The sequence below is a fragment of the Helicobacter sp. WB40 genome, from assembly GCF_027859275.1.
In the GTDB taxonomy this organism is placed as follows: domain Bacteria; phylum Campylobacterota; class Campylobacteria; order Campylobacterales; family Helicobacteraceae; genus Helicobacter_D; species Helicobacter_D ibis.
In genome coordinates this window covers 1-57,671 of sequence record NZ_JAQHXS010000005.1, presented here as the reverse complement: position 1 = coordinate 57,671, position 57,671 = coordinate 1, and the positions used below count along the sequence as shown (strand labels likewise).

Annotated in this window: 62 protein-coding genes, 1 tRNA gene and 1 pseudogene (1 of these 64 running past the window's edge); 47 read left to right on the top strand and 17 right to left on the bottom strand. The window is 31.6% G+C overall.

Annotated features, from left to right (window positions below; translation table 11 throughout):
• Both PF022_RS04850 and PF022_RS04845 read left to right on the top strand, forming a co-directional pair.
• Nucleotides 1-456, top strand: partial view of a permease gene (locus tag PF022_RS04850; protein WP_271022975.1) — the 3' end only. 534 nt of this gene lie to the left of the window's left edge; 456 of the gene's 990 nt are visible here — the last part of the coding sequence; its start codon lies off the left edge, out of view; its stop codon occupies nt 454-456.
• 10 nt (nt 457-466) lie between these two features.
• On the top strand, nt 467-775 hold the full coding sequence (locus tag PF022_RS04845) for an ArsR/SmtB family transcription factor (protein WP_271022974.1): 309 nt from the start codon (nt 467-469) through the stop codon (nt 773-775).
• Nucleotides 776-844: 69 nt separating this feature from the next.
• On the opposite strand, the gene PF022_RS04840 is transcribed toward PF022_RS04845, so the two are convergent.
• Nucleotides 845-1,090, bottom strand: a complete 246-nt coding sequence (locus tag PF022_RS04840; protein WP_442908584.1) for a hypothetical protein — start codon at nt 1,088-1,090, stop codon at nt 845-847.
• Nucleotides 1,091-1,260: 170 nt separating this feature from the next.
• Between PF022_RS04840 and PF022_RS04835 the strand changes: the two genes are divergently transcribed.
• The 9 genes from PF022_RS04835 (at nt 1,261) to PF022_RS04795 (ending at nt 6,869) form a co-directional block, all read left to right on the top strand.
• A complete protein-coding gene (locus PF022_RS04835; RefSeq protein WP_271022973.1) occupies nt 1,261-1,509 on the top strand; it encodes a hypothetical protein in 249 nt (82 codons plus the stop codon).
• Nucleotides 1,510-1,563: 54 nt separating this feature from the next.
• Nucleotides 1,564-1,701, top strand: a complete 138-nt coding sequence (locus PF022_RS04830; RefSeq protein WP_271022972.1) for a hypothetical protein — start codon at nt 1,564-1,566, stop codon at nt 1,699-1,701.
• A gap of 213 nt (nt 1,702-1,914) precedes the next feature.
• On the top strand, nt 1,915-2,658 hold the full coding sequence (locus tag PF022_RS04825; protein WP_271022970.1) for a hypothetical protein: 744 nt from the start codon (nt 1,915-1,917) through the stop codon (nt 2,656-2,658).
• Nucleotides 2,627-4,459, top strand: coding sequence for an N-6 DNA methylase (locus PF022_RS04820; protein WP_271022969.1), 1,833 nt, complete (start codon nt 2,627-2,629; stop codon nt 4,457-4,459). The genes PF022_RS04825 and PF022_RS04820 overlap by 32 nt, the downstream gene beginning before the upstream one ends.
• Nucleotides 4,456-4,995: a restriction endonuclease subunit S gene (locus tag PF022_RS04815; RefSeq protein ID WP_271022968.1), complete on the top strand. Its 540-nt coding sequence runs from the start codon at nt 4,456-4,458 to the stop codon at nt 4,993-4,995. The genes PF022_RS04820 and PF022_RS04815 overlap by 4 nt, the downstream gene beginning before the upstream one ends.
• Nucleotides 4,996-5,027: 32 nt before the next feature.
• The gene (locus tag PF022_RS04810; RefSeq protein WP_271022966.1) at nt 5,028-5,222 is read left to right on the top strand and encodes a hypothetical protein; all 195 of its coding nucleotides are present in this window, start codon (nt 5,028-5,030) and stop codon (nt 5,220-5,222) included.
• On the top strand, nt 5,189-5,653 hold the full coding sequence (locus PF022_RS04805) for a GNAT family N-acetyltransferase (RefSeq protein ID WP_271022964.1): 465 nt from the start codon (nt 5,189-5,191) through the stop codon (nt 5,651-5,653). The genes PF022_RS04810 and PF022_RS04805 overlap by 34 nt, the downstream gene beginning before the upstream one ends.
• Nucleotides 5,653-6,282: a CatA-like O-acetyltransferase gene (locus tag PF022_RS04800; protein WP_271022962.1), complete on the top strand. Its 630-nt coding sequence runs from the start codon at nt 5,653-5,655 to the stop codon at nt 6,280-6,282. Before PF022_RS04805 ends, PF022_RS04800 begins: the two co-directional genes overlap by 1 nt.
• A gap of 2 nt (nt 6,283-6,284) precedes the next feature.
• Complete coding sequence (locus PF022_RS04795) at nt 6,285-6,869, top strand: NAD(P)H-dependent oxidoreductase (protein ID WP_271020932.1); 585 nt, start codon at nt 6,285-6,287, stop codon at nt 6,867-6,869.
• 294 nt (nt 6,870-7,163) lie between these two features.
• On the opposite strand, the gene nadB is transcribed toward PF022_RS04795, so the two are convergent.
• Nucleotides 7,164-8,624 (bottom strand): L-aspartate oxidase, encoded by a 1,461-nt coding sequence (nadB, locus tag PF022_RS04790; protein WP_271022961.1) that lies wholly within the window; start codon nt 8,622-8,624, stop codon nt 7,164-7,166.
• A 314-nt stretch (nt 8,625-8,938) separates the two neighbouring features.
• Between nadB and PF022_RS04785 the strand changes: the two genes are divergently transcribed.
• Together PF022_RS04785 and uvrC are read left to right on the top strand one after the other, a co-directional pair.
• Nucleotides 8,939-9,169, top strand: a complete 231-nt coding sequence (locus PF022_RS04785) for a hypothetical protein (protein ID WP_271020934.1) — start codon at nt 8,939-8,941, stop codon at nt 9,167-9,169.
• Entirely contained in the window at nt 9,166-10,971 is a 1,806-nt protein-coding gene (gene uvrC / locus PF022_RS04780; RefSeq protein ID WP_271023040.1) for an excinuclease ABC subunit UvrC, read from the top strand. The genes PF022_RS04785 and uvrC overlap by 4 nt, the downstream gene beginning before the upstream one ends.
• On the opposite strand, the gene ubiE is transcribed toward uvrC, so the two are convergent.
• The 8 genes from ubiE to PF022_RS04740 form a co-directional block, all read right to left on the bottom strand.
• Nucleotides 10,968-11,678, bottom strand: a complete 711-nt coding sequence (gene ubiE, locus PF022_RS04775) for a bifunctional demethylmenaquinone methyltransferase/2-methoxy-6-polyprenyl-1,4-benzoquinol methylase UbiE (protein ID WP_271022958.1) — start codon at nt 11,676-11,678, stop codon at nt 10,968-10,970. The two genes, uvrC and ubiE, sit on opposite strands and share 4 nt — an antisense overlap.
• Nucleotides 11,678-13,081 carry an argininosuccinate lyase gene (argH, locus tag PF022_RS04770; protein WP_271022955.1) on the bottom strand — a complete coding sequence of 468 codons (1,404 nt, stop codon included), beginning with the start codon at nt 13,079-13,081 and terminating at the stop codon, nt 11,678-11,680. Before argH ends, ubiE begins: the two co-directional genes overlap by 1 nt.
• 9 nt (nt 13,082-13,090) lie before the next feature.
• Nucleotides 13,091-13,519, bottom strand: a complete 429-nt coding sequence (gene hemJ / locus PF022_RS04765) for a protoporphyrinogen oxidase HemJ (RefSeq protein ID WP_271020937.1) — start codon at nt 13,517-13,519, stop codon at nt 13,091-13,093.
• 117 nt (nt 13,520-13,636) lie between these two features.
• Nucleotides 13,637-13,822 (bottom strand): hypothetical protein, encoded by a 186-nt coding sequence (locus PF022_RS04760; RefSeq protein WP_271022954.1) that lies wholly within the window; start codon nt 13,820-13,822, stop codon nt 13,637-13,639.
• 198 nt (nt 13,823-14,020) lie between these two features.
• A tRNA-Ser gene (locus tag PF022_RS04755) sits at nt 14,021-14,108 on the bottom strand.
• A gap of 73 nt (nt 14,109-14,181) precedes the next feature.
• Nucleotides 14,182-14,928: a fumarate reductase iron-sulfur subunit gene (locus tag PF022_RS04750; protein ID WP_271022953.1), complete on the bottom strand. Its 747-nt coding sequence runs from the start codon at nt 14,926-14,928 to the stop codon at nt 14,182-14,184.
• Nucleotides 14,925-16,898 (bottom strand): fumarate reductase flavoprotein subunit, encoded by a 1,974-nt coding sequence (locus PF022_RS04745; protein WP_271020940.1) that lies wholly within the window; start codon nt 16,896-16,898, stop codon nt 14,925-14,927. Before PF022_RS04745 ends, PF022_RS04750 begins: the two co-directional genes overlap by 4 nt.
• 9 nt (nt 16,899-16,907) lie before the next feature.
• Nucleotides 16,908-17,639: a fumarate reductase cytochrome b subunit gene (locus PF022_RS04740; RefSeq protein WP_271020941.1), complete on the bottom strand. Its 732-nt coding sequence runs from the start codon at nt 17,637-17,639 to the stop codon at nt 16,908-16,910.
• Between the two features lie 215 nt (nt 17,640-17,854).
• Between PF022_RS04740 and PF022_RS04735 the strand changes: the two genes are divergently transcribed.
• From PF022_RS04735 to PF022_RS04700, 8 genes are all read left to right on the top strand, one after another.
• Nucleotides 17,855-18,100 (top strand): NifU family protein, encoded by a 246-nt coding sequence (locus PF022_RS04735; RefSeq protein WP_271020942.1) that lies wholly within the window; start codon nt 17,855-17,857, stop codon nt 18,098-18,100.
• Between the two features lie 35 nt (nt 18,101-18,135).
• Nucleotides 18,136-18,753, top strand: coding sequence for a hypothetical protein (locus PF022_RS04730; RefSeq protein ID WP_271020943.1), 618 nt, complete (start codon nt 18,136-18,138; stop codon nt 18,751-18,753).
• A complete protein-coding gene (locus PF022_RS04725; protein ID WP_271022952.1) occupies nt 18,750-20,063 on the top strand; it encodes a UDP-N-acetylmuramoyl-L-alanyl-D-glutamate--2,6-diaminopimelate ligase in 1,314 nt (437 codons plus the stop codon). The genes PF022_RS04730 and PF022_RS04725 overlap by 4 nt, the downstream gene beginning before the upstream one ends.
• 31 nt (nt 20,064-20,094) lie before the next feature.
• Nucleotides 20,095-20,310 (top strand): flagellar basal body rod C-terminal domain-containing protein, encoded by a 216-nt coding sequence (locus PF022_RS04720; RefSeq protein ID WP_271020945.1) that lies wholly within the window; start codon nt 20,095-20,097, stop codon nt 20,308-20,310.
• A 104-nt stretch (nt 20,311-20,414) separates the two neighbouring features.
• Nucleotides 20,415-22,271: an arginine decarboxylase gene (gene speA, locus PF022_RS04715; protein WP_271020946.1), complete on the top strand. Its 1,857-nt coding sequence runs from the start codon at nt 20,415-20,417 to the stop codon at nt 22,269-22,271.
• Nucleotides 22,272-22,336: 65 nt separating this feature from the next.
• Nucleotides 22,337-22,897, top strand: a complete 561-nt coding sequence (locus tag PF022_RS04710; RefSeq protein ID WP_271020947.1) for a bacteriohemerythrin — start codon at nt 22,337-22,339, stop codon at nt 22,895-22,897.
• Between the two features lie 10 nt (nt 22,898-22,907).
• Nucleotides 22,908-24,818 carry a transketolase gene (gene tkt / locus PF022_RS04705; protein ID WP_271020948.1) on the top strand — a complete coding sequence of 637 codons (1,911 nt, stop codon included), beginning with the start codon at nt 22,908-22,910 and terminating at the stop codon, nt 24,816-24,818.
• Entirely contained in the window at nt 24,819-27,032 is a 2,214-nt protein-coding gene (locus tag PF022_RS04700; RefSeq protein ID WP_271022949.1) for a RecB family exonuclease, read from the top strand. It begins immediately after the preceding gene.
• Nucleotides 27,033-27,040: 8 nt separating this feature from the next.
• Here PF022_RS04700 and PF022_RS04695 read toward each other — a convergent pair whose 3' ends face one another.
• Nucleotides 27,041-27,526, bottom strand: coding sequence for a DUF4149 domain-containing protein (locus PF022_RS04695; RefSeq protein ID WP_271020950.1), 486 nt, complete (start codon nt 27,524-27,526; stop codon nt 27,041-27,043).
• A 52-nt stretch (nt 27,527-27,578) separates the two neighbouring features.
• On the opposite strand from PF022_RS04695, the gene PF022_RS04690 reads away from it, so the two are divergent.
• The 7 genes from PF022_RS04690 to PF022_RS04660 all read left to right on the top strand — a co-directional run bounded on the left by PF022_RS04690 (nt 27,579) and on the right by PF022_RS04660 (nt 34,580).
• The gene (locus PF022_RS04690) at nt 27,579-28,340 is read left to right on the top strand and encodes a YaaA family protein (RefSeq protein ID WP_271020951.1); all 762 of its coding nucleotides are present in this window, start codon (nt 27,579-27,581) and stop codon (nt 28,338-28,340) included.
• A 23-nt stretch (nt 28,341-28,363) separates the two neighbouring features.
• Nucleotides 28,364-29,107, top strand: coding sequence for a 3-oxoacyl-ACP reductase FabG (fabG, locus tag PF022_RS04685; RefSeq protein WP_271020952.1), 744 nt, complete (start codon nt 28,364-28,366; stop codon nt 29,105-29,107).
• Nucleotides 29,108-29,174: 67 nt separating this feature from the next.
• Nucleotides 29,175-29,408, top strand: a complete 234-nt coding sequence (gene acpP, locus PF022_RS04680) for an acyl carrier protein (RefSeq protein ID WP_271020953.1) — start codon at nt 29,175-29,177, stop codon at nt 29,406-29,408.
• 70 nt (nt 29,409-29,478) lie between these two features.
• Nucleotides 29,479-30,699: a beta-ketoacyl-ACP synthase II gene (locus PF022_RS04675; RefSeq protein WP_271020954.1), complete on the top strand. Its 1,221-nt coding sequence runs from the start codon at nt 29,479-29,481 to the stop codon at nt 30,697-30,699.
• Between the two features lie 9 nt (nt 30,700-30,708).
• Complete coding sequence (gene accA, locus PF022_RS04670) at nt 30,709-31,635, top strand: acetyl-CoA carboxylase carboxyl transferase subunit alpha (protein WP_271020955.1); 927 nt, start codon at nt 30,709-30,711, stop codon at nt 31,633-31,635.
• A complete protein-coding gene (locus tag PF022_RS04665) occupies nt 31,632-32,816 on the top strand; it encodes an aminoacetone oxidase family FAD-binding enzyme (RefSeq protein ID WP_333770844.1) in 1,185 nt (394 codons plus the stop codon). The genes accA and PF022_RS04665 overlap by 4 nt, the downstream gene beginning before the upstream one ends.
• A gap of 207 nt (nt 32,817-33,023) precedes the next feature.
• Complete coding sequence (locus tag PF022_RS04660) at nt 33,024-34,580, top strand: hypothetical protein (RefSeq protein ID WP_271020956.1); 1,557 nt, start codon at nt 33,024-33,026, stop codon at nt 34,578-34,580.
• On the opposite strand, the gene prfB is transcribed toward PF022_RS04660, so the two are convergent.
• Nucleotides 34,577-35,674, bottom strand: a complete 1,098-nt coding sequence (gene prfB, locus PF022_RS04655; protein ID WP_271022948.1) for a peptide chain release factor 2 — start codon at nt 35,672-35,674, stop codon at nt 34,577-34,579. The two genes, PF022_RS04660 and prfB, sit on opposite strands and share 4 nt — an antisense overlap.
• A 96-nt stretch (nt 35,675-35,770) precedes the next feature.
• On the opposite strand from prfB, the gene PF022_RS04650 reads away from it, so the two are divergent.
• The gene (locus tag PF022_RS04650) at nt 35,771-37,069 is read left to right on the top strand and encodes a methyl-accepting chemotaxis protein (RefSeq protein WP_271020958.1); all 1,299 of its coding nucleotides are present in this window, start codon (nt 35,771-35,773) and stop codon (nt 37,067-37,069) included.
• A 13-nt stretch (nt 37,070-37,082) separates the two neighbouring features.
• Here PF022_RS04650 and PF022_RS04645 read toward each other — a convergent pair whose 3' ends face one another.
• From PF022_RS04645 to PF022_RS04635, 3 genes are all read right to left on the bottom strand, one after another.
• A complete protein-coding gene (locus PF022_RS04645) occupies nt 37,083-37,649 on the bottom strand; it encodes a peptidylprolyl isomerase (RefSeq protein WP_271022946.1) in 567 nt (188 codons plus the stop codon).
• Nucleotides 37,621-38,550, bottom strand: a complete 930-nt coding sequence (locus PF022_RS04640) for a ribose-phosphate pyrophosphokinase (protein WP_271022944.1) — start codon at nt 38,548-38,550, stop codon at nt 37,621-37,623. The genes PF022_RS04645 and PF022_RS04640 overlap by 29 nt, the downstream gene beginning before the upstream one ends.
• A gap of 81 nt (nt 38,551-38,631) precedes the next feature.
• Nucleotides 38,632-39,195 (bottom strand): class I SAM-dependent methyltransferase, encoded by a 564-nt coding sequence (locus PF022_RS04635; protein ID WP_271020961.1) that lies wholly within the window; start codon nt 39,193-39,195, stop codon nt 38,632-38,634.
• A gap of 68 nt (nt 39,196-39,263) precedes the next feature.
• On the opposite strand from PF022_RS04635, the gene PF022_RS04630 reads away from it, so the two are divergent.
• From PF022_RS04630 to pheA, 8 genes and pseudogenes are all read left to right on the top strand, one after another.
• Nucleotides 39,264-41,180, top strand: coding sequence for a 6-hydroxymethylpterin diphosphokinase MptE-like protein (locus tag PF022_RS04630; protein WP_271022942.1), 1,917 nt, complete (start codon nt 39,264-39,266; stop codon nt 41,178-41,180).
• Between the two features lie 273 nt (nt 41,181-41,453).
• A pseudogene (locus PF022_RS08845) lies at nt 41,454-41,813 on the top strand (LPP20 family lipoprotein); the annotation flags it as partial.
• 17 nt (nt 41,814-41,830) lie between these two features.
• On the top strand, nt 41,831-42,274 hold the full coding sequence (locus PF022_RS04620) for a hypothetical protein (protein WP_271022940.1): 444 nt from the start codon (nt 41,831-41,833) through the stop codon (nt 42,272-42,274).
• Nucleotides 42,271-42,966: a tRNA1(Val) (adenine(37)-N6)-methyltransferase gene (locus PF022_RS04615; RefSeq protein WP_271022939.1), complete on the top strand. Its 696-nt coding sequence runs from the start codon at nt 42,271-42,273 to the stop codon at nt 42,964-42,966. Before PF022_RS04620 ends, PF022_RS04615 begins: the two co-directional genes overlap by 4 nt.
• Entirely contained in the window at nt 42,960-43,328 is a 369-nt protein-coding gene (locus tag PF022_RS04610; RefSeq protein WP_271020966.1) for a YkgJ family cysteine cluster protein, read from the top strand. Before PF022_RS04615 ends, PF022_RS04610 begins: the two co-directional genes overlap by 7 nt.
• Complete coding sequence (locus PF022_RS04605) at nt 43,312-44,604, top strand: tetratricopeptide repeat protein (protein ID WP_271022938.1); 1,293 nt, start codon at nt 43,312-43,314, stop codon at nt 44,602-44,604. Before PF022_RS04610 ends, PF022_RS04605 begins: the two co-directional genes overlap by 17 nt.
• A 9-nt stretch (nt 44,605-44,613) precedes the next feature.
• Nucleotides 44,614-45,360, top strand: a complete 747-nt coding sequence (locus PF022_RS04600; RefSeq protein WP_271020968.1) for an SDR family NAD(P)-dependent oxidoreductase — start codon at nt 44,614-44,616, stop codon at nt 45,358-45,360.
• Between the two features lie 8 nt (nt 45,361-45,368).
• Nucleotides 45,369-46,436, top strand: a complete 1,068-nt coding sequence (gene pheA / locus PF022_RS04595; RefSeq protein WP_271022936.1) for a chorismate mutase — start codon at nt 45,369-45,371, stop codon at nt 46,434-46,436.
• A gap of 331 nt (nt 46,437-46,767) precedes the next feature.
• Here the strand turns inward: pheA and PF022_RS04590 are convergent, their stop codons facing one another.
• Entirely contained in the window at nt 46,768-48,306 is a 1,539-nt protein-coding gene (locus tag PF022_RS04590; RefSeq protein WP_271020970.1) for a Yip1 family protein, read from the bottom strand.
• 144 nt (nt 48,307-48,450) lie between these two features.
• On the opposite strand from PF022_RS04590, the gene purB reads away from it, so the two are divergent.
• Genes purB through PF022_RS04555 form a run of 7 tightly spaced genes read left to right on the top strand, consistent with a single transcriptional unit; the run spans nt 48,451 to nt 55,255 of the window.
• Complete coding sequence (purB, locus tag PF022_RS04585) at nt 48,451-49,776, top strand: adenylosuccinate lyase (RefSeq protein WP_271020971.1); 1,326 nt, start codon at nt 48,451-48,453, stop codon at nt 49,774-49,776.
• An 11-nt stretch (nt 49,777-49,787) separates the two neighbouring features.
• The gene (locus tag PF022_RS04580) at nt 49,788-50,018 is read left to right on the top strand and encodes a hypothetical protein (RefSeq protein WP_271020972.1); all 231 of its coding nucleotides are present in this window, start codon (nt 49,788-49,790) and stop codon (nt 50,016-50,018) included.
• A gap of 26 nt (nt 50,019-50,044) precedes the next feature.
• Nucleotides 50,045-50,971: a DNA cytosine methyltransferase gene (locus PF022_RS04575; RefSeq protein WP_271020973.1), complete on the top strand. Its 927-nt coding sequence runs from the start codon at nt 50,045-50,047 to the stop codon at nt 50,969-50,971.
• Nucleotides 50,971-51,858, top strand: a complete 888-nt coding sequence (locus PF022_RS04570; RefSeq protein ID WP_271020974.1) for a group I intron-associated PD-(D/E)XK endonuclease — start codon at nt 50,971-50,973, stop codon at nt 51,856-51,858. Before PF022_RS04575 ends, PF022_RS04570 begins: the two co-directional genes overlap by 1 nt.
• 1 nt (nt 51,859) lies before the next feature.
• Nucleotides 51,860-52,543 carry a DNA-methyltransferase gene (locus PF022_RS04565; protein ID WP_271020975.1) on the top strand — a complete coding sequence of 228 codons (684 nt, stop codon included), beginning with the start codon at nt 51,860-51,862 and terminating at the stop codon, nt 52,541-52,543.
• A 46-nt stretch (nt 52,544-52,589) separates the two neighbouring features.
• Entirely contained in the window at nt 52,590-53,987 is a 1,398-nt protein-coding gene (gene dcuC / locus PF022_RS04560; protein WP_271022934.1) for a C4-dicarboxylate transporter DcuC, read from the top strand.
• 17 nt (nt 53,988-54,004) lie between these two features.
• A complete protein-coding gene (locus tag PF022_RS04555; RefSeq protein ID WP_271022933.1) occupies nt 54,005-55,255 on the top strand; it encodes an RsiV family protein in 1,251 nt (416 codons plus the stop codon).
• Here the strand turns inward: PF022_RS04555 and PF022_RS04550 are convergent.
• Entirely contained in the window at nt 55,232-55,897 is a 666-nt protein-coding gene (locus PF022_RS04550; RefSeq protein WP_271022932.1) for a replication initiation protein, read from the bottom strand. The genes PF022_RS04555 and PF022_RS04550 overlap by 24 nt on opposite strands.
• Before the next feature lie 724 nt (nt 55,898-56,621).
• Between PF022_RS04550 and PF022_RS04545 the strand changes: the two genes are divergently transcribed.
• Genes PF022_RS04545 through PF022_RS04535 form a run of 3 tightly spaced genes read left to right on the top strand, consistent with a single transcriptional unit; the run spans nt 56,622 to nt 57,503 of the window.
• Nucleotides 56,622-57,023: a DMT family transporter gene (locus tag PF022_RS04545; protein ID WP_271020979.1), complete on the top strand. Its 402-nt coding sequence runs from the start codon at nt 56,622-56,624 to the stop codon at nt 57,021-57,023.
• Nucleotides 57,024-57,054: 31 nt separating this feature from the next.
• Nucleotides 57,055-57,186, top strand: coding sequence for a hypothetical protein (locus PF022_RS04540; RefSeq protein ID WP_271020980.1), 132 nt, complete (start codon nt 57,055-57,057; stop codon nt 57,184-57,186).
• Nucleotides 57,186-57,503: a DMT family transporter gene (locus tag PF022_RS04535; RefSeq protein ID WP_271020981.1), complete on the top strand. Its 318-nt coding sequence runs from the start codon at nt 57,186-57,188 to the stop codon at nt 57,501-57,503. The genes PF022_RS04540 and PF022_RS04535 overlap by 1 nt, the downstream gene beginning before the upstream one ends.
• Nucleotides 57,504-57,671 lie beyond the last annotated feature (168 nt).

Below are 57,671 nucleotides of genomic sequence, written 5' to 3'. Positions count from 1 at the left end.
GAGAGTAAAAATGCAAACACAGGTTGCTGTGATAACACACTTAAAGATAAATTAAGTTTTAAAGAAATTTTATTTCAATCTTTCAAAGATTATAAAAAGCTTATCCCATACATTACCATAGGTATGGGTATTGGGGCTTTTATACATGGATTTGTGCCACAAGACTTCTTGCAAGATTCTCTAAGTGATTTTGGAGTGCTTAGCATAATTTTTGCAGCATTTATTGGAATCTTGCTCTACATTAGAGTGGAGGCGATTATCCCTATTGGTTTGGCATTGCTTGAAGCAGGTGTCAATGAAGGTGTGATTTTTAGCTTTTTAATAGCAGGTGCTGGGTGTTCTCTTCCTGAACTTATTTTATTGAAAGGTATGTTTAGAATAAACTTTCTAGCACTTTTTGTAGGGCTTATCTTATTTATTGCAATTGGCTTTGGAAGCCTTATTTATTTTCTCTAAAAGAGGTAAAATGGATAAATTTTTAAATATTATCGGTGCGTTAAATGATGAAAGTAGGGTGCTAATACTAGCCTTTTTGGCTCAAAATGGTGAACTTTGCGTATGTGATTTGCAAAATTCTTTAAATATGATTCAATCGCGCCTCTCACGCCATTTAAAAATATTAAAAGATTCTGGATTTTTAGAAGTTAGACGTAAAGGCACTTGGGCATATTATAAGATAATGGAGGATTTATCCCTTTTTCATATTCAGTGTTTAGAGACTATAAAGGAACTTAATTTATCACTCCCTTCGCTTAAGAAGAGTTGCAAGAATTAGGAATTATTTTTGACTTTTATACTACGTTTCCCAATCACACATTGCTTGTAAAATTGGGATTAAGCTTTGTTATCTGTTTGATAACTTATATTCTACCTTTGGTGGGATTTGGTGTATTCTACGCACTATTAGAAGTTCTCTTAGTGTGTTGTTAGCATTTAAAAGATATGGGTATAAATACCGATTTAGTTTATTATGACGCACTGCTTCGCAACGATATAGGATATATAAATACTTACTTGTATTTACCAGCGATAGTGATAGTGTGCAGTTAAATACACCACCATTAAAATCAATTTTTTTGTTTTTCTCCATAGAATCCTTATTTAGATATTATGAGAGTTTTATACACTCATAATATCTACAAAAATTAGGGCTAGATTTTGTTGATTGATATCTTATCCACCAACCTTTTAATGATAGCTATGGTGCGTGGGAAGTGATGAGTGAGTTAAAGAATAAAAGGCTTATCAAAATCGCTTGGTGTGAGAAATTTCTATCCTGATAGGCTTACGGATTTTTGCTTTAACAATGAAGTAAAACTAGCACTTAATCAATTAGAGTGCCACCTATTTTTGCCATGCTTTGATTTTGAAGAGAATATAAAGAAACTAGGTGTAACTACGCAGTCTTTGGGCGTCTTTTGCAGAGGGCAAAATTGGATTTTTGAAAATGAGATTCTAAAAAATATCGCTACAAAATATAGCAAAAGCATAACACAAGTGATTTTATGATGGCTAATAGAGCGAGAAATCGCAGTAATCCCAAAAACTCTAAGCAAAGAGAGAATGGTTGAGAATATTTCTGTGTTTGATTTTACACTAGTTTCTAATGATATGGAATCTATCTCTAAAATCTCTCCATATATTATCTGTAATAATAGAGATGTAAAAACAGCGGAGTTTTTACTGAATTTAGCAAAGTAAAGGTAAGATTCTAAAATTTTCTAACTTCTAAATTTAGGGGCTTTATGCCCTTTGCTTTTAAAATAAATCTATTTCAAACGCTCCAAAATAGACACCTATAAGCTAAAAAATAGTAAAATTGCGTTCTTTAACATTGTTAGTGATGGATAGTATCATTTTCAAATCGTGAGACATAATTAAATGGAAATAATCTTAAAGATACAAGGTTATTAAATGGCAAAAAAGGAAGTGCAAACAGACTTATGGGTATATGAGCTTTTAAAAGAAGCAAATATCAATTTGGTTTATCAAGGTTCGGATATTAAAGAGCTAAATGAAGCCTTAAGCACTGCATCTAAAAAAGGAACAAATAAGCAAGGATATCCTGAATATTGTGGTGTAGTAAAAGATTTTGTAATTGTGATTGAAAATAAAGCAGATGTTAGCAAACATATTAAAAGAAATGAAAATAACATCATCTCACAAGAGCAAAAAGACATAGAAAATTATGCACTCAATGGTGCTTTATGGTATGCAAAACATATTATTAAAAATCAAAATACCTATAAGAAAGTATTTGCGATTGCGGTAAGCGGGGATAGTAAAAAGCACAAAATCACACCAATATTTATTGATAATGGAAAGCTTATTAGAGAACCTTTAGAAGATATTGAAACTTTTATGCTTTTTAATGAAAAAAATATAGAAGAATATTACAAAAGCGTAATTTTAAAAGAAGAATCAAGCAAACAAAAAAACAAAGAAGATATTGAAAAAATTGCTGCTGCTTTACATGAGGATTTAAGAAATTATGGGGCTTTAGATGATAGAAATAAACCCTTAGTTGTAGCTGGAATCTTACTAGCACTTGATGAAATGAAAACACAAGGTTTAGATTTAAATTATCTAAATAATAATGAAATTAAAACAGATGGAATGAAAATTCATGAACTTATCGATTCAAAAGGTAAAACTTGAAAAAGTTTTATCCCAATTTTCTGTGATTAAGGATACCAAAAAGATTAACGAGCTTTGCGAAATTACTGATAAAAAAGGCTTGAAAATCAATTACACTCCTTTAAAGCATTATGCAAAATTTATTAAAGAAAATATTTTTGATTCTATTCATGTTATAAAGAATTCTAATGATTATTTAGGAATATTTTATAGTGAGTTTATGCGTTTTAGCGGTGGTGATGGACAGACTTTGGGTATCGTGCTTACGCCTACACATATTACAGAACTATTTTGCGATTTAATAGATTTAAAAGCTAACGATAGGGTGCTTGATCCTTGTTGTGGAACAGGCAGTTTTTTGATTACTGCTATGGATTATATGCTCTTAAAAGCCAAAAATGAAAGACAAAAAGAAGAGATTAAGAAAAATCAGCTTTTTGGTTTTGAATTGCAATCTTTTATGTTTGCCGTTGCTACTGCAAATATGGTGTTAAGAGGAGATGGTAAAAGTAATTTATATGATGAGGATTTTTTAAAGCAAAATCCTTTAAAACTTCAAGAAAATTTTATGGCAAATGTTGGGTTTATGAATCCCCCTTATTCTCAAGGAAAAATTGATAAAAACTTAACCGAAATTGCATTTAGCGAACATCTTTTAAATTCTATTTTAAAAGGTGGAAAAGTTGTTGTTATCGTGCCACAATCTGCCATGACAGGCAAAAGCAAAGAAGAAAAAGCCATTAAGGCAAATATTTTAAAACATCATACTTTAGAGGGTGTAATCACCTTGAATAAAAATACTTTTTATGGTGTAGGGACTAATCCTTGCATAGCCGTTTTTACCGCTGGAATACCTCATGATAAAGATAGGATTTGTAAATTTATTAATTTTGAAGATGATGGCTATGAAGTGCAAAAACACAAAGGTTTAGTTGAAACCATACATGCAGAAGATAAAAAAGCGTATTTATTAAAGGTTTGGCGTGATGAATTAGAAGCACCAAGTAAATTTTGTGTCAAAACCACAATAGAAGCAGATGATGAGTGGTTACATAGTTTTTATTATTTTAATGATGAAATTCCAACACATGAAGAATTTGAAAAAACAATGGCGGATTATCTTACTTTTGAATTTAATATGATAACGCATGGCAGAGGTTATTTATTTGGTTTAGAGGATGAAAAAATGCAAAATGATTTAGCTGGTGTTGAATGGAGAGAGTTTAAAATAAGTGATGTGTTTAAAATTGTAAATTCTAAGGCATATCATAAAACAGAGCTTAAAATTAAAGATGGAACAATTCCATATATTACAAGAACATCATTCAATAATGGGCTAGAGTGTTGCATAATAAACAATAACTTTAAACTAAACCCAAAAAATACTATTTCTTTTGGTGCCGAAAATGCTGATTTTTTTTATCAAGAACAAGAATATATTACGGGCAATAAAATGTATTTTTTACAAAATGAAAGCGTAAATAGATATACAGGATTATTTCTTGTGAGAATATTGCAAAGCAGTATTAAAAATTGTGGATTTGGTTATGGCAAAGGACTTACGGGCACAAGACTTAAAAATAGAACTTTGATTTTACCTATAGATTCTAAAGGTAATCCAAATTGGCAGTTTATGGAAAGCTATATGAAAAACATAGAGCAAAAATATATTAAAGATATTTTAGAGTATTACAATAAAAAAATAGCTGATAACTGCGGGGGGGGGGGGACAAAACTAGCAGTTTCTCTTATCTTCTTAATACACACTCAGAGTATCCAAACACCTTGCAACAACGCATTTTCATTGAGGATGGCCTCATGAAAATCGCAAATGAGCAATTGAGTTTAGAGAATCTAGAATGGAAGAAATTTTATTTTGCCGATATTTTTAAAGAAATCAAGCGAGGAAAAAGATTAATTAAAGATAATCAAATTCAGGGTGAAACTCCTTATGTTTCTTCAAGTGCTTTTAATAATGGCGTAGATAATTTTATAGACAATCGTAAAAATGTAAGAAAATTTAGCGATTGTATTTCTTTGGCAAATAGTGGGAGTGTCGGCAGTGCGTTTTTTTACTCTTATGAGTTTATTGCAAGCGATCATGTTACGCAACTTATACAACCTAAATTTAATAAATATATTTATTTGTTTTTGCTTCCAATTATTACTCGCTTAAGTGCTAAATATAGCTTTAATCGTGAGATTAATGACAAAAGGATTAAAAGAGAAAAATTATTACTCCCCATAGATTCTAAAGGCAATCCAGATTGGCAATTTATGGAATCCTATATGAAAGATATAGAATCTAAAAAAACGCAAGATATTTTAAAATATTATCAAGAAAAACATGTGCCATAAATCTAAAGTGTGCTTTATGTAAAAATAAAAGCATGGTTTTATATGCAGATTCTAAGATAAACGCAACACAAGAAGCTAGAAAACGCTACGAGTTATATTATAATGAAGAATTTGTTGCTAAAGAGATAAAAAAGCAATTCTTGCTAAACTTGGGTGAGGTTTTAGTTTTACGATATTGTGTGAGGGATTATAAATGCAGTGCAAAAACTTTGATAAAGCTAACTTAGATGAGTGTGTATCTTTGTATATAGATGTATTTTCAAAAGAGCTATGGTGTGAGCAAAATTGCCCCAAAAAGATAAAAGAATACTTTTTAATGCTTTTAGAGATGAATACATTTTTAGGGTTTATGCTTGTAAAAGATAGTCAGATTATAGGCGTTTGCGTGGGCTATATCAAGCCTTATACACTTGATGATAAAGTCGCTAAAGAATATGCAATTGAGCAGTTTTTTATCGCGTATAAATATCAAAATAAAGGCCATGGCAAGCAGTTTTTAGAAACTATAAAAACGCAGTTAAAGATGCAATATGTAGATATTAATGCTATGATTTTGAATACACAGCGTAAATATCCGGCATTTAGATTCTATAAATGCTGTGGCTTTGAAGCACTTGATGAATATGCGATTTTGGCGTGTGATATAAAGGCTGATTGATGAAAGAGTGTCATTTTATTCCTATTGATTTAAAATCTTACAAAAGAGCAGAGCATTTTAAGTTTTTTAGTGCAAATCCTTGTGGTTTTTCGCTAAGTGTGGAACTTGAAGTGCAAAATTTGCTGAATCATAAACAAAAGGGATATAGCTTTTCAAATCTTATTCTTTATTGTATTTCTAGGAGTGTGAATGAGATAGTAGAATTTAGAATGGATTATAAAGATGGGATTTTAGGCTATTATGAAATCTCTCACCCAAGCTATACTATTTTTCATAAAAATAGTGAGACTTTTAGCTCTCTTTGGAGTGAATATGATGAGGATTTTGCTACATTTAATGAGAAACTGCAAAGCGATAAAACGGAGTTTGGTGAAAATCTAAGCTATGAGGCAAAGGCGACAAATTTGCCAAATATATTTTTTATATCTTCGCTTCCCTGGATTAGTTTTAAGGATTTTAATTTGCAAATTGATAGAAGCAAGTTTTATGCGCCAATTTTCACTCTATCAAAAATACAGGATTCTAAAATTTTGCTAAATATTAATGTTAATCACGCAATTTGCGATGGCTATCATGTAGCAAAGTTTGTAGAATCTTTGCAAGAAGCTATTAATAATTTTAAGGAGTAAGAATGAAAAATATACTTTTATTAAATGGATCTAAAAGTTTTGGGCACTCTGGTGGTAAGCTAAATGATACTTTACATAATGTGGCAAAAGAGACTTTAGAATCTCTAGGGCTAAATGTGAGTGAAACGCGTATAGATAAAGGCTATGATATAGAATCTGAAGTGCAAAAGATTCTAGATTCTGAAGCTATCATCTATCAAATGCCTGGTTGGTGGATGGGTGAGCCTTGGATTGTCAAAAAATACATTGATGAGGTTTTTAGCACAGGGGCTGGAAAACTCTATGCAAATGATGGTAGAAGTAGGGAAGATGTGAGTAAAAAATATGGCAGTGGTGGGCTTGTGAAGGATAAAAAATATATGTTTTCTCTTACTTGGAATGCACCGCTTGAAGCCTTTAATGAAAAGGAACAATTTTTTGAAGGCGTGGGCGTAGATGGAGTGTATTTGCACTTACACAAAGCACATCAGTTTTTAGGTATGAAACCACTACCTACTTTTATCTGCAATGATGTGATTAAAAATCCACAAGTAGAGAAGTATATAAAGGATTATAAAGTGCATTTAATAAATATTTTAAAGATATAAAATAAGGAATTTTGACTATAAAGTTAATTTCTATATGTTATCCAAAAGAAGAATGTAGAGAATAATTTTTATAGGTTGCTTCAAATCTTGCCTTAAAAAGCATAAAAGATATTATCTCTTAACTAAATAGAAAAATGTGGAGAATCTTATTTGTATAAGAGTAGGAAAGCTAATCTAAATAGCTTAAGCTTATACAAAGCGAGGTTATATTTTATACAAAATTAGCACAATTTTAGTAACTAAAATAATAAGTATAAGACAATTAAATTCTTATAAGAGGAAAATAAAGTGTGCTTAGATTCTATAATGAGCTCCTATTGATTCTTCTCTCTTAATAGCTGATTCAACTATATTTTTAGCAGTTAGTAGGCGTAGTTTTAGGAGTCTTCCTATGTTGCTTTGTAGCATTACATAGATTCCTCCTAATGCTTCATTTAGACCGCTTTTTTTGCGGATTATGCCGACTTTCTCCCACATTATGTTTCTTAGTATGGCTTTTAGATTCTCATCTTGTTCTTTTTGCAATACTTGCAAATGAAGTGGGAACTCTCTAAAATTTAATTCAATATTATTGTGGATTATATTTTGTGCAGCCCTTTTGGCAAAGACTAGACCTTCTAGTAGGGAGTTTGATGCAAGTCTATTTGCACCATGCACCCCTGTGCAGGCACACTCTCCTATGGCATATAGATTATTCATTCTTATAACCTTTCCTATTCTATCTACCTTTATCCCGCCCATGCAGTAGTGAAATGCTGGAGAAATTGGGATTTTATCATTTGGTAAGTCATATCCAAAGGAGCTAAGATTCCTAGCAATATTAGGGAATCTATGATAGAAAAACTCTTTAGAAAATGGAGATAAATCTAGGTATATTTCGCATTCTTCTTCTTTTAGATTCTTTTCTTTTAGTTTTAATTTGTAGTCAAAAATAGATCTTGCAACCTTATCTCTAGGTGCTAATTCTCCATTTTTATCATAATCAAACAAGAATCTATTTCCCCAATAATCAACTATTCTTGCACCTTCACCCCTTAGTGCTTCGCTTAAGAGTAGCTTTCTTGCGTGTGGAGTTTTTGTAAATACGGTTGGGTGGAATTGCAACATCTCCATATCTTGTAATTCTAAGTTGTTTTCTAAGATCATTCCGTGTAATTCACCTGATATTGTATATGCGTTTGTGTGGTAGTTAAATAATGCTCCAACACCGCCACTTGCTAAAATTACATTATTGGCATATAGATTATAGTTTCCTCTTTTGGTTAAAACACTCACACCACAACATGTATCTCCTTCTATAAGCAGTTCTGTAACGGTGGCATTTTTCCATAATGTGTGATTTAGTTGTGATATTAGATGACTATGTATTGCTCTACCTGTGCAATCTCCTCCTGCATGTATGATTCTAGCAGTGCTATGTGCTGCTTCTTTTGTAAATAGAAGATTACCATTTTCATCTCTATCAAATGGTGTATTTTTAGCTATCAAGTCTTCTAAGACTTCTAGGCTTTCTTTGCTTAGTGTCTCTACTATCTCTCTATTGCACAGCCCAGCACCTGCATTTAGAGTATCTTGTATGTGTAATGGGATATCATCTATATCTTTTGCAACTGCAATTCCACCTTGTGCATAGAATGTGTTACATTCCCATGGTTGATCTTTGCACAAAATTAGGACTTTTAAGTTTTTTGGCAAGTTTAGTGCAGCATATAGCCCAGCAATTCCAGCACCTACAATAATCACATCATATTTCATATAGATTCCTATCGTTGTATTTGTGTATCCTCTCTATAAGGATCAGCTTTAAAACCGCAACCACTAAGGCTTAGAAGTATGATTTGTGATATAATAATTACATGAAAAAATCGTCTGAAGTTTTGCATAATCTTTTTAATTCTCCTTGTTATAGTAAGCTTAATTACAATATAGAAGCATGGAAATTTGTGCCATATATTGTAAGTAGCATAAGAGCGGGAATAAGTTATGTATATGTAAAAAATAGCAAGTTGTATATAGTTTGCAAACATTCCCAATTTAAGCTTGAGTTCAAGTATAAAAAAAAAGAAATAATGAATGGCTTAAAACTATTTCAAGCAAATAAAAAAATGCTACTAGGCATAGATGACATTATCTGTTATGAGCAAAAACAAGCAATAAATATCACAAGAGAGATAATAGGGGAATCCTTTAATGAAAAGAGTGAAGGGGAGTTTGAAAATCTTGCAAGTGGTGAATTGTATGATATTTTTGAGAGGATTAGAGAGAGGATTTTGGATAATTTAGAGCATGAAGGCAGATAGTGGATTTATTAGAGAGCATTAAGAGTTTGCCAAATAAAAGTGGAGTGTATCAATACCACGATAAAGATGGCAGATTATTATATGTGGGTAAAGCTAAGAATCTTAAAAATAGAGTAAAGAGTTATTTTAGATTCACTCCATACCTATCTCCTGCACCAAATTTATCTCAAAGAATAATCCACATGCTAAATGCAACTACAAGCCTTAGATATATAGTGCTAGAAAATGAGCATGATGCATTGATATTAGAAAACTCACTAATAAAGCAACTAAAGCCAAAATATAATATTTTACTTAGAGATGATAAGACATATCCATATTTGTGTGTGAATCTAAATGAGGAATTCCCTAGAATCTATCTTACAAGAAAGGTTTTAAAAGATAAGAATCTAAAATACTATGGTCCATATACCACTGGTGCTAGGGCATTATTAGATTCAATTTATGAATCCTTTTTATTAATACAAAAAGAAAGTTGCCTAAAAGGTAAGAAGGCATGTTTGTTCTATCAAATCAAAAAATGTCTTGCACCGTGTGAAAGCAAAGTAACAAAAGAAGACTACTCTAAAATACTATCTAACGCACTAGAATGTATAGACAATCCAAAAAAGATTCTAAAAATACTAGAAGAAAAAATGAATCTTTACTCACAAGCCATGAGATATGAAGAGGCAATGATTTATAGAGATAGAATCCAAAAAATACAGGGAATAAACAAACTAAGTATGGTTGAGATTCCTAGCTTGGAGGACTTAGATGTTTTTGCATTTTTGTCTTTGGGGAATAAAGGTGCTCTTGTGAAGTTTTTTATAAGAAATGGCAAAATAGTATCAAGCACTACAAATACAATAAAAAGCCAATACGAAATAAATGAGCTAGAGATATACACACAAGCTTTGATTAATTATTATAGTTTATCCTTGCCATTTGTGCCAAAAAAAATTCTAGTTCCTTTTGATTTTGGTGATAGTCTTGCATGGCTTGAGGATTTTTTACAGAATAGATTCCATAAAAAAATACAAATAATAAATCCAAAAAGTGGTGATAAAAAGAGACTATGCACTCTTGCATTAAGTAATGCACAAGAGGCATTAAGGATTAGCAATAAAGATGATGAGATAACAAAAGACATACAAGAATTATTCTCTCTTCAAAATAGGCCTTATAGAATTGAAGTGTTTGATACTTCTCATCACAAGGGAGAGCAATGTGTTGGTGCTATGGTTGTGTATGATGATTGCTTTATTAAAGAGGATTATAGACATTATTTATTGCATTTTAAAGATGAGTATTCTCAAATGCGTGAAATGCTAAGCAGAAGAATAGAATCTTTTAGTGAAAATCCACCACCTGATTTATGGGTGCTAGATGGTGGAGTAGGGCAGATTAATATTGCATTAGAATTATTAAAAAAAGCAGGTGTAAATTTAGAAGTAGTATCAATATCTAAAGAAAAGTTAGATTCCAAAGCCTATCGTGCTAAGGGAAGGGCTAATGATATTTTGCGTAGCAAAGATAGTGAATATAAGCTTGTAAGCTCTGATAGAAGGCTGATGTTCATACAGAAGCTAAGAGATGAAGCACATAGATTTGCAATCACATTCCACCAAAAACAAAAACAAAAAACAATGCAACAAAGTAAACTTTTAGGGATAAAGGGCATAGGTAAGGCTACTCAAAAGAGGCTTTTAGATTATTTTGGCGACTTTGAATCTGTGCATAAAGCAAGTCTAAAAGAGTTAGAAATTGCACTAGGAGAACAAAAGGCTCTAGCGGTATATGAGGCTTTAAGTTCTAGCTAGTCTCTTTTGGCAACAAATAATGTGCAAATATTTGCTAAAAAAGCCTTTGTGTATAGTGGTGTAAATCCACTTTCCTTTAGTTCTTCGTTTAGTTTTTGTGTGCTTAAAAACTCCTCTATTGAATCTGGCAGGTATTTGTATGCTTTATAATTTTGTGATACCAAACCACCAACAATAGGTAGAATCTTCTTTGTATAAAACATTGCACATTTTTCCAGTAGGCTTGGATTTTGGTTTTTTGTAAATTCTAAAATTACTAAGATTCCACCTTTTTTTAATATTCTTGCAAACTCTATTAAAGCTTCTTGTCTTGCCACTATATTTCGTATACCATAAGAGATAGAAATAATATCTGCACTTTCACTCTCTAGTGGTATATTTGTAGCTTCGTTTTTTATAAACTCTACATTGGAGAGCTTTTTTTGTGCGATTTGTAGCATTTTCTCACTTGGGTCTATGCCTTTTATATTATTTATATTTATATTGTTTTTATTTGCATTTTCTTGCCATTTTATTATCATATCTCCAGTTCCACATGCTACATCGATGATATTTATATTGTCTTTAGTTTGCATATTTTGGAACGCTAAATTACATGCCTTATTTCGCCATATTACATCAATTCCACAACTTAAGATTCTATTTGTTATATCATAGCTATCTGCTATGTTGTCAAACATTGATATTATTTCTTGTTGTTTTTCCATTATAGTCCTATTTTATGTATTTCTAGCCATGCTATTATGCTTTGTATTTGTGCTTGTGTTGAGGCAGTTGAAGTGCCTCCATAAGAGTTTCTACTATTCATAGAAGTATATATATCTAGCACTTTGTGAGCTTCTTTTGGTATTTTAGAATCTACTTTGCATAGTTCATCTTCTGTAAGTTCGCTTAAGTCTTTATTGCACGATTCAGCGTATGCTACTACTTTGCCTACTATATGATGTGCTTCTCTAAATGGTATTTTTACTGCTTGCACCAAAAAATCAGCCAAATCAGTTGCCGTTAGATGTCCCATTTTGCAAGCGTTTTCCATGTTTTGTTTGTTTATTGTTATTTCTTTTAGCATATCATTTAGGATTCTTAGTGATATATCTATGGTATCTAGGCTATCAAATACACACTCTTTATCTTCTTGTGTGTCTTTATTGTATGCAAGTGGTAGCCCTTTTAGTGTTGTTAGCAAAGATATTAAGTTTCCATACACTCTACCGCTTTTGCCTCTTAGTAGTTCTGGTATATCTGGGTTTTTTTTCTGAGGCATTATAGAGCTACCAGTAGAATAAGAATCACTAAGTGTTATAAAAGCAAACTCACTACTACTCCATAATACTAGCTCCTCTGCGAATCTTGAAATATGCATAACAATTACACTTAAGCTATATAGAAAGTCTAGTGCAAAGTCCCTATCACTAACGCTGTCCATAGCATTTAAAGTAGGGGAGGCAAATCCTAATTCTCTAGCAGTGTAGAATCTATCTGTATTATATGGTGTCCCAGCTAGAGCAGCAGAGCCTAGTGGGCAATAATTATTTTGCTTATATGAATCTTCTAGCCTATGTATATCTCGCATAAACATATTTACATAAGCACAAAGGATAAATGCAAAATTTACCGGTTGAGCATGTTGGAGATGTGTCATACCTGGCATAATAGTGTCTGTATGGCTTTGCGATATATTTATTAGTGTTTCAATTAGATTTATAAGCAGACTTCTTATGTATTTGTTTTGTTCTAGCACAAATAATCTAAAATCAACTGCTACCTGATCATTCCTGCTTCGTGCGGTGTGTAGCTTTTTGCCCGAATCTCCTATTAGTTCTATTAACTTTTTTTCTACTGCCATATGTATGTCTTCATCAGATATACAAAATTTAAACTCGCCAGAATCTATTAAAGATTCTATTGTTTCTAGCCCATTTATTATTAAGTCTTTTTCTTTTGTGTTAATAATCTCGCATTTCTCTAGCATTTTTGCATGTGCTTTTGAGCATTTTATATCTTGCTTATATAGTCTCTTATCAAATGGCAAAGAAGTGTTAAACTCTTCTAGTAGCTTTGCACTACTTGAGCTAAATCGTCCGCCCCATAGTTTGTTATTTTCTTTCATGCTACTTCTTTAAAAAGGTCTTAGAACAATTAAGATTGTAATTAGTATCAAAATTATCGTTGGCACTTCATTGTAGTTTCTAAAGAATTTACCGCTTTTGTTGCATTTATCATCTCTAAATTGAAGCAAATATCTATATAAGCTAAAGTGATATGCTAATAATATAAGCACCAAAGTTATCTTAGCATGCATAAAACCACCTTTCATAATTGAAGGATCTAGCACTATTAGTCCTATGCCAGAGGCTATTGTAGCGATAAGTGCAGGATAGCCTATAAATGCAAAAAGTTTATATTCTTGAATCTTTACAACATCGCAGAATCCTTTATTGTCCTTGTTTTCTGCGTGATATACAAATAATCTTGGAAGATAAAACAACATAGCCATCCAAGACACCATAGAGATAATATGAAATACCTTAATGTAAAAATACAACATTCCTAATCCTTGTGAGAAAATAATGTTGTAATTTTACATAAAAAATCCGCTTTTAGATATTGCTTTGCTTGTATAAATTAGCAGTATGTAAGCTATTAATAGATTTTATAAGTTTTCTTAATTATTTATATGGTGTGTATTTGCAAAATCTTCATTAAAAATATCTGCTTGGTAGATTAAGATTTTTGTATCTAAAAGCCCATCTGCAAAGCTATATTTAATTTTCTTTAACCTTTGAAACTCTAACTTTCCTTGCAATAAAGATTCCTTATCTACATTCCAAGATAGATTCTTTGTTATCAAGCATGACTTTTGTGTTGTTTATATTTAATACTTTGTAATGCATTAAAATACAGCATATAGGTAACTCTTGCTTATGTTTATATCGTTATAACTTATTTTTCGCTTGTTTGTGATTTCTTTCATTTGTTTGACTTTGTTTTTGTTTATTTTAACATATGAAGTTAGGAGTAGATTCAAGCTTAGGATAGAAGCTATAAATGGCAGAGAGGAAGGGATTCGAACCCTCGAAGGCTTACACCTTACACGCGTTCCAGGCGTGCTCCTTCAACCACTCGGACACCTCTCTATGAAAAGAAAAACTTGTATTTTACTATGATAAAGATAAATAAGTTTTTAAATCCCTAAAAAGGGATTTAAGGCTAATTTACACTAGCCATTTTGCGTCTTAGGTAAGCGATTTTGCTTTGCAATGGTAGGTTTTTAGGGCATACATCATGGCATGCAAGCAAACTCATACAACCAAACACACCATTATCATCACCTACTAGCTCATAATAATCTTCATCGCTTCTTTCATCATGTGGATCAAGCATGAATCTTACTACTCTATTTAGTCCAGCAGCACCTACAAAGTCTTCACGCATTAGCTTAGTTCCGCATGAAGCGATACAACAACCGCACTCAATACATCTATCAAGCTCAAAAACTTCTTGTGCTATTTCGGGCTCTACTCTTTCTTCAAGTTGGCTCATATGCTCTTCGCTTTTTTCTTGTGCATGAATCCAGCTCTCAACTCTTTTGCTCATACCATTAAACCAATTTCCAGTATCCACAGATAAATCTTTAATTAGCTTAAATGCAGGTAAAGGCATAAGCGTAATAACGCCATCAGGGAAATCTTTTGTTAGAGTTCTACAAGCAAGTCGTGGGCGACCATTTATCATCATTCCACAACTTCCGCAGATTCCAGCACGACATACAAAGTCAAAAGAAAGATCAGAATCATATTGTTCTCTAATCATATTTAAAACAATAAAGATTGTCATAGAATGCGCTTCTTTTAGTTTGTATTCTTTGAAGTGAGGCTTTGAGACCGCACTATTTGGATCAAACTTTAAAACTCTAATAGTTAGTTCTCTTCCGCTATTTTCTACTGCTCCACTCATTGTTTATCTCCTATTCTCTCGTTTTTAGCTTTGTATTGAGGTTGTAAGGTAAATGGCATTAATGCTTCTTGAATTTCATATCTATCCTTACCTTGTGCTTCCATTTCGCTTCTTATTTTATCAATCTCTTCTTGTCTTCTTAGACTTTCAGGGTTTTCTATAATCATACCCTTAGCACCATATCCACGGAATGCAGGTGCAATCTCCATTGTAGAAATATCTAGTGGCTCATAAGTTAGCGTAGGAAGTGTTTGATTTGGGTCTTCCCAAGAAGCTAGAGTTCTCTTGAGCCAATTTACATCATCTCTTTTTGGATAGTCTTCTCTACTATGTGCTCCTCTTGATTCTGTTCTATCTAACGCACCTTTTGCAACACATAGTGCAATTTTTAGCATTTTTGGCACACGATAGGCTTCTTCAAGCTCTGGGTTTGCTGAAAGTCTTTTTGTTTTGATACCTATATTTTTAGATCTCTTATAAAGTTCTTCAAGCTCATCTACTGCTTCTTTTAAGTGTGGTCCATCACGGAAAATTCCAACCTTATCGCCCATAATTTCTTTCATTCTGTTTTTGATTTCAAAGACATTTTCATTGCCGTTGTTTTCTAAAATGCTATTTAGATAGTTTTGCTCTTTTTGTAAAAATTCTTCAACAAGCTTAGTTTCAATGTCTGCATAAGCATTTTGGCAACTTTCAGCAAAGTAATCTCCAATAATCATGCCACTAACAACCGCTTCTGATACAGAGTTCCCACCAAGTCTATTAAATCCATGTAAATCCCAACAAGCAGCTTCACCTGCAGAGAATAGACCTTTTAGTGCAGTCTCACCTCTATAATCAGTTCTAATTCCGCCCATTGAGTAGTGTTGCATTGGCTTAACTGGAGCCCACTTTTCAGCTGGATCGATTCCTGCAAAACATTCACATATTTCTTGCACATCTCTTAAGTTTGTTTCAATATGCTTTCTACCTAGGATTGAAATATCAAGCCATAAATGCTCACCATATACGGATTTTACGCCTTTACCTTCTCTGATTCGCTCAATCATTCTACGAGATACAACATCTCTACTTGCTAACTCTTTTTTCTCTGGTTCTTTATCTGGCATGAATCTGTAACCATCTACATCTCTTAAGATACCGCCATCACCTCTACAACCTTCAGTAAGCAAGATTCCACTTGGGAAGAGTGCTGTTGGGTGAAATTGCACAGCTTCCATATTTCCAAGCTTTGCTACACCAGTCTCTAATGCTATTGCAGTTCCTATACCTTCACAAATTACCGCATTTGTAGTATCTTTGTAGATTCTTCCATATCCGCCCGTTGCAATCAAAGTTCCTTTTGCTACATAAGCAATTAGCTCTCCTGTGATTAGATCTCTTACGATGGAGCCATAGCACTTGCCATTTTTATGGATAATTGCTATTGCTTCTTTTCTATCGTGTATATCTACACCATGCTTTAGTGCTTCATTTGCCACTGCAAAAAGCATTGTATGTCCAGTAGCATCAGCTGTATAGCAAGTTCTCCATTTTTTTGTTCCGCCAAAGTCTCTTGAATGGATTAAACCATGTCTGAAGTCTTCTTCTGTGATTGTTGTTTTTTGTGCATTTATAATCGCAGTTCTATCACCTTTTTTAATTCTAGTCCAAGGCACACCCCAAGCTGCAAGCTGTCTAATAGCTTTTGGTGCAGTAGTTACAAACATTCTAGCAACTTGTTGGTCGCAACCCCAATCACTTCCTTTAACAGTGTCTGCAAAGTGCAAATCCTCATTGTCTCCATCACTCATTTTTGAATTTCCTAGTGAGGCTTGCATACCTCCTTGAGCTGCTGCCGAGTGGCTCCTTTTAACTGGAATTAAACTTAAAACTATCGTGCTAAGCCCCTTTTCTTGACAGGCAACTGCTGCTCTAAGCCCTGCTAGACCTCCACCAATAACTAACGAATCGCAATATACTATTTTCATAAATACCCCCTATAAACTCTTGCCTAATGCAATCCAAGTAAAATCAGCTATAAAGGCAATTACGCCAAGAATTATAAAAATTGCAAACACAGCAACTTTTACATTTTTTCTCTTTACATTGCTCTCTGCTGTGGTAGGTGCTTCAAGTGGAATCCACTTTATAATAACGCGATACAATCCTATACTAGCGTGTAATACCATTACTACAAGTAATACTAAATAGAATTCTGCTAAATTGCCCTCTACAAATCTAGCTGCTGAAGTTAGCGCATTAATGCTTGTAGAGTTAAATAAAATAGTAACAAGGTGAGCGCCACCCATAAAGAAAAGCATAAAACCAGTTATGAATTGAATCCACCAAAGCGTAGTATCGCAATGCTTCATTAATGATTTATGAGTTTTGAAAATCATTAATTGTTGGAAGTTTGCTGGAAACTTTCTCATTGCCAAGAATGCATGTGCAACAAAAAATGCACTAATAACAATTACAACTAAGGTAGTAATTAACGGAATCCCATGACCGCCAAAAATAAATGAACCTTCCGAAAATGCAACAACTGCATTAAACGCATCAACGCCAAAAAGTATAGAAGAAGTAAAACACATGTGGAAAAGTATAAAAATAGCTAAAACCACACCAGTGATGCTTTGCCATTTATCCCATTTTGCTGGATTTCTTCTTTTTTTTCTTTCAGAAGTTACCTTTAAATAACTCTGAATTACTACTTCATCATTTTGCATAAAAACCCTCCTAAAGTAGAACAAATAGTGCTAAATAGCACAACTAAAATACCCTAAAACCTAATGTTTGATGATTATAAGAAAATTTTTTATAAAATTTTCTTAAAGACATATAGTATTTATGAAATTTTAGAGCATTTGCAAAAATAAATTAAAAAATTATTAAGTTTAAAAAGCTATTATCGGCAAAAAGCATTAAAAACAAGGAGAATTATATGTTGCCATTTAGTGATGATGAGCTTTTAAAGCCAGTTGAAATAGTAATTGATAAGGTTCGTCCTATGCTTATAAATGACGGAGGCAATGTAACTTTATTAAAAGTTGAAGAAGGAAAGGTTTATGTTAGGTTAGAGGGTGCCTGTAAGGGCTGTCCTAGTAGCTCACAAACTTTAAAATTCGGCATTGAAAGAGCATTAAAAAACGAAATACACCCGGATATAGAATTAGTAAATGTTCAATAATTATCGATATATTAAAATAAAGTTTAGAGGAAAAAATGTCTAGGTATTATTTTAAAAACAAAGCAAAGAAAGCATTTCTAAATAGAGAGTATATTAAAGCACTAAATACATATTCATACTTATATAATGATATTTACAATAATACAACTTGCGATTCAAAGTTTGATAATAAACTAAAAGAATTAGCACAATTACGGGCATTATGTATGCTTTGTGATATGGCACTTGATTATGAAGAAGAAGCAAGGGCATTATATGAATATTATTTTGTTGGTAAAAAGTCCAAAGGTATAGGATTGGAAAAAAACATAATAAACATGATAGAGAGTTTTGATAGAAATGTATCTGAACTAAATAAGGTTATGGATAAATTGAGAGAAATTGATGTTGATAAAAGCGATGGAATCTTGTATAGCGATTTTAAGAAAATTGTGAATGATATTGGTTTTAAAGAAGCGTTTGAAAATTTAATGTTTAGTTCCAAGATTATTTTTACCAATAAAAATGAATTTTTGTATTTCGTTAGGAATCTAGTTGAATTTGGCTATGAGGAAGTAGCTATTAATTATTTTGAAAATACGGGAAATATTTTGTATTTTGATAAGGAATTTATGAAACTATACAAGAAGATTATACAGAGGAAAGATTTATGAAAGTAGCCGTAGAATCTGATTTATTTAAATATATTAGCGATGATTCTAGAGATGATTTTAAAGATACTGCATTTTTGATTACAGATAGTTCTAAGAGATACCTAAATGAGGCTAAAAAAAGAGGTTTTGTTCATTTTATAACACCACAAGAATTATCAAAATACTTAAATATTGATATAAAAATCATAGGAATTACTGGCACAAATGGGAAGACTACAACAGCTGCTATGATATATTCTTTGTTGCTTGATTTTGGTTATAGAGTTGGGTTACTTGGGACTAGAGGGTTTTTTATAAATGAGATAAAAAAAAGAGATAAAGGGCTTACAACGCCTAGTTTGCTTGAGATATACACAGCAATTAATGAAACAAAAAATGAAGGTTGTGATTATTTTGTAATGGAAGTTAGCTCACATGCAATAGTGCAAAAAAGAATTGAGGGCTTGGAATTTGCACTAAAGATTCTAACTAATATAACAAGTGATCATTTGGATTATCACAAGACTTTACAAAATTACATAGATACAAAAAATAGCTTTTTAAATGATTGTGATACAAAAAAGCTCATAAATAAAGATGATACAAACGCTAAATATCCATTTCAAAATACAATGACTTATGGTATTGAAACTACTGCTACTTTTAGTGTGAAGGCATATTCTTTAGTTGATGGTATAACAGCTCAAATCTCATACGGAAAAGAAGAAGCCACCTTTGAATTTGCACTCTTTGGTAAGCATAATTTGTATAACGCATTAGCAAGTATTGGTGCAGTAAAGATTCTGCTAGATGCTCCATTACAAGATATAGCTTTGAAGTTTGAGAACTTTGGAGGTGTTTTAGGCAGAATGCAAGTTGTCTCTCAAAAGCCACTAATTATTGTTGATTTTGCACATACACATGATGGCATGGAGCAGATATTTCAGTCATTTTTGCATAGGAAAATTTCTGTGGTATTTGGTGCAGGTGGAGATAGAGATAGGACAAAAAGACCTAAAATGGGCTATGTAGCCTCTAAATATGCAGATAAGATATATATAACAAGCGATAATCCAAGAAGTGAGAATCCGCTAGACATAATAGAAGATATATATTCTGGAATCCCAAATACACTAAGGGATAAACTGAAAATAGTGCGAAATGAAAATAGAGCAGATAGCATAAAATGTGCAATAGAAAATTTAGAGCATGATGAAATATTGTTAGTGCTTGGAAAAGGTGATGAAAAGTATCAAATCATAGGGGAGCATACGATTTATTTTGATGATGTAGAAGAGATTCAAAAAAATATTAGAAAAAACATGCAATAATTATGCAAAAGCCATTAAAAAGGAGTTTATAATGGATCCAATTTCAAGTAGTCAAGGATATAATCCTTTTGGTAGTTTCACTAGTCCTTCAACAGGTGTAAGAAGCGGTGCGTTAGAAACTTCTAACACAGATATATCTGAAGAGATGGTGAATAATGTAGTAAATGAAAATGCTACTAAAGCTAATGCACAAGCTATACAGACACAAGATAATATGATGCAAAGCGCATTGGATATACTAGCTTAATTCCCCAATTTCTTGGGGAATCTCTCCTTGTTTTTTAAATTCTCTTTAAATACTCTTTCTTGTGATAAAATTCTCTCTTTGACTTATAAATAAAGGTTATGGCAATGGTTGATTATGGTATTAATTATTGGGCTGGAGATGATTTTATAATCGAAGATGGCAAGGTTAAGGTTAATTATAAAAATAAACCAGCATTAATTGATATTGTAAAAAAAGTTAGAGAAGAGGGATATAGAGGACCACTTTTAATTAGATTTCCACATTTAATAAAAAAGCAAGTAGAAAAGATATTTCAAAATTTTGAAAATTCAATTAAAGAGCATCATTATAAGGGTAAATTTAAGGCAGTATTTCCACTAAAGGTTAATCACTATCCTAATTTTGTCTTGCCTCTTGTAAAGTTAATGGAGCATCGTTGCTATGGTTTAGAGGCTGGAAGTAAATCAGAGCTAATAGTTGCAATGGCTTATACTAATGATAATTGCCCAATAACTGTGAATGGATTTAAAGATAAAGAAATGATTTCTTTAGGTTTTATAGCTGCCAAAATGGGACATGATATTACCCTCACTATTGAGGGTTTAAATGAGCTTGAAACTATTATAGAAGTTGCCAAAACAATGGGCAAACCTTATCCTAAAATAGGATTACGAATTAGGTTGCATAGTGCAGGGATTGGTATATGGGCTAAAAGTGGTGGTATTAATTCTAAATTTGGACTTACTGCAACAGAGCTTGTAGAAGCTATTTCGTTATTAAAGAAAAATAAATTAATAGAACAATTTAGCATGATTCATTTTCATATAGGTAGTCAAATTAGCGATATTGCTCCACTTAAAAAGGCGCTTAGAGAAGCGGGTAATATATATGCAGAGCTTCGAAAAATGGGAGCCAAGAATCTAAATGCAGTAAATATAGGAGGTGGTTTAGCAGTTGAATATACTCAACATGAAAATCACCAAAATAGAAACTACACATTAGCTGAATTTAGTGGGAATGTTGTATTTACTCTAAAAGAAATAGCTAAAAACAAAAAAGAAAGAGAACCTGATATTTTTATAGAATCTGGTAGATATGTTTCAGCCAGTCATTCTGTGCTTATAGCGCCAGTTTTAGAGCTATTCTCGCAAGAATACGATGAAAAAGCACTGCACTTAAAAGATGTGAATCCTCCACTAGTTGAGGAACTGTTGGATTTGTATAATACAATTAATGAAAGATATGCTATTGAGTATTTACATGATTCATTTGAACATATGGAATCTCTTCTTACTCTTTTTGATTTGGGATATATTGATTTGCAAGATCGTTCAAACACTGAAGTTTTAGTGCATTTAATCATTAAAAAAGTAATAAAGATTCTAAAACATAAAAACCATAAAGACATAATACGAATCCAAGAGCAAGTTCAAGAGAGATATTTGCTTAATTGTAGCTTTTTTCAGAGTTTGCCTGATTATTGGGGATTATCACAGAGTTTCCCTGTTATCCCGCTAGATAGACTTAATAAAAAGCCAACAAGAAGTGCTAGTTTATGGGATATAACTTGCGATAGCGATGGTGAGATAGGATTTAATACCGAATCTCCATTGTTTTTACATGATATTGATGTCAATAAAGAAGAGTATTTTTTGGGATTTTTCTTAGTTGGTGCTTATCAAGAAGTTCTTGGTATGAGACATAATCTATTTACACACCCAACTGAATTTAGTGTAGTGTTTGATGATGAAGAAGATGGCTATGAGATAGAGAATTTACTAGAAGCTCAAACTATCTTAGATGTGCTTGATGATTTGGATTACGATACAAAAGAAATAGAAAGAATCTTAAAGCAAAAAATAGATGATAGTGTGCAAATTTCTGATGAGAACAAAAAGGAAGTATTAGGACAGCTATATGTAATGTTAAGCGAGAATGGATATTTAAGAACCGTATTTAAAAGTGAGGGAGAGTTAGGTTGAATGAAATGTAAGTTTATTTTATTATCATTATTGTAAAATTGCAGTTGAGTGAAAAGGAGGTTGTAATGTTGCCTGTGTGGAGTAAGGATATTAGTGTTCATAATGATAGAATTGATGAGCAACATAAAAAATTGTTTGAAATTGCAGGAAGAGCTTATGCGCTAACCAATAAGCAGACCTCAAAAGAAGAAATTATCGAGATTTTAAGAGAACTTTTACAATACACACAAGAACATTTTAAAGATGAAGAACAATATATGGCTTCTATCTATTATCCATATTTAGAGCAACATAAAGCAAAGCACAGAGAAATAATACGAGACATGACAGTATCTGTAACAAATATAAGAAATGTAAATGATTTAAAAACTCAACTAGGAGTAATAGCTAAAAAATGGCTATTAGAACATATTTTAAAAGAAGATATGCAAATTGAAAAATTCAGACGTAATACATGTCAACTTCCTGCAAGAGAAATTGAAGATGACTTTGTAGAAGAAAAAGAAAAATATGGTTGCGAGTGTCCAAATAAAGTGCATTTAGTTCCTTTAGATGTTCATAAAAGAATACAAGAAGGTGCTGTTTTTAGTTGTAAAGTATGTAGTAAACAAATTAGAAAAATATAAAAGGGAAATAATGCTAGATAATAATAAAATACAAGATTATAAACTAATGGGAGATACACTAAGATTCTTGTGTGCAGATATGGTGCAAGAAGCAAATAGCGGACACCCCGGAGCTCCAATGGGATTGGCTGATATAGCAGTAGTGCTAAGTGAGCATATAAAGCTAAACCCAAAACAACCAGAGTGGATAAATAGAGATAGGCTTGTATTTAGTGGCGGACATGCTAGTGCTTTATTGTATAGTTTGTTGCATTTATGGGGATTTGATGTATCTTTAGATGATTTAAAAAACTTCAGAAAACTTAACTCCAAAACTCCCGGACATCCAGAGTATAAACATACTAAAGGCGTTGATATTACCACAGGACCGCTAGGGCAGGGAGTGGCAAATGCAGTTGGCTTTGCCATGGCGTCTAAAATGGCACAAAATATACTTGGGAGTGAGATTATTTCACATAATGTGTATTGCTTGTGTGGCGATGGGGATTTACAAGAGGGAATCTCTTATGAGGCTTGTTCTCTAGCAGGTCATCATTGTTTGGATAATTTAATTTTGATTTATGATTCAAATCATATAACAATCGAAGGTGATACAAGTATAGCTTGGAGCGAAGATATAAAAATGCGTTTTTGTGCTCAAGCTTGGAACGTTATAGAAATAGATGGACACAATTTTTATGAAATAGATAATGCTTTAATAAAGGCAAAATCAAGCAATAAGCCAACTTTAATTATTGCAAATACTACAATAGCAAAAGGTTCTGTGAATCTAAGCGGTTCGCATAAAGCACATGGAGCACCTTTAGGAGATGATGAAATAAGAGAATCAAAGATAGCATTAGGCTTTGAAGATAAAAAATTTGACATTAAAGATTCTGTTGCTATTAGGTTTGCAAATGTTTCTGAAATAGGTCTTGTGGAGCATAAAAGATGGGAAGAATCTCTAAAAAATAATCCAAAAAAATCAATGCTAGATTCAATGTTTAATCCTGATTTTAGCTCCATTATATATCCAAAATTCACAAAAGATATGGCTACTAGGGTTAGTAATGGAGAGATTTTAAATGCTATTTCAAAAGCATTGCCCGGCTTTGTTGGAGGTAGTGCTGATTTAGCACCTTCAAATAATACAGAATTAAAAAATAGCGGAGATTTCCCTAATGGCGTAAATTTGCACTATGGTATAAGAGAACATGCAATGGGTGCAATTTCAAATGCATTAGCTAATTATGGAATCTTTATTCCTTTTAGTGCTACATTTTTTGTCTTTAGTGATTATTTGTTGCCTAGTGTTAGAATCGCTTCTCTTATGAAAAGTAGAGAATTTTATATTTGGACGCATGATAGTATAGGGGTTGGCGAAGATGGAGCTACACATCAACCAATAGAACAAATAAGCCACTATAGATCAATGCCTAATTTCTATTTATTCCGCCCTGCTGATGCTAATGAAAATATAGCTTGTTGGCAAGTAGCATTGAATCTAAACTCCCCTTGTGGATTTGTCTTAAGTCGTCAAAATCTCCCATTACTAGATGAAGTAAGTACAGAATCTCTAAAGTATGGTGCATATATAAAGCAAGATTCCAAAGAACCGAAGGTTACTCTTCTAGCTAGTGGAAGTGAGGTACATATAGCGCTAAGGAGTGCAGAATCTTTAAATAATGAAGGAATAAGCACGAGGGTTGTAAGTGTGCCATGTTATGATTTATTATTAGAGCAGGATTTAACTTATATTAATTCTCTCTTTAGTGGCTATGTTGTTGCAATAGAGGCTAGTAGGGGATTGGAGTGGTATAAATTTGCACATAAAGTAATAGGAATGAATGGCTTTGGTGCTAGTGCTAATGGAGAAGTGTTGTTTGATTATTTTGGGTTTAGCGTAGAAAATATTACAAACATAATAAAACAATCAATTTAGATGTCAAATAATCTTTATATTTTTTCCAGTAATAGAGCAAGAAAGCAGTTTTTTTTAGAGAATTTTGATAATTCTTTTTTACCAGATTCGAAGACTTTAGGTGAGTTTTTCGAAACTATTTTAAGAGTTGATGGAAAAATAAAAATACCTGATATTCTAAGACGAATTTATTTGTATGAATCTATCAAAGAATGCAATACGGATAGTTTAGGTGAGTTTGCTAGTAATTTTTCTAAGTTTTTATCTAATTCTGATTTTTTTTTGAAATTTTACGATGAATTATGTGCTGAATGTGTGAGTATAGAATATTTAGAGCAATTTGATATTTATGCTTTTTATGAAGATCATTTAAAAATTCTAAAAGATATTTTTAGAATTTATCACAAAAAGCTAACTGAAAACAATTTGTATGATAAATATTTCGTTGAAGACTATAAGATAAATGTCGAGTTATTATCTAATTATGATGAATTACAAGTTTTTATCTCTGGGTTTTTATCTAAGTTTGAATGCAAAATATTTTACGAACTCTCAGAAATAAAACCAATAATCTTAAAAATTAAAATAAATAAATTCAGTAAAACTTATTATGAACGATTATTTGGTATGGATATTGATTGTGGATTGGTTGAGTTTTTAGTTAGAGATTCTAAGGTATCGATAAAAGCTAAAAAAAATATACAATTACACAAACAGCCTTTAATAATGGAGTTTAGTAACAAAGTATCATTAGTTGGAGCAATCTTTGCTCAAATTGATAGTTGGTTAGAGAGTGGCGTTGCACCAGAGGATATATGTGTTATTTTGCCAAATGAAGAATTTGTAGCATATCTAAAGTTATTTGATACTGCTAGAAATTTTAATTATGCAATGGGCATAAAGCTAAAAGATACACGGATTTTTAAACAATTAAAATTAAAAACTGATGAAATTTGTGATGTTGAATCTTTTTTGAGATTCATTAGTGAATTTAACGACAATAAAGATTTATTTGTGATTAAAAAAATCCAAGAATCTTGGGAGTATTTTAAGCCAATGATTCCATATTTTGCACAATTGGATAAAGAAATTGTTTTGTCATTTTTAAAATATATCGAAGAATATACAATAGATGATGTAGGTGGTGGTAGAATCAAGGTTATAGGGATATTAGAGAGTAGGGATATTAATTTTAGCCATGTCATAATGCCAGAGTTTATAGAGGGTGTTGTGCCAAGTTTTAGCAATAAAGATATTTTCTTAAACACAACTATTAAAAAAGAAGCCTCTTTACCAACGAAGCTAGATAGAGAAAATTTACAAAAATCATATTATTTAAATATTTTACAAAACTCAAAAGAAGTAATAATTTATACAATAAATAATGATGATACAAAGCCTTCTAGATTCTTGCTTGATAAAGATGTCTTTTGTGGAAAAATCCACAATGCCTCAAAGGAATATGATGATTATTTTGTAAAAAATAATTTCTATAAATATAGCGATAGTGAAATTGTAGATGTGCTAAATATCAAGGCTATAAGCCCAACTAGTTTGAAGATTTTTTTGGATTGTAAAAGGCAATATTATTATAAATATATACTAGGCTTAAAAGATAAAGAAGTTAGAGAGCATGTATCAAATGCGATTCATAATGCTTTGCACATTGGGTTTGTGAATTTTCTAAAGCATGGCAATTTCAATCTCTTATCACAAGAAGTTTTTAGACTTATAGATGAATATGGCGAAAATGAGCTTGATAAATTTAATGTATCTTTGGCAAAAAAATATGTAAAAGACTTACTTTTAAATGAAGAAGAGAGATATAAAAGTGGATATATGCCCAAGTTTTTGGAAAAAGAATTTACTATTGATATTGGGAAGATAACTCTAAAAGGCAGGATTGATAGAATTGATGTAAGAGGTGATGAAATATTAGTGCTAGATTATAAATACAAAAAAAACAACATAAAAAGTAGCCATGATTTTCAGATGCTATTTTATAAGTTAGCCGCACAAAGATTCTTCCCAAATAAAAATATAAAAGTTGGAATCTATGATGTTTATAATGCAAAAATAGAATACTATGATGAATCTAAGCTAGAAAAAGAAGAGCAAGAATTATTAAAAATATTGAATGATATAGAAGAGATAAAAGAGTTAAGTTTCACTCTTACAGATAAAAGACAAGTGTGTGAATATTGTAGCTTTAAGTATATTTGTAATAGATATTAGACAAGCATTTATGCTTGTCTTTTTAGAATCCTATAAATAAATAAAATAGATAAAGTAGCCATTAAGCTTTTAAAAACTAGCACTGATTGATTGTGCATATTATCAAATGCACTATTTGCAATCCCATCTTCTCCTAGTAGTTGAGATTCTAGCATATATGGCGTGTAATACATTGTAAATAAAAATATCAATATAACACTAATGAATCCTAAAATTGGTGCAAAAACATTTCTATTTATCCTTAGTGTCAATATTTCATAAATAATTATAAAAATAGCGACAATGTTTAATAGGACATTTAGCTTTACAAAAATAGATGTCATTAAGATTCCAGATTGCAAAATGCTTATATCTAGTCCCTCTACAATACTTGCAGCACGAAATATACTAGGCGCACTAAATGCACCACAAGCAACTAGAGCTCCAACTACAACTGCTATTAAAAACATATATAACGCATAAAAATAAGATTCTAATTTGAAGAATAATTTCATTATAATCTCCTCTTTGAAATTAATGGCTATTGTATCAAAAAAGGGGTAATTAATGATAATTCTACTATCTCCAAGTGAGAAAAAAGAGCTAACACATAAAAATGAGATTCCACATATTGATGGCTTTTATAAAGAGTTTTTAACAAAAGATATAGCTAGGATAGTGGAAAATTATATTAAGTGCCTTAGGGAAAATAGCGAAGGTGAGATATCCAAAATGCTTGGCGTAAAACATATTGTGCTAGATGAGCTTGTATTGTTACAGAATATTAATAATACTCCTTTATTACAAGCAATAGAAAGATATAGCGGAGTTGCATTTAAGGCACTAGGATATGAATCTCTTAATAAAAAAGAGAAAGAATATATTAATGGCAGAGTTTTTATATTTTCAAACTTATTTGGGATTCTTAGAGCTTGTGATTTGATACCTTATTATGATTTAAAGCAAGGAGAAGGATTTGCTTGTGGAGAATATACTTTTAAGACCAAAGATATTTATGCTAATAATGCAAAAAATTACATAGAAGAATTAAAGACACAAAGCAATTTTGTTCTTGATTTAAGGGCTGGATTCTATCAGAAGTGCCTAAAATTACCACAAGACTTCAAAATTTGTGAGCTAAACTTTATAAAAAATGGTAAAAGTGTAAGCCATTATGCAAAACATTACAGAGGACTTCTGCTAAGAGAATGTGCAAGAAATAATATACAAACATTTGATTCTATTAAATATTTAAAACTAGAAGGGCTAGAGATAATAAATATAGAAGAGAGTGGGCAAAAATTAAGCATTACATATAATTTGGTATAATTTTTAATTTTAAGGAATGTAAGATGAAATTTCGTGGTAAAAATGTATTAATAACTGGTGCTAGTAAGGGCATAGGTGCAGAGAGTGCTAGATTCTTATCATCACTTGGGCTAAAGGTATGGATAAACTATCGCTCAAACCCTGAAATAGCAGATGCACTAAAAGAAGAAATAGAGAGAAACGGCGGAGAAGTTGCTGTAATTTGCTTTGATGCAACAAATGAAGAGCAGTTTGTAGAAGCCTTTAATATCATTAATAAAAGCGATGGAGAGTTGGCATATTTGGTAAATAATGCTGGAATCACAAATGATAAATTGTCTATAAGAATGAAAGTGGAAGATTTTAATTCTGTGATTAATTGCAATTTAACATCAGCTTTTATTGGTTGTAGAGAAGCTTTAAAGCATATGAGAAAGCAAGGTTATGGAAGCGTTGTTAATATATCATCCATAGTTGGTGAAATGGGCAATATTGGTCAATGTAACTATGCAGCAAGCAAGGGTGGCATGATAGCTATGACAAAATCTTTTGCTAAAGAAGGCGGTAGCAAAGAGATAAGGTTTAACTGCATAACACCTGGATTTATTAAAAGCGATATGACAGAATCTTTAAAAGAAGAAATAAAGCAAAATTATTATTCAAATATCCCTCTTGGTAGGTTTGGAGAAAGTAGAGAAGTTGCTTCTTGTATAGCGTTTTTATTGTCTGATTATGCAAGCTATATAACAGGCGAGATTTTAAAAGTAAATGGCGGATTATATATGTAAAAAAGTTTAAGAATTTTTTAGCTAGAATAGCATGTTTAAGACAAAATTTTATTTAGGAGAGTTCTAAATGGCAGTTTTTGATGATGTAAAAGCGGTTGTTGTTGAGCAATTAAATGTAAATGACGGAGAGGTTAAGCCAGAATCTAAGTTCGTTGATGATTTGGGTGCGGATTCTTTAGATGTTGTTGAGCTTATTATGGCACTAGAAGAAAAGTTTGAAATTGAAATTCCAGATGAAGATGCAGAAAAAATTGTAACTGTAGGCGATGTAGTAGCATATATAGAAAAAGCAAAATCTTAAATTATAGTATGCCTTTTGGCATACGAATCTTACAAAATTCTATAAATTACAATTTAAGGATCATATAGACATGAGAAGAGTTGTTGTTAGTGGTATTGGTATGATTAATTCGTTGGGGCTTAATAGAGAAGATTCTTTTAAAGCTATTGTTGAAGGAAAATGTGGAGTTAAAACAATCTCCTCTTTTGATGCTAGTGAGTTTCCAGTAAAAATTGCAGCTGAAATTACCAATTTTGATCCAAATTCTGTTATGGATGCTAAAGAAGTAAAAAAGGCTGATAGATTCATACATCTTGGCATTAAAGCTGCTAAAGAAGCTATGGAAGATAGTGGATTAATAGATTTTAATGGTATTAACTATGATAGGTTTGGTATTAGTTCTGCATCTGGTATTGGTGGGCTTATTAATATAGAAAAAAATTCAGTTATAAATGAACAAAGAGGACCAAAGAGAATTTCGCCATTTTTCATACCTTCATCACTTGTAAATATGCTTGGTGGATTTATTTCTATTGAATTTAATTTAAAAGGACCGAATCTTTCTAGTGTAACTGCTTGTGCTGCTGGTGCTCATGGGATTAGTGAAGCTGTAAAGACTATAAAGTTAAATTTGGCTGATAGAATGTTGGTTGTCGCTTCAGAATCTGCTATATGTGGTGTTGGTATAGGCGGGTTTGCTGCTATGAAGGCTCTATCAGATAGAAATGATGAGCCACAACTTGCATCAAGACCATTTGATGCACAAAGAAATGGATTTGTCATGGGTGAGGGTGCTGCTGCTTTGGTTCTTGAAGACTATGAGAGTGCTAAGGCTAGAGGTGCTACTATTTATGCTGAAATTGTAGGCTTTGGAGAGAGTGGAGATGCAAATCACATAACCACACCAGCACCAGAGGGCGAGGGTGCATATAGGGCTATGAAAATGGCATTAGAAATGGCAAATGTAAAAATTGACTATATAAATGCACATGGGACAAGCACAAAATATAATGATATGTATGAGACTATGGCGTTAAAGAGAGTTTTTGGAGGAAATGTGCCTCCTGTTAGCTCTACTAAAGGTCAAATTGGACATTGTCTTGGTGCAGCAGGCGGTTTAGAGGCTGTTATTTCTATAATGGCTATGCAAAAAGGGATATTACCACCTACGATAAACCAAGTAGAGAGTGATCCAGATTGTGATTTAGATTATATTCCAAATGTAGCTAGAGAGGCAAAAGTAGATGCTGTAATGAGTAATTCATTTGGCTTTGGTGGCACAAATGGAGTTATTATTTTTAAAAAAATATAAGGAATAAAAGTGTCTGTTTATTTGGATTTTGAATCTAAAATAAAAACAATACAAGATAGCATAGCTACAGCACAATTAAAAAATGATACTCATGCTATTGAAATTTTGCAAAATGATTTGCAAAAGGAAGTTGAAAAAATTTATTCTAATTTGTCAGATTATCAAAAATTGCAACTAGCTAGACACCCTGATAGGCCATATGCTTTAGATTATATTTCTGCTATGCTTAGTGATTCGTATGAAATACATGGCGATAGACATTTTAGCGATGATCATGCAATTGTGTGTTATATCGGCAATATAGATGGACAGAAAATAATGGTAATTGGCGAAGAAAAGGGTAGGGGCACGAAGAATAAAATTTTTAGAAATTTTGGTATGCCAAACCCTGAGGGATATAGAAAAGCTCTAAGAGTAGCCAAAATGGCAGAAAAGTTTAATATACCACTTTTAATGCTTGTAGATACTCCAGGGGCATATCCCGGAGTTGGAGCTGAAGAGAGGGGACAAAGCGAAGCTATAGCTAAGAATCTACAAGAGTTTAGCAAATTGAAGATTCCAACTATTTCAATAGTAATAGGCGAAGGTGGTAGTGGAGGAGCGTTGGCTATTGGCGTTGCAGATAGACTTGCTATGATGGAGTATTCGGTCTTTAGCGTTATTTCACCTGAAGGCTGTGCGGCTATATTGTGGAATGATCCACAAAAGATAGAAAGTGCTACACAAGCAATGAAAATAACTCCAAATGAATTAAAAAAAGCAGGTTTGATTGATGATATAGTTTTAGAGCCAAAAGTTGGAGCACATAGGGATAAAGATTCAGCTGTCAAAGCACTTAAAGAATATGTGATACGAAGCATAAAAGAAATACTAGAAGATAAGGATTATTTGCAAAAAAGATACAATAAACTTATGTCTTATGGGAGCTTTCAATAAAACTTGCAATCATTGGCGGAGGTGCGAGTGGGATCTTCGTGGCAGTTCTGCTTAAGGGTTGTGGGCTTGATATTACAATTTTTGAAAAAAACAAAACAATAGGTAAAAAACTCTTAGCTAGTGGTAATGGTAAATGTAATATACACAATACAAATGGTTCTAGCAGTGATTATGCAAGTTCTAGCCTAGATAAAAATCAAATACAAAAAATTATAAATAAATTTACATATTCTGATTTTTACAAACTATGCAGTAAGCTTGGATTGCCTCTTATAGCAGAAGGAAGCAAAGTATATCCTATGTCTTATAGCGCTAAGAGTGTATTAGAAGTATTTCAGCTTTCTTTAGAGGAAGTTCATATTAGATGTAATGAAGAAATAATAGATATTAAGCTTGATAAAAACTATAAAATAAAAAGCAATAAACAAGAATATGAATATGATTTTGTAGTGGTTTCATGTGGTAGTAATGCACATGAGAGACTAGGTGGTAGTGATAGTGGGTATAGACTAGGTCAGAAATTAGGCTTTCAGCTAGTAGATACTTATCCTGTTTTAACTCCATTAAAATGCAAACAAGTATTTTGTGATTTAAATGGCTTGAAAGTGTTTTCAAAGATAACTCTAAAAGATAAAAATATAAAAATTATAGAGATAGATGGTGATTTATTGTTTACAAATTATGGTGTTTCGGGGTTTGGCATTTTGGATATTTCTTATTATTTGAATTTATGTGAGATTCCTAGTTTTAGCGTTGATTTACTGCCAAATATTTCTAAAGAAGCATTAGAAAAGATTCTAATAAATTCCATTAAAACTTATAAGAATGCCAGTTTGTGCGAGATTTTAAGCGGTATTGTAAATCCAAAACTAGCAAAATATTTAACAAATAATAAAAAAAGCGATATTAAAAGTATTAAGAACATAGTTTATGCAATTAAAAATCTTCAAATAACGCCAGAATTAACTCAAGAAGCAAATAACGCTGAAGTATGCGGAGGTGGGATTAGCTTTGAATGTATAAATATAGATACTTTTGAGAGTAAAAAATATAAAAATTTATATATTATAGGTGAAGTGCTAGATATTGTAGGCAAAAGAGGTGGTCATAATTTAGCTTTTGCTTGGAGTGGTGCTTATATATGTGCTAATTCAATAAAAAAGCGTATGCAGATTCAATAAATATGGCTTAAATTTTAAAGATGTAGAAATTACAGATTCTTTATGACTTGATTTTGTTTTATAGAATAAAGTGTGATTAAAATATTAAATTTAAGGCTTTGAGATTTTAGTAACTTATTAAAATTTTATTTCTTGTTAATTAATTGTTAATTTTTTTAGAAAAGTGTCGATATAACTAATGCAATTTAAATTTTCAAGGAGAAAGTCATGCAGACAGGTATGAATTTCTCTTCTCTTAAAGCCTCATATACCACCACGCATTGGAGTGCTCTTGGAGAAGAGATTAAAAATGATAAAGCAAATAGTGTTCCAACTACTAGCAATACAACCATAAATGAAAAAGATGAAGGAAGCAAAGCTTCAAATGTGGTTGCTTCAAGTGAAGTTGCAAACAATAAGTTTGGCGACCTTCATAAGCAGATTGTATCACATGCAATAGAAAAAATAGCTGAAATTAAAAATGATATTATGAAGATATGGGAGGAGTTATATGGGCAAGATAGACCAACTTCTTCTATTGATAGCATAAAAGATATTACTGATCTTATAAGTGGTAATATTGCCACAAGACCACCTATTCAAATTGGCGGTTCTCAAAGCGGGATAAGCATTACTCAAGGTTTCTATCAATCATTAGAGTTATCTATAAAAGGCACTATAGTAGGACAAGATGGCGTAAAAAAAGAACTTGATTTAAGCATTAGCATATCTCAAAGTTTTATACAAAATATACAAATAAATGGTTCAAATAGCGGAAATGGCAGTGGAAGCATAGTTGATAAAGAAGAGGGTGCTGAAATTATAGATCCGCTTGTTATTGACTATGAAGGAAGCGGGACTGAACTAAGCGATACTACGATGAGCTTCGATCTTGATAGCGATGGTAAAGAAGATCAAATATCAACTCTTAAAAAAGGCTCTGGATTCCTAGCGTTAGATAAGAATAATGACGGAAAAATTAATGATGGCAATGAGCTATTTGGCACACAAAGTGGAGATGGATTTAAAGATCTAGCACAATATGATAGTAATAAAGATGGCAAAATAGATAAAAATGATCCAATATACAATAAGCTTAGAATCTGGTCGCCAAATGAAAAAGGAGAAGGCGAGTTAGTAGGCTTAGGTGAGAAGGGTATAGGGGTTATATATCTTGATGCTAAAGATGATAAAGAGTATCTAATGGGTGAGAAGGGGGACTTGCTAGGTATTAAGCAAAAGACTTCTGATTTTATTAGAGATGATGGAAGTAGTGGTAATATCCACCATATAGACTTGGTAAAAGATCCAATAAAATCACAACAACAAAATGAACAAATACTAAATAGTATGCTAAATGGCAATAGCCTACTTGGCTCTAAGGTGTATTTGGAGAATCTAAGCTTTAGTGCTTCATGGACTGAAACGAATTTTGCCTCTACATCAATTAGCAACAATGGTAATGGTGGCTTTAATTGGAGTTTTAGCAGTGCAACATATAAGAGTTTCTCGTTTAGCTTTAGTTTGGATTCATTGCACAATGCCACAAATGGCGTGAGTGCTGATATATCAAATATTTGGAAAAAATTAGAAGAAAGCTTCAAAGATATAGAATCTATTGGAAGCAATAATCAACCTAATAGCGGATTGGTTGATTTACTACTAAAGAGATTCGATGAGGCAAACTACTCTAAATTAAATGAGCTTTTATTTAACTCAAGCGAGAGTGAGAGCCCATTTAAAAACAACTTGAATCTACAAGAGTTAGCACGACTAATTTCTTAAGATTCTTTGGTGGAGTTATAGACTAACACTCCTTCTAAAATTTCATCTATATCTCCATCTAGTATCGCACTAACATTGCTATATGCAATGTTGGAGCGCAAATCTTTTATTTGTTGGTGAGGTGCTAACACATAGCTCCTAATTTGATATCCCCAACCTATCTCACTTTTTTCATCTATATTTGTTTCTTCTTCTTTTTTTAATCTTTCTCTTTCATATAGCTTTGCTTTTAGCATTTTTAAAGCACTTGCTTTATTTTTGTGTTGGCTTCTATCATTTTGACATTGCACTACTATGCCTGTTGGTAGGTGCGTGATTCTTATTGCAGATTCTGTTTTATTTACATGTTGCCCCCCTGCACCTGAAGCACGGTATGTATCTATTCTTAAGTCTTTTTCTTCTATTTGTATTTCTATATCATCTTCTATTTCTGGCATTACACTAACTGAAGTAAAACTTGTATGTCTTTTTGCGTTTGAATCAAATGGTGAAATTCTAACTAGTCTATGTACACCGTTTTCGGCTTTTGCGTAGCCATAAGCATTTTCTCCTTTTATGATAAAACTTGCATCTTTTATTCCTGCTTCATCTCCTTCTTGATAGTCTAAGAGTTCAACCTTAAAGCCTCTTCTCTCAGCCCATCGCAAATACATTCTATATAGCATTGAAGCCCAATCTTGAGATTCTGTTCCGCCAGCACCTGGAGTGATTGTAAAAATTGCATTATTTGAATCTAATTTATCGCTTAGCATTACCTCTATTTCTGCATTTTTTATTGTTTGATTTAGATTATCTGCTTCTTCAAATAAAGATTCTAAGAGTTCTTCATCATCATTTGCTAGTTCAAATAATTCTTTTGCGTCATTTAGGGCTTTTGTGGCTGTGTTATATTTTTCTAATTGTCTTATATATATTTTTTTTTCTTTTTGCAAATTAGCTGCATTTTTCGCATCAGCCCAGAAGCTTGAATCTTGCTCTTTACTTGAGATTTCATTTATTTTTTCTTGCAGTATTTTTGGGTTTAATATTTTTTCTATATTTTGTTGTTTGCTTTCTAGTTCTTTTAGTAGCTTACCATATTCATAATTATCCATCTATATTCCTTAGAATTATTTAGTGAAATTATATTTTATTTTTTTATAATTTTTGATACAATCTATGCTTTTATTTTAAATTTGTGGGAACTTCTTATGTTTGGTAAAAATGCTAAAAATAATAACACTTCAAATGCTGTAAGTGCTAAATGTCTAGATTATGCAAGACAGCTTAAAGCAATAAATAAATCAATGGCGGTTATTTCATTTACTCCAGATGGCATTATTTTAGATGCTAATGAAAATTTCTTAAAAACAGTTGGATATACATTAGATGAAATAAAAGGCAATCATCATAAGATGTTTTGTCAAAAACAATTAGTCGAATCTCAAGAATATGTAGATTTTTGGAACACATTAAAGAGAGGCACTTTTGTGTCTAAACTTTTTAAGCGTGTGAAGAAAAATGGAGATATTATTTGGCTAGAGGCAAATTACAATCCAATACTAGATGAAGAAGGTAATGTAGTTAAAGTTGTGAAATTTGCTTCTGATATTACTGATAGGGTTAATGAGCAACTAGATTTAAAAAATGTAATGAATGCAGCAGATAAATCTATGGCTTTAATTCAATTTATGCCAGATGGGACAATTATAGAGGCTAATGAGAATTTTTTAAATACGGTTAAATATAGCCTAAATGAAATAAAAGGCAAACATCATGAGATGTTTTGCGATTCAAACTATACAAAGACGGAATCTTATAGGGAGTTTTGGAAAAAGCTTCAAAGTGGTGAATTTATATCAGATACATTTGTAAGATATGACAAAAATGGAAATCAGCTGTGGTTAATTGCAAGTTATAACCCTGTTTTTGATAGCGAAGGAAAGGTTTATAAGGTTATTAAATTTGCAACTGATATAACTGCTCAAAAAAATAGAGAAGAACAATCGCAACAAATTGTGACAGAAAGCGTAAATGAAAATAGTGTTCTTACAAATCAAGGTATGGATGTGATTGGTAGAACGGTTGAAAATATCCAAGAAATAGCCTCTGTAATGGCTGAAAACTCTGAAAGAATAGAGCAGTTAAATAAACAAAGTGAAGAGATAACTTCAATAGTGCAAACTATTAAAGATATAGCAGACCAAACAAATCTACTAGCACTTAATGCTGCAATAGAAGCAGCAAGAGCAGGAGAACATGGTAGAGGATTTGCAGTAGTAGCAGATGAAGTAAGAAAGTTAGCAGAAAGAACTGGTAAATCAATTACTGAAATTACAACAACGGTAAATACAATCAAAGATGAAACAAGCCAAGTTGTTGAAAAGACACAATATAGCATTGAAAGGGTTAATTCAAGTGTTGAATTAGCAGAAGATGCTAGAGAGGTTATGAATAGGATTCAAGCTAGTGCAGATGATTTGAGAAATAAAATAAATTCACACGAGTAATTTAAAGCCTATGTTATTGTATGACATAGGCTTTTATTATTTTTTGTTCTTTAATTGGTCTGTCATTTTGATCAGTTTGTGTGTATTCTATCTTCCTTAGTGCTCTTAAGCTTTCTTCTTCTTTATCCTTACTTATTTCTCCAAAGATTGTGTGGTATCCATTTAAATGAGGTGTTCTAGTAGTGGTGATAAAAAATTGACTTCCATTTGTATTTGGACCTGAATTTGCCATTGCTAAGATTCCAGCTCTATCAAATGCGTATCCTTGTTTTATCTCATCTTCAAAATCATTTTTCCAAATAGATTCTCCACCTCTACCAGTTCCTGTAGGGTCTCCACCTTGAATCATGAATTTTTTAATAACCCTATGAAATATAACTCCATTGTAGTAGCCATTATTTATATGTGTAACAAAGTTTTCTACTGCTTTTGGTGCGACATCTGGGAAGAGAGTTAGAGTAATATTCCCAGAAGTTGTCTCAAGCACAGCTTGTATTTTTTGACTTTCTTTTGCGTTTATAAAGCCAACTAAAAAAAATACAATAAAGATTCTACAAAAATAGTGAATTAACACTTTCATTATTGTTTATCCTCCTTATTACTTCTGCAAATAGTGGTGCAACGCTTAGTGTTTTTATTTTTGAGCATTCTTTTTTTAGTGGGATTGTATCAGTTACTATTACTTCATCTAGCTCACTATTTTCGATTCTCTCATACGCAGGTCCGCTTAATACCGCATGTGTCCCTAATGCAATCACACTTAAAGCACCTTTTTGCTTAAATGCACTTGCAGCTTTTACTATTGTCCCTGCAGTATCTATCATATCATCGATTAGGATTACATTTTTGTCCTCAACACTGCCTATTACATTCATAACTTCGCTTTCATTTGCCTTTTCTCTTCTTTTGTCAATTATGGCTATGTCTAGTCCTAGAAGTTTTGCAAAATATCTAGCTCTTGCTATACCACCTATATCTGGGCTTGCTACTATTGCGTTTATAAAGCATTTTGATTGTATATATTCTTTAAATACGATAGAGCCATATAAATTATCAACCGGAATATCAAAGAAGCCTTGAATTTGTCCTGCGTGAAGATCCATTGTTATTATTCTTGTAATACCTGCTATTTGCAATAAATCTGCTACTAGCTTTGCGCTAATTGGGACTCTAGGTGCCGCCTTTCTATCTTGTCTTGCATAGCCAAAGTAGGGCATTATCACATTTATACAATTTGCAGAGCTTCTCTTTAGTGCATCTGTCATTATTAGAAGCTCCATTAAATTATCATTTGTGGGTTCGCAAGTTGGCTGTATTACAAAAACATCTTTACCTCTCACACTCTCGCACAAACGAATACTTATCTCGCCATCGCTAAAGCGTGAAACTTCGGCTTTCGCTAATTCAACATCTAGTTGTTTTGCTACTTTCTTTGAGAATTCTTCATGAGCACTTCCGGTAAATATTTTAAAATCAGGCATGAAATTCCTTTGTTCGTAAAATAAAACTTGGATTCTATTTAAAAAACAATTATTGAATCTTAAATTGCATGGAAACTTTGCTTATTTTTTACAATAAAAGATTATTGCAGGAGGAAAGTTCTTCCAAATAATTTTGGACACTTTTACTTTTGAGAATTTTTTATGAAGTATTTTTCTAAATGACTTTGCTTGTGGTGTTGGTAATGCATACATGAATGTAGAAAATACTCCACCTTTTTTTAGTGATTCGTTTATATTGGATAGCAGTGTGATTTTATCTTTTGGCTTTAGTATAGTCCAAGGAATCCCAGATATAACTATGTCCAAATTTTCTATATTTTTTGATTTTATTATGTTATTTATGTTGTTTGCATTTTGATTTTCTATATATACATTTGGTGTTTGTCCAAACTTGTCATACAATATATTGTAGAAATTTTTATTTATTTCTATCGCTATAAATGTTGAATTTTTATCTTTTAGTCTTATTATCTCATTTGTAAAGCTACCTAAGCCCGGACCTATTTCTGCTATACATTTTGCATTTTGTATATTTAGATTATGCGTCATAGCTACACTTAATGCTTTACTGCTAGAGCAAAAAGCACCAACTTTTCTTGGCTGTTTTAGAAACTCCAAAAACATATTGATTCCTAATCTATCGATAAATTTAATGTATAATACACTAATTATGTTTAATTTTAAGGTGTTAAATGGGTATTTTGGAGATTTTAAGAAGTTCTAGTTGTGAAGAAATACAAAAGTTTTGCGAACAGAGATTTAGTAACAATATGACATTTTTCGCAGAATATTATCCGCATTTAATAACTCCATTACAACAACCAGCTAATGATTATAGGCTATATATAGGAAAAGAGGGCATAAATATAATAGATGTTAAAAATAACACTCTAGTTTATGATATTGTAGATGGCAAAAGCATGATGCTTGATATAAGTGAGGATTTGGCATATAATCCTCCGATAAACAAGAAATGGGATAGATATTTTGGCTCTGAGACGTCAATAATGGGAGATGAGTTTCGAAATACTGCAAAGATGTGCAATGGTCTTTTAGAATTTGTAACAAACAATAAAGCAACAACACAAGCATATCATTTACCTAATGGATTATTACCCTCAATTACCATGCTTGGTTTAGGTGGTGGCATTGCTTTGCAGATATTGGCAGAAAATTACTTTATCCATAGCTTTTTGATATTTGAAGAAAATTTAGATATGTTTAGAATTGCTTGTTTTTTTATCGATTTTCCTTTATTGTTTGTTAAAACAAATAACAATTCTGGATATATGTTTATAGAAAGCTTGATAAATAGGGAAGCAATCATCTCTTATTTTGCCCTTAGAAGATTTAGTGCTTGTGCTATAAGATTTGAACTTGCTATGTATAACACGCCAACGATACAAAGTGTCAAAGATATAATTTATGAAGCACATAGTTTGGCTATGAGAGGTTGGGGGACATTTGAAGATGAAATAATAGGTGTTACTAATAAAAAGGCTACAAAAACATCTAGGATTCTAATAGAACCAAAGAGGGTAAATGCACCTATATGTGTGGTTGGAAATGGACCTAGCTTAGATTCATTGTTACCATTTATAAAAGACAATAAAGACAAAATGATAATATTTTCTTGTGGCACCGCATTAAAACCATTGCTGAACTATGGTATAAAACCTGATTTTCAAATAGAAATAGAAAGACATGATTACTTGGATAAAGTTCTGCTTGAAGCACCTTTAGATGATATTCCACTATTGTGTGCCAGTGTGCTTAATAAAAATGCAAAAGAAGTAGCAAAAGAGTTATATATTTTTGAAAGAGAAGGTTCAGCAGCTGCTGCTTTAAATAGACCAAAGTTTCAAGTTGGGTTTGCTGCGCCATTTGTTGGTAATGCAGGAGCTGCATTGGCCGCATATCTTGGGAGTGATGTTTTGTTGTGTGGTATTGATTGTGGCTATAAAAAAGGCTCTACAAAACATGCCAAAGGCTCTCACTATGGAGAAGAGAAGGCAGAGATTCCAGAGGATGCGTATAGGGTAGATGGTAATTTTAGTGATGATATTTATTCAGATTCATTATTTTCACTATCTCGTGCTACGTTAGAAGAAGCATTTGCAAGACTTAGCCCTTTTAATGTTTTAAACTTAAGTGATGGTGCTTATATAAAAGGTGCTAAGCCAACTTTGACAGATGAGTTTGAATTAAAGAAAATAAATAAAAAGCAAGAAATAAAGAATCTAAAATCACTCTTTGGTGATCCTAGTGAGATTGGATTTTATTCTAAAGATGATAAGATATATATGTTTGAGATTCTTGCTTTTAAACGACATCTATCAGATATGTTTAAGCAAAAAATCACAAATAAAAAAGATTTGTTTAATTGTTTAGATAGGTTCATAGATGAAATAGTAAAAGTAGCAAAGAGGGACGATTTTATTACAATATTATTTGGCGGATCAATAAGTCACTTTTTATACACAATAGCTTTAGTGGCATTGCATATACCTAGTGATAATATATTACCATTATGGAAGAAGGCAGGGGAGTTGTTTGATGAAAATTGTGAAAAGATGATAGCGGAATTCCGTGAAACGCTAAAGTTGTAAAGTTGGAACACTTATTGCTTTACTATGTTTTGTAAATTAATGTCAAAAAGGATTGAAATGACAAAGAAAACAATATCTTCAGTATTAGCAGGAATGCTTTTAGGGACAAGTTTATTAGTAGCACAAGTAGGTGGAGTTAGTACTTCTACTTCTGTTGTTGGAGTTAGTCCTTCTACTTCTCCAGTTGGCAGATCAAGCTTCCAAACTAGTGGTAGAAACTCAAATGCACCATCAGGATTGCAAGGTGTAGAAGTTGGTGGAGATGAGATATTAATCCCAAATGCACCTATGATGACACCATCTAGCATTATTGAAATTAGTGCTATTGGTATGGGTGTAGCACCCGAAACTACGGTTTCTCCTGCACAAGCTTTAGCGTTAGCTAAGAGAGCTGCAATTGTAGATGCTTATAGACAAATTGGTGAAAAAATGTATGGTATTAGAGTAAATGCACAAGATACAGTTAGAGACATGGTGCTAAAGAACTCTACTATCAAAACTAAAGTTATGGCGGTTATTAGAAATGCTGAAATAGTAGAAACTATCTATAAAGATGGATTATGCCAAGTTAGCATGGAATTAAAGCTTGATGGAAAAAGATGGTATCGTGTATTAACAGGCGAACAATTCTAGGATTGTTGCTTATCTTTATGGTAGTGGGGTGTGCAAATCCCACTTTACCAAGCAATAAAAAATCTGCAGTTGTCTTATTTCTTACAAATTCTTTTAAATACAATGATGTTGGATTTTTGAAAAAAGATTCAAATAATGCTTCTTTAGAGTTGTTTAATGCTGGAAATTTACTTTTTAGCTTTAAAGTTACAAAAAATAGTATTTGTATGGATAATCAATGCTATTCTAATGCCTCACTTGTTAGGCGATTTTTTGGCGACGATTCTTATTTGGGACTTGATTTTAGGAATGTTTTATTGGGAGAACCAATATTTAACAAAGAAGGATTCTTGAAAAATGAATTTGGATTCACACAGACAATTAAAAGATCCCAAGGAACACTTATATATATTGTAAATAAAAATGGAATCTATCTAAAAGATTCAAGCCAAAAACTAGTTTTAGAAATAGAGTATCAATGACGCAAATTTATCAACCAAAAAATGGATACTGCTACAATAGCGATACTTTGTTTTTGTATGACTTTGCACTTAAGTTTCTAAAAAAAGATTCATATGTGCTTGATGTTGGGGCTGGTTGTGGGATACTTGGGATCTTATGTGCTAGAGATATATCAATAAGCTTAAGTTCAATTGAAAAAAACAAAAATGCATTTTTATTGTGTGCGAATAATTTTAGGATAAATAAAATGAGTGCTAATTGTATTTTGGGTGATTTTTTAGAATATGATTTTTTGGAATCTAGATTTGATTTTATTATCTCAAATCCGCCTTTTTACCACTCAAATGTAATAAAGAGTGAAAATGAGTGGATTTATATGGCAAGATATAGCGAGAATCTACCATTATTATCAATGATAGAAAAGATAAATTCAATTTTAAAACCTAATGGAGAGTTTGTCTTTTGCTATGATTCAAAGGCACTTTGTGATGTGCTTACTTCTCTAAAGCGATACAAAATTAATCCAATAGAAATAAGATTTGTATATCCTAGTAGTTCAAAAGATTCTACTATTTTTCTATGTAGGGCAAAGAAAAATTCAAAAAGTCAAAGTAAAATATTGCCACCATTATTTACACATGATAATGGAGAATTTAGCATGGAAGTAAAAGAGATTTATAAAAAAGCAAATACATGGAGCATTAAATGTTAGAGTATGATTTTACCTTTGATCCTTCAAAGTGCGAAGAGTGTGGCGGAAAGTGTTGCACTGGGGAGAGTGGATATGTCTTTGTAACGCCTTATGATATAGAAGAAATATCGAAGTTTTTAAATATGGATTTTAATGAATTTTCTGTAAAATTTGTCCGAAAAGTAGGGTATAAATACTCACTAACAGAGAAGATTCAAAAAGATGGCAAAGGACATGCTTGTGTGTTTTTTGACGAAGAGACAAGAAAATGTCAAATATATAGCAGAAGACCAAAGCAATGTGTGTCATTTCCGTTTTGGGAATGCTATAAAGATGACTTTGAACCATTATTAAAGGAATGTATAGGTGTTTGCAAGAAGTAGTGTTTTGTTTTTGGTTGCTATTGTTATCTTTGTATATGGTTGCGTTAGAGCGACAAATGTAGTTAATAATCCTTATATCTTTGAATCTGTAAGTAGAGAAGATGAGTATATTGCATTAGGTTATTATTACTTAGATCTCAAAAAATATAAAGAAGCAAAAGATGCTTTTCAACAAGCTTATACAATTACAGATAATAAGGTGTATTTGAAGGAGATTATAGGAATCTTAATACTTATGGGAGATGTAAGTGAAGCTAAAAAGCAAGCAGATCGATATTTAAAGACAAATTTAGATGACGATGAAATAAGAAATGTTCTAATAGGGATTCTAACTTCAACCAAACAATACGAAGCTGCAAGATTTGAGGCACGAATCCTTGTGAAAAATGATAGAAGTGAAAAAAACTTAGAAACGCTATCTTCTGTGTATTTTTTACAAAATGATTATAAAAATAGTGCAAAATATCTGCAAGAGGCCTATGAAATAAACCACAATGAGCTTATTTTAGATAAACTTGCTTCAACTTATGCTTTGTTTTTAAATGATACAAATAAGTCTATAAATCTATATAAAAATCACATAAAAAAGTATGGAATAACGCAGTTAATAGGTGAAAAGTTAGCTCTAATATATGTAAAAGAAGAGAAATATGAACAAGCAATTCAGATATATAAACAACTATATGAAGAGACAAACAAGATTCAATACTTGCAAGTCATACTAGAAATCTATCTAAAAACAAAAGAGCTAAATAAAGCACAAAAACTACTAGAAACTAATCATAGCTTGACATATAGCGATGAGAGATTTTTGGAGATTTTATTAGATATTTATAATATTAAAAAAGATTATAAAAACAGCATTAGAATCTTAAATGATTTATATGATATGAGCGGTAATTCAGGCTATTTAGCACTAGAGGCAGTGTATATATACGAAAGTGCAAATGATAAAAAAGATAAAAAGATTCTAAATGAAGTTAGCACAAAGCTAGAAAAAGCATTGCAAGACTTTAATGAAGCATTATATCTTAATTATCTTGGGTATTTGCTAATTGATAATGACATGGATATAAATAAGGGCATTAAATATGTAGAAAAAGCTTTATTAATAGAGCCTTCTAATGTATATTATTTAGATTCGCTTGCATGGGGTTATTACAAACTAAAAGATTGCAAGAAGGCAAAAGAGATAATGTCTACAATACCGCAAGAAGAGATAAATAAAGAAGAAGAAATATTGGAGCATAATAAAAAGATACAAACTTGTAAATAGGGGTTGTTTATGAGTGTTTTAGTTACTGGAGCTTCAGCTGGATTTGGTAGGGCTATTGCAAAGAAGTTTGCTAATAATGGACATAAGGTTGTAGCAGTTGCAAGAAGGAAAGAAAAGCTAGAATCTTTAAAAGATGAAATTAAAAATTGTCAAATTATTGCTTGTGATATTTGCAATAGAGATGAATTATTAAGAGGCTTTGAATCTTTGGATAAAGATTATAAAGATGTAGATATTTTAATAAATAATGCTGGATTAGCACTTGGAATTGCTAAGGCTCAAAATTGTGAATTTGATGATTGGGATAGAATGATAGAGGTAAATATTAAGGCATTAAGCTTTATTACTCATTACTTTTTACCAAAAATGATAGAAAATAAAAATGGACATATAATAAATATAGGCTCAATAGCAGGGACATATCCGTATCCGGGAGGTAATGTATATGGAGCTACAAAAGCATTTGTAAAGCAATTTTCTTTAAATCTAAAAGCTGATGTGGCAGGAAGCGGGGTTAGGGTTAGCAATATTGAGCCGGGTTTGTCTAGTGATAGCGAGTTTTCGCTTGTTAGATTCAAAGGAGATAGTAAAAAGGTGGAGGAGTTATATAGAGATTCAAATGCATTAAAACCAGAAGATATTGCAGAATCTGTGTATTTTGTCGCAAATATGCCAAAACATGTAAATATAAATAGCATAGAATTAATGCCAACTTCACAGAGTTTTGCTGCATTAGATGTGTATCGTTCAAAGTAGGGGGATTTATGAAATTACAGCATTTTAGAGAAGAGATAGATAATATTGACGATAAGATTTTAGAGCTTTTAGATAAGCGAATGGAAATCGTAAAGAGAATAGGGAAGACAAAGACAACAAATAATATTCCAATCTACCACCCAAAACGAGAACAAGAAATAATAAATCGCCTAAGTGCTAAGAATCCAAACTTTCTAACTAAAAGTGCGATAGAGGCGATTTATTTAGAAGTGTTTGCAGTTAGTAGAAATTTAGAGCTACCAGAAAAAGTAGCCTATTTAGGACCTATTGGTAGCTATACACATCAAGCAGCTGAAAGCAGGTTTGGTGCTATGTGTGAATATTTCTCACACAATACAATACAATCTACGATAAAGTCGCTAGAGAGTGGTCGCGTGAGCTATGCAGTAATACCCATAGAGAATAATCAAAATGGATTTGTTGGAGAGACTTTAGACCTTTTGAGGGATACTAGATACAACATAGTTGCTGAAGTTTATATGCCGATTCATCATTGCTTTGCTTCGCTATCAGAAAAGCTAGATGAAATAGATGTTTTATACTCTAAAGATATAGCCTTTGGGCAATGTTTTAATTTCTTAAATGAACATAGTTTAGACCATATAGAAAGAATCCCAGTAGAATCCACAGCAAAAGCAGCACAACTAGCAAGTGAAAACAAAAAAAGTGCAGCAATTTGTTCAAGTATTGCTTCAAAGCTTTATAATGTGCCTGTTATGTTTGATAATATAGAAGATGCAAGTGGTAATAAAACTAGATTTATAATTATGAGTAATTTTAAAAATCAAAAAAGCGGAAATGATAAGACAACTATTTTTGCAAATTTGGAAGGCTCTGATAAGCCGGGAGTGTTATATCAGCTATTATATGATGTAAGGGATTTAAATATAAATATGACTTCAATTCAATCGCGTCCTTCAAAGATGAATGGTAATTTTGAATATTGTTTTTTTATAGATATTGATGGACATATTGATGATGCTAATGTGAGCGAATTATTTTCTCGTTACAGAAAAGAACTAAAATGGCTAGGAAGCTATCTTAAAAATTGTTAAAACTATTAGGGTAGCTATTGCATTGCCAACAAATGGTGTAGCAAACCAAATTCGAAACTTTGGTCTATCCAAAGTAACATCAACAGAGCTTTTAGTTAAATACAAATTTGATAAAGATTTATAATATATTCCAATGTTGAGAGGGTTATTGTGTAAAACATAATTTAAAATGCCGGTTTTGTGTAACACAAATTGCACTTAGGTTTTACTAGAGCAGTGGCGTAAATAGTCCAAAAGACGCAAGAGGCAAAGAATACAAGAAAATCTTAAAATTGATTTTTCTTGCACAATGTCAATGCAAAGTGCATTTGATTGGTGTTAAATCGTGAAATTAATACACTGAATTATTAACATCTGATGATTTGATGTTAAATTGTGGGCTAATGCATTCAAAAACCAAATCATTATCTCTTTTATGTAAAATGCGAATGTTTGTGAGTTGAACTTTTTCATTGATTTTATTTTTTGTCTGGCAAATTGATGGAATATTAATTGTGTGAATTGAATTTAATGTTAGGTTTTTTGCATTGCTTGGAATATTGCTAATTTTGGAAAATAAATCACTTTCTTTTGCTAAAACAGGGTTACTTTTGCAGGCTAGCAAAATCTCTTCTCCTCTGTTTGAGAGTATATGGACATTTTTTAAAATAATTTCATTTTTTGACAGGATAAAATAGCAATTTTTTTGATAATTTGAAGGAGTGTCGGACTTTAAAGAGATAGAACTTAAATTATAATTGCCTAGTTTTAGTAGAGATATAATATTTGATGAAAAAAGCATTAGGATTATCAAAAGAGTTGCTATGAAAGTGGTCATAATAAAAGGGGAGTTTATGATGCTAAAGTTGAGTTTTAATGGTAAAAATATAAAGAAGAAATTATAGATGAAAAATAAAGCAGTAAGCAACATTAAATCTTCCCAAGTATCAGTTGGTTCTATTAGTGATAAAATCAATAAAATATAAACAATAAAATTGCAAACAACTAGAAAAAACATATAAAGCAATGAAGAATATTTATCTTTATGATTTTTAATAACAAATATTGCAACAACAAAAAATGCAATCAATAATGAAACACAAAGTACAACTAAGATCCATTGTGGAAAAATGTCAAAGACATCTCCTAAAGAGACAAAAATAATCAAAAGAAGTGGTGTCTCAATAAGTGCAATAAAGGTTAAAATTTGTTTATTGCTCCAGTAGTGTTTAGAATTTTCTTGTATCTTTTTTATATAAAAAATAAAAAATGTAAAGATTGAACCTATAAAAATAGTACAAGTTATACCAATAACTCCCGTTACAGCCATTAAATACAACATATTATCTTGTGTAATAATGGGTGTATAATGAATATCTATAATAAAATACTTCATTAAAATAAGTGCTCCTATGACATTACATAGTGTCAATAGTAATACCCAGTGCTTAACAAAGTATTTTGCAAGATTATATAGAGAGTTCATATAATACTTTTCATCAAATTTAATACATAAATTTTCTAAGAAAAATTTATCTTGCTCGTATTGTTTTCCAATTTCATCTTTCCTCTTTTTTTCTTTGGCGTCATGATAAATCTCTATTGCGGTATGATTTTTTAACGCTTGAAGTAGCGTGTGGGCAGTGTAGTAAATTTCATTATTTAATTCTTTAAGTTGCGCAGAAAGCTCTATGGTGTATTTTGGGACATCTAATAAATCTTTTTTATTTTTAGCGAGTTTTTTAAGCTCAAAACATTTATTTTTAATGGAATCTAACTTTGAATTATGATAAAACTCATTTATCCAATTTATTGTTTCTTGATAAGTTTTTGCAAAAATTTCTTTTTCTTTTAAAAACTCTTTTATAAGTTTATTATGGGTATCTTGCATAATTGTCCTTTAAAAAACAAAGTTCTAAATATCTCTTTTTTATTCAAAATCACAAAAGAATTATAAAGAAGTAATTTAATGCTTCTAGTTTATATAAACAAAAGTATCTTATAATTTTATTTATATTATAAGTTAAGGATAAGTATGGTTGAAAGATACGCACGAGAAGAGATGAAAAAACTATGGGATATGAATGCCAAATACTCTGCATGGCTAGAAGTTGAAAAGGCTTTAGTTAGAGGCTGGAATAAGCTAGGGCTTGTTCCAGATAGCGATTGTGAGAAGATTTGCAAAAATGCAAAATTTGACATTGCAAGAATAGACGAGATTGAAGCAATTACTAAGCATGATTTAATTGCATTTACCACAAGTGTAGCAGAATCTTTGGGTGAAGAATCAAGATGGTTTCATTATGGAATTACTTCAAGTGATTGTATTGATACTGCTGTTGCATTGCAAATGAGAGATTCTTTAAAAATTATTTTACAAGATGTTAAAGAGTTAAAAGAAGCAATTAAAAATCGTGCAATGGAGCATAAAGACACACTTATGGTTGGGCGAAGCCATGGCATTCATGGAGAACCTATTACCTTTGGCTTAGTTTTAGCCATATGGTATGATGAGATCTCACGCCACGAGAAGGCTTTAGAATCCACAATGGAAGTAATATCTGTGGGACAGCTAAGCGGTGCTATGGGCAATCTAGCTCACACACCAATAGAGCTTGAAGAGCTAGTGTGTGCAGATCTAGGGCTTAAAGCTGCTCCTGCTAGCAATCAAGTAATCCAAAGGGATCGTTATGCTAGGCTTATGAGCGATTTAGCACTTTTGGCTAGTAGTTGTGAGAAGTTTGCTGTTCAAATCCGACATATGCAAAGAACAGAAGTGTATGAAGCAGAAGAATATTTTAGCGAGGGACAAAAGGGAAGCTCTGCTATGCCACACAAAAGAAATCCAGTGCTAAGCGAAAACATAACAGGGCTTTGTAGAATAATAAGATCTTATGCTTTGCCTTCTATGGAGAATGTAGCCCTTTGGCATGAAAGAGATATTAGCCACTCTAGTGTGGAGAGATTCATCTTACCAGATAGTTTTATTGCAAGTGATTTTATGCTTGTGCGCCTTACAAACCTTATAAAAAACCTCGTCGTATATCCTAAAAATATGATGAAAAACCTAAATCTAACCGGTGGGCTAGTCTTCTCTCAAAGAATCTTACTAGAGCTTCCAAAAAAAGGTGTAAAAAGAGAAGAAGCCTATAAAATCGTGCAAAGAAATGCCATGAAAGTATGGGCGGACTTACAAGAGGGTAAAGCTGTGGTAAATGACAAGGGCGAAAGCTTGTATTTACAACATTTATTAAGCGATAGCGATCTTGTAAATATCATCGGAGAAGAGGCAATTAAAGAATGCTTTGAGTTTAGCTACTACACTAAAAATGTAGATTCTATCTTTAAGAGAGTGTTTTAGGTAGTTTTATTATGAAAGCATTAATTATTTTCGCACATACATTTTGGGAGGCTTCTAGCACTAACAAAATTCTCTTAAAATCTACTAAAAATATGCAATCTTTACTTAAACCGCTTTATTATACTTTTGCATATGTTGGTTGCATAAGTGTAGAATATTATGCAATATTTAATGCCAATAGAGGCAACATTGATATAAATGCATATCACAAGGCCATAAAAAAGGCTAATGCTTGTGGATAATGTTTAGTATATTTTAAGGAATCTTAATGCTTTTGGGAAGTTTGTTTGCTGGTATTGGAGGTATTGAGCTTGGTTTCAAAAATGCAGGAGTTAATACTACTTGGGCAGTTGAAATAGATTCTAAAGCTTGTGAGACATATAGGGCAAATTTTAAGAATCTAATTGTCAATGATGATATTAATAATGTTGCTTTAGAGAAATTAAATAAGGTGGATATTATTAGTGCTGGTTTTCCTTGTCAAGCTTTTTCTGTGGCTGGATATCGCAAGGGTTTTAATGATGAACGAGGCAATGTATTTTTTGGAATTTTAAGATATTTAGAACATTTTAAACCAAAAGTAGTATTTTTAGAAAATGTTAAGAATTTAAAAACACATGATAAAGGTAATACATTAAAAATTATTTTACAAGAGCTTGAAAAATTAGGTTATTTTGTAAAGCATGAAGTATTAAATACCGCTAAATATGGGAATATTCCACAGAATAGAGAGAGAATTTATTTGGTTGGGTTTTTAGATTCTAAAGCTTATAAAAAGTTTAAATTCCCAAAAGAGATTCCATTGACAAAAAATATACAAGATTTATTGGATAAAAAAGTAAGTGATGAGTTTTATTATACTCATACAAAATATTATGATATTTTAAAAGAAAATATGAAAAACAAAAACACTCTTTATCAGTGGAGAAGACACTATGTAAGGGAAAATAAATCAAATTTATGTCCCACACTAACTGCAAATATGGGAACAGGTGGGCACAATGTTCCTTTAGTAATTGATAATAAAGATATAAGGAAATTAACCCCTAGAGAATGTGCTAGATTTCAAGGATTTTCTGATAGCTTTATTTTGCCTAGCACACTTTCAAATGCTTCCCTTTATAAACAAATAGGCAATAGTGTTTCTGTGGGCGTGATAGAAGCAATAGCAAATAAAATAGTGGAGGTATTATGATGGAAGATATAGAGAATTTTACAAAAGAACATATTGAGGCATTTAACGAAAAACCAAGTAGCTTTAAGAATGCAACGCCCAATGAAACACAAATTAAAGATTATTTACGAACAAGATATATGAGCCTACTTGATAATGATAGTTTTAAAGCAAAAATTTTACAAAGATTTGAAAAACTTGATTATAAGAAAAATAAAATTGTAGATATTGCAAATGATGAAATATTATATAAAGCAGATGTTGAGCGTTTTTTAGAGACACAAATTTTTGTAGAGGTAGCTAAAAAAATAGATATTTCCAAACTCAAAGATGTTGCACTAACACATATACAAGAAATATTTAATAATGATAAAAAATTTAAATTTATACAAAGTAAGCTTTCTAAAGTTTTAGAAAAATCTCTTTTTGTAGCAAGTATTGATGGATTTTCTACAAATTTATTAAATATTAATTCTGGTGTAATGACTGCAAATGCTGGAGATAGTGCTCAGTTTTTGTTTATCGCAAGGGCAATTTTGGCTGGTTTTAATGCTTCAAATGTAGATGTAAGAAGTAGCAGATATGATGCTATTGTGGATTTTGAAAATATTCTTTTGCGAATCCAAATTAAAGGAATTTCTAGTGGTGAGGTTATTAGTTTTAAAGATAGAGATAGGGGCGGACAAGGTATAGACCATACACACGAAAGAAACAGGGGCAAACGCATTACAAGCAAGGATTGCGATATTTATGTCGCAGTGGATAAACAAGTTGGAATTTGCTATATTTTACCTATGAGTTATGCGGATAGTTTGAGTGATGAGGAATGTGTAAAGGTTAAATTGCAAGACATTCAAAAATATAAAGAAAATTGGGAAATAATTAAAAAAGTAGCAAGGCAAAAATAACATGACTAATCAGCCTTTGCTCAATAAATACCTTAATATTTGTGGTTTGGAATTACTAAAACAAATAGAAGATAGTAGCATTGCGCTGTGTTTTTTTGATCCGCAGTATCGTGGTGTGCTTGAAAAACTTAAGTATGGTAATGAGGGTGAGCGTCAAAAGGGTAGGGCGACTTTGGTGCAAATGAGTGAGGACACTATAATTTCTTTTATCAAAGAGATTGATAGAGTGCTTAAAAAAAGTGCTTACTTAATGCTATGGATTGATAAGTTTCATCTCTGCGAGGGGGTGAAGTCTTGGCTAGATTCTACAAGTTTGCAGATTGTGGATTTAATCACTTGGGATAAGGGCAAAATGGGTATGGGTTATCGCACGAGACGACAAAGTGAATATTTGCTTATCTTACAAAAAAAACCACTCAAAGCAAAAGATACTTGGAAGCTGCATAATATCCGCGATGTGTATATGGAAAAGATTCCGCAAGATGAGCTAAAACTTCACCCACACGTAAAGCCAAAAGGTTTACAAAGCAAATTAATAGAATCTTGTAGCAATGTTGGAGATATAGTGCTTGATCCTGCTGCTGGAAGCTTTAGTGTGTTTGAATGCTGCAAAATTCTAAAAAGAGAGTTTATTGGTAGTAATCTAGCTTTAAATAACATTTGTAAAGTATTAACAACTAAATAACATGATACAATATAATAGTTTTGCGTATAATTAGGGGGAGTGTGCAATGCAATTGTTTATGATATTCTCGACTTTAATATCTGTCATAATAGTGTCTTACTATATATTAAAAAAATATAATCCAATTTTTATCTTTTTATTTTCCGGAATAATTTTAATTATTTTTGCATTTTATATAACAGGTACACCAATACCAAAGTCTCCTACAAGAGAAGATGTTAGCTTTTTAAATGTATTACTTGATAGTTATGCATTTATAGTTGCTACCTTTAAAGAGCAACTTAGCGGAACTGGGCTTATTATTATGAGTGTTGCTGGATTTGCTGCTTATATGAAGCATATAAACGCTTCTGCCAAATTAGCATTTTTAGCAAATAAACCACTAGGTAAGATACAAAATAAATATCTAATTTTAAGCGGAACTTTTGTAGTTGGAATGGCGTTAAAGATTGTTATTTCAAGCTATACTGGATTACTTTTATTGCTTCTAGCTTGTATTTATCCAGTGCTAATAGCCCTAAAAATACGACCAATAACAGCAGTATGCGTCCTATCTCTAATAGCACTTGATTATGGACCAAAGGACGCAAATTCAATCACAATGGCAAATATGGTAGGTGAGAGCGAGAATGTAGTTGGATTGTTTTTAAACTACCAAATATATAGTGTTCTAGCTTATGTTGTATGTATTGCGATTCTAATACCATTTTATTTTGCTTGGATTGATAGAAAAGATAGAATAAAAGGTGTGCTAAATGATGAAGTTGAGATTCCAGAAATAATAGACCCAAAATGCCCAACACTATATATTTTCTTCCCATGGTTGCCTGTTGTCTTGCTCTTTGCTACATATTTTATGGGTATCAAGCTTGATGTTGTAAGTGCGAATTTTATAAGCATTACTTTTGTCTTTATAATAGAGTTTATAAGACATAAAGATGCTAAAAAACTAGGTGAAGACATGGTCGTTATCCTAAAGGGAATGGCAGAAATCTTTGTAAGTGTTGTTAGCATTTTAATTGCTGCTTCTGTATTTGCAAAAGGAATTGAATCTCTAGGCGGAATAGGGATTTTGGTAAATGCAATGAAAAGCTTTGGTGAAGAGGGTGAGTTTGCTTGGATTGCTGTGTTATTATCAATCACAATTCTTAGCTTTTTAGTGTATTTTGCAAGTGTTATTATGGGTAGTGGCATTGCTGCTTTTAATGCATTTGGTAAATTAGCCCCTGATATTGCGACAAAACTTGGGATAGCTCCTATAGCTTTGGTTCTACCAATAGAGATAGCATCATGCTTAGGAAGGGCTGCTTCGCCAATCTCTGGTGGAATCTTGGCGTTAGCTGGATTTGCCAAAGTATCTCCAATGGATATTATAAAGAGAACTACGCCTTTATTGCTAATTGCCATGATTATTAATATTGCTGTGGCATTTTATTTATCGTAAATTAACTAAGGAATAATATGAAAAAAGCATTGTTTATTTGGCTTATTTGCAGCAATGTTATCTTTGCTACTAGTATGAGTGTGTTTGCAGATATAAATATGGATTCTTATAGTAATACAAGAAATGATACTATAAGCACACAAGATATAGCTCTAACAAACCTAAACTACAAAGAAAAAAACACCCAAAAAATACTACATACAAAAGTAAATGAAAATGCTCATATAAATAGATTCTATCAACTAGAAGGGATAATAGGGGATAAAGATACAAAAGAGGTTAGGGCATGGGCGTATTATGAGCTAGTAGATAACAATAAAATTCTGCATTTGACGCTACTTGAATCTAGCATAAAAGATTCCAAAAAAAGGCAAATCCCAAATATAAAGGAACTAAAAATAAGTTCTAACTCTAATGAGTGCAATGGATTTACAATACAAGGAATCTGGCAAAGTAATAAAATAGTAAATAATTATCAAAAATTAGAATTTGAAAATATAGATTCTAGCTTTAATGGAGATAAGTTTTATTTTTGTGAAAGTAAGATTAAATATAGTAACATAAACATTGCAAATTTCAACATTGAAGAGATAACACAAAGCAAAGTAGGGCAGAATCCTAGATTCTTTAACTATAGCTTTAGTGTTCCATTTATAGAAGGTAATAGAAAATTTAATGAATCATTTTACCCGCAATTTGTAGAAACAATACAAAAAACATTCGAAATAGAAAATCGCAAAATGCATGGTTTGTGTGACAATTGCAATAGTGTTAAAGAATTATCAAATGCAAATGTATATTCAGCCAGAAATGAAGTAGATATAAACTTTGATTTTAGGAATCTCTTAAATATCGGCTATATAGATTCCAAGATTATTGTATTTAATGAAGTTGTATATTCTTATACAGGCGGAGCACATGGGAATTCTTACTATGGTAGCCGATTATATGACTTAGAATCTAAAGATTTTTTGATGTTGCAAATAGATGATATTTTTGTTAAATCAGATGAATTGTTAAAACTAATAGATAAAAAATTAAAAGAAACTATAGACGCTAATATGCTATTTGAGCCAGATAAGCCACTAAATACTATGCCATCTAGCTTTCAGATAGATTCTGACAATTTTATATTTATATACAATACATATGAGATTGCACCATATTCAAGTGGTGCGATAAAGATTAAATTTAAATTCTATGAGCTAACAAATCATGTGAAAAATACAGGTTTTATTGCATATCTATTCAACGCAATACCGCAATAAATTTTTAAAATAAGGCTCATTTTTGTGATTGTTTTGATTCAACATCGTTATTGCTGGATTTAAAATTCTCCTATCGAAATCACAATTCCTTAAATTGCTAGAAACTCCCATAAGTCTTCTAAATTTATTAAAATCAATATAACACTCACCTAGATTATTAAATTGCTTCAATAACCTATAAAGATTCTTAGAATATTTACCTCTTAGACTGCAAAACTCTTTTAATTCAAATTTAGTATAGTATTCAATAATGTTATTAATAAAAAAAGCTCCACTATTGCTAACTTTAATAGCCAAAACTTCCAAACGCTCATCAACTGATATTTCCTCAAAGAAAGAAGAAACCTTAAAATATCGATAACCATCTTCATAAATTAAATTAGATTCAAACTTCAAAGAACTTAATTTGGTGGCAAAAAACACTAAGTTTTCATAGAATCTTTTTTTATTTACTCTTAATGAAGATTTTCCATTTTCAAAGCTTGAAGTGTCAATTAAATTTAAAATATCTCTAAAAGAAATTAAAACCAACTTGTTGTATTTATTTTTCAAAACAGAATCACTAAAATCATTGTGATATTCAACAACTGGATTTCTAGTATCCACAACAATAGTTTTTTGTCTCTTATAAGTTTTCCTCATAGCAATTTTCCACACAATTAAAATTAGTGTTTAAATACCAATAAAAAATAAAATACTATTAATTGTATTGAAAACTACAATTTTCACACAAAATAGTTATAAACCAAAGAACAACTATCTAAAAGCCAAGTATTTGCTAAAAACGCTCTGCTCTTTTTTTAAATCAATTAAAAAATAATTATTGCCCAATGATTCTTACTAAAATCACTCTTCTGTGCTTTTAAAACTTCTAAATTTCCTGGGGATAAATTTTAGGCTTTTTATCATATGCAGTGTGCCTTGCTTGTATTTTTGAAAATGTTTGCTTTCTGTGTTTTTTATAGCTTTCTTCGTTTTTATAAGATTCTATAATGCTAAATTTGCAAGGATTTATCTTTATTGGAGAGTGCATACAGCACTAAAACCCCCTCTTCTTCTCTTATGCTCACTTCACTTTCTTCTTTTAAAATCTTTTTATTTTCTATTTCTATGATGAAGATTTTAGAAGTAGTTTTGATAGTTCCAGCTTTACCTAGTATGTAAGTTCACAATTATTACCACTTGCACCATAAAGAAATTAAGATAAAGATTATCGTTTTTTGGTTTTGCTTAAATAATGAAGAAAAAATATTGGTTCTAGTGCTATAATTTCGCCAAAACCACTATGGATTTTACTCCATTAGAATCCAAATAAAAGTAAGATTCCATAGTGTAAAATTGCAAAATTTAAGAACTTGGGCGAGATATGCAAAGTAAAAATATAGGTTGGATTTTAATTGTCTTAGGCGGGATTGTGGAGGTGTTTTGGGTGAGTGGGCTAAAGTATGCTGATAGTCTTTGGCTTTATATCCTTACAGGCATTGGGATTATGTTTTCATTTACTGCTATGATTACAGCATGTAGGAGTGTGGAGGTGAGCGTAGCATATGCGGTATTTGTAGGTATTGGCACAGCAGGTGTAGTGATGGCTGAAATGCTATATTTTGGAGAGAGATTTGATATATGGCGTGTTGGGCTTATTTGCGTGTTGATTGTTGGCGTGATTGGGCTAAAGCTTATAAGTAAAGAAGGCGATGAAGAGATAATAGAGGAATTCTCCCACGAGTTAGGGCTTGATGAGCTTACACAAAATAATCAAAATACTTAAAATTTATTAATAAATCTAATAAGGAAGAATAATGGCTTTAGGTAAAGGATTTTTAGAATCTATGTTAGAAGGATTCTCCTCTTTAGAAAATATAAGCTATCGCTATATAGTGGGCGAGTATGCATTTGCCACTAGCACATCACAACAAAAGAGGACAAAATAATGCTTTCATGGATATATTTGCTTTTGGCTGGGTGCATGGAGATTATTGGGGTATTTGTGATGAAGCAATTTGTGCTAACAAAGCGTAAAATATTCTTACTTGCTATTATGTTTGTTTTCATGCTTAGCTTTGGATTTTTAAGCCTTGCTATGCGTGAGATTCCTATGGGGACAACTTATGCGATATGGACAGGTATTGGTGCTTGTGGTGGAGTTTTAATTGGGATTTTATTTTTTAAAGAATCTAAATCATTTTTAAAGCTATTTTTTATCTTTCTTATCATTACTTCAAGCATTGGATTAAAGTTGCTTAGTTAGAAGTTGAATTTAAATATATATTAGAGTTTCTAATATTAGAATCTATATTAAATTATAGAACTATATATCCGTTAAATAAACTAAATAATTCTAAGAAAAGACTCCTAGAATCTTTTCTTATTTACATCACTAATAATATCATCTGCAATTCTATTTACATTATTAGTA

Coding starts and splice junctions, on each gene's coding strand:
- PF022_RS04845 (WP_271022974.1), top strand. CDS start 467: ATGGATAAATTTTTAAATATTATCGGTGCGTTAAATGATGAAAGTAGG.
- PF022_RS04840 (WP_442908584.1), bottom strand. CDS start 1,090: ATGGAGAAAAACAAAAAAATTGATTTTAATGGTGGTGTATTTAACTGC.
- PF022_RS04830 (WP_271022972.1), top strand. CDS start 1,564: ATGGTTGAGAATATTTCTGTGTTTGATTTTACACTAGTTTCTAATGAT.
- PF022_RS04825 (WP_271022970.1), top strand. CDS start 1,915: ATGGCAAAAAAGGAAGTGCAAACAGACTTATGGGTATATGAGCTTTTA.
- PF022_RS04820 (WP_271022969.1), top strand. CDS start 2,627: ATGAACTTATCGATTCAAAAGGTAAAACTTGAAAAAGTTTTATCCCAA.
- PF022_RS04815 (WP_271022968.1), top strand. CDS start 4,456: ATGAAAATCGCAAATGAGCAATTGAGTTTAGAGAATCTAGAATGGAAG.
- PF022_RS04810 (WP_271022966.1), top strand. CDS start 5,028: ATGGTTTTATATGCAGATTCTAAGATAAACGCAACACAAGAAGCTAGA.
- PF022_RS04805 (WP_271022964.1), top strand. CDS start 5,189: ATGCAGTGCAAAAACTTTGATAAAGCTAACTTAGATGAGTGTGTATCT.
- PF022_RS04800 (WP_271022962.1), top strand. CDS start 5,653: ATGAAAGAGTGTCATTTTATTCCTATTGATTTAAAATCTTACAAAAGA.
- PF022_RS04795 (WP_271020932.1), top strand. CDS start 6,285: ATGAAAAATATACTTTTATTAAATGGATCTAAAAGTTTTGGGCACTCT.
- nadB (WP_271022961.1), bottom strand. CDS start 8,624: ATGAAATATGATGTGATTATTGTAGGTGCTGGAATTGCTGGGCTATAT.
- PF022_RS04785 (WP_271020934.1), top strand. CDS start 8,939: ATGAATGGCTTAAAACTATTTCAAGCAAATAAAAAAATGCTACTAGGC.
- ubiE (WP_271022958.1), bottom strand. CDS start 11,678: ATGGAAAAACAACAAGAAATAATATCAATGTTTGACAACATAGCAGAT.
- argH (WP_271022955.1), bottom strand. CDS start 13,081: ATGAAAGAAAATAACAAACTATGGGGCGGACGATTTAGCTCAAGTAGT.
- hemJ (WP_271020937.1), bottom strand. CDS start 13,519: ATGTTGTATTTTTACATTAAGGTATTTCATATTATCTCTATGGTGTCT.
- PF022_RS04750 (WP_271022953.1), bottom strand. CDS start 14,928: ATGAGTGGAGCAGTAGAAAATAGCGGAAGAGAACTAACTATTAGAGTT.
- PF022_RS04745 (WP_271020940.1), bottom strand. CDS start 16,898: ATGAAAATAGTATATTGCGATTCGTTAGTTATTGGTGGAGGTCTAGCA.
- PF022_RS04740 (WP_271020941.1), bottom strand. CDS start 17,639: ATGCAAAATGATGAAGTAGTAATTCAGAGTTATTTAAAGGTAACTTCT.
- PF022_RS04735 (WP_271020942.1), top strand. CDS start 17,855: ATGTTGCCATTTAGTGATGATGAGCTTTTAAAGCCAGTTGAAATAGTA.
- PF022_RS04730 (WP_271020943.1), top strand. CDS start 18,136: ATGTCTAGGTATTATTTTAAAAACAAAGCAAAGAAAGCATTTCTAAAT.
- PF022_RS04725 (WP_271022952.1), top strand. CDS start 18,750: ATGAAAGTAGCCGTAGAATCTGATTTATTTAAATATATTAGCGATGAT.
- PF022_RS04720 (WP_271020945.1), top strand. CDS start 20,095: ATGGATCCAATTTCAAGTAGTCAAGGATATAATCCTTTTGGTAGTTTC.
- speA (WP_271020946.1), top strand. CDS start 20,415: ATGGTTGATTATGGTATTAATTATTGGGCTGGAGATGATTTTATAATC.
- PF022_RS04710 (WP_271020947.1), top strand. CDS start 22,337: ATGTTGCCTGTGTGGAGTAAGGATATTAGTGTTCATAATGATAGAATT.
- tkt (WP_271020948.1), top strand. CDS start 22,908: ATGCTAGATAATAATAAAATACAAGATTATAAACTAATGGGAGATACA.
- PF022_RS04700 (WP_271022949.1), top strand. CDS start 24,819: ATGTCAAATAATCTTTATATTTTTTCCAGTAATAGAGCAAGAAAGCAG.
- PF022_RS04695 (WP_271020950.1), bottom strand. CDS start 27,526: ATGAAATTATTCTTCAAATTAGAATCTTATTTTTATGCGTTATATATG.
- PF022_RS04690 (WP_271020951.1), top strand. CDS start 27,579: ATGATAATTCTACTATCTCCAAGTGAGAAAAAAGAGCTAACACATAAA.
- fabG (WP_271020952.1), top strand. CDS start 28,364: ATGAAATTTCGTGGTAAAAATGTATTAATAACTGGTGCTAGTAAGGGC.
- acpP (WP_271020953.1), top strand. CDS start 29,175: ATGGCAGTTTTTGATGATGTAAAAGCGGTTGTTGTTGAGCAATTAAAT.
- PF022_RS04675 (WP_271020954.1), top strand. CDS start 29,479: ATGAGAAGAGTTGTTGTTAGTGGTATTGGTATGATTAATTCGTTGGGG.
- PF022_RS04660 (WP_271020956.1), top strand. CDS start 33,024: ATGCAGACAGGTATGAATTTCTCTTCTCTTAAAGCCTCATATACCACC.
- prfB (WP_271022948.1), bottom strand. CDS start 35,674: ATGGATAATTATGAATATGGTAAGCTACTAAAAGAACTAGAAAGCAAA.
- PF022_RS04650 (WP_271020958.1), top strand. CDS start 35,771: ATGTTTGGTAAAAATGCTAAAAATAATAACACTTCAAATGCTGTAAGT.
- PF022_RS04645 (WP_271022946.1), bottom strand. CDS start 37,649: ATGAAAGTGTTAATTCACTATTTTTGTAGAATCTTTATTGTATTTTTT.
- PF022_RS04640 (WP_271022944.1), bottom strand. CDS start 38,550: ATGCCTGATTTTAAAATATTTACCGGAAGTGCTCATGAAGAATTCTCA.
- PF022_RS04635 (WP_271020961.1), bottom strand. CDS start 39,195: ATGTTTTTGGAGTTTCTAAAACAGCCAAGAAAAGTTGGTGCTTTTTGC.
- PF022_RS04630 (WP_271022942.1), top strand. CDS start 39,264: ATGGGTATTTTGGAGATTTTAAGAAGTTCTAGTTGTGAAGAAATACAA.
- PF022_RS04620 (WP_271022940.1), top strand. CDS start 41,831: ATGGTAGTGGGGTGTGCAAATCCCACTTTACCAAGCAATAAAAAATCT.
- PF022_RS04615 (WP_271022939.1), top strand. CDS start 42,271: ATGACGCAAATTTATCAACCAAAAAATGGATACTGCTACAATAGCGAT.
- PF022_RS04610 (WP_271020966.1), top strand. CDS start 42,960: ATGTTAGAGTATGATTTTACCTTTGATCCTTCAAAGTGCGAAGAGTGT.
- PF022_RS04600 (WP_271020968.1), top strand. CDS start 44,614: ATGAGTGTTTTAGTTACTGGAGCTTCAGCTGGATTTGGTAGGGCTATT.
- pheA (WP_271022936.1), top strand. CDS start 45,369: ATGAAATTACAGCATTTTAGAGAAGAGATAGATAATATTGACGATAAG.
- PF022_RS04590 (WP_271020970.1), bottom strand. CDS start 48,306: ATGCAAGATACCCATAATAAACTTATAAAAGAGTTTTTAAAAGAAAAA.
- purB (WP_271020971.1), top strand. CDS start 48,451: ATGGTTGAAAGATACGCACGAGAAGAGATGAAAAAACTATGGGATATG.
- PF022_RS04580 (WP_271020972.1), top strand. CDS start 49,788: ATGAAAGCATTAATTATTTTCGCACATACATTTTGGGAGGCTTCTAGC.
- PF022_RS04575 (WP_271020973.1), top strand. CDS start 50,045: ATGCTTTTGGGAAGTTTGTTTGCTGGTATTGGAGGTATTGAGCTTGGT.
- PF022_RS04570 (WP_271020974.1), top strand. CDS start 50,971: ATGGAAGATATAGAGAATTTTACAAAAGAACATATTGAGGCATTTAAC.
- PF022_RS04565 (WP_271020975.1), top strand. CDS start 51,860: ATGACTAATCAGCCTTTGCTCAATAAATACCTTAATATTTGTGGTTTG.
- dcuC (WP_271022934.1), top strand. CDS start 52,590: ATGCAATTGTTTATGATATTCTCGACTTTAATATCTGTCATAATAGTG.
- PF022_RS04555 (WP_271022933.1), top strand. CDS start 54,005: ATGAAAAAAGCATTGTTTATTTGGCTTATTTGCAGCAATGTTATCTTT.
- PF022_RS04550 (WP_271022932.1), bottom strand. CDS start 55,897: ATGAGGAAAACTTATAAGAGACAAAAAACTATTGTTGTGGATACTAGA.
- PF022_RS04545 (WP_271020979.1), top strand. CDS start 56,622: ATGCAAAGTAAAAATATAGGTTGGATTTTAATTGTCTTAGGCGGGATT.
- PF022_RS04540 (WP_271020980.1), top strand. CDS start 57,055: ATGGCTTTAGGTAAAGGATTTTTAGAATCTATGTTAGAAGGATTCTCC.
- PF022_RS04535 (WP_271020981.1), top strand. CDS start 57,186: ATGCTTTCATGGATATATTTGCTTTTGGCTGGGTGCATGGAGATTATT.